Here is a 41,503-nt window from a genome sequence, read left to right on the forward strand (position 1 = left end):
CACGAGGATGTCCAGTTTTCCCTGAGTCTTCACGACCTCAGCTATCGCCTGGTCGATGCTCTCCTGCCGCGTGACGTCGAGGTGAACGGCGCTGGCGCCGTCCCCGATCTCATTCGCGGCTGCCCTGGCGGCGTCGAGGTTGATATCCCCGATCGCCGCCCTGGCGCCCTCGTTCACGTAGGCCTTGGCAAATTCCTTGCCGATGCCCCGTGCTGCACCTGTGATCAGCGCGGATTTGCCAGACAGTCGCATCAGTCCAGCCGAAGCCCGTCGGCGCCGAATTTGTGGATGTGCTGGGCCTGCGGCGTCAGATAGACGGTATCGCCGTGGCGCACGTCGACATCCCCCCCGGCCCGCACGGTCAGCGGATCGCAGCCCGGAATGCCGTGGATGTGGATGAAGGTGTCGGACCCCAGGTGCTCGGCCACGCCGACGGTACCCTGCCATGCGCCCTCGGTGGTCGAGACGTCGATATGCTCGGGGCGGATGCCGATGGTGTGGACGCTGTGTTCCGACGCCAGCTTGCCTTCGATCAGGTTCATCTTGGGCGAGCCGATGAAACCGGCGACGAACTTGTTGCGCGGGCGGCGGTAAAGCTCCAGCGGGCTGCCCACCTGTTCGATTACGCCGGCCTGAAGCACCACGATCTTGTCGGCCATGGTCATCGCTTCGACCTGATCGTGGGTAACATAGATCATCGTCGTGGCGAGGCGCTTGTGCATCTCGGAGATTTCCAGCCGCATCCCGACCCGCAGCGCCGCGTCGAGGTTCGACAGCGGTTCGTCGAACAGGAAGGCCGAAGGCTCGCGCACGATGGCCCGGCCGATGGCCACCCGCTGTCGCTGGCCACCCGAAAGCTGGCCGGGGCGCCGGTCGAGGTAGTCGGTCAGGTTCAGCGCCTTGGCCGCGGCCTCGATGCGCTTTTTCTGCTCGGCCTCGTCCATGCCCGCCATTTTCATCGGAAAGGCGATGTTCTTGCGCACCGACATGTGCGGATAGAGCGCATAGGATTGGAACACCATCGCCAGGCCGCGTTTGGCGGGCGGCAGTTCGGTGGCGTCCTGGCCGTCGATCTCGATTTTGCCCGAGGTGATGTCTTCGAGCCCGGCGATCAGCCGCAGCAGGGTGGATTTGCCGCAGCCCGAGGGGCCGACAAAGACCGTGAACTCGCCATCGTTGATGTTGAGGTCCAAGGGCGGGATGACATTGACGTCGCCGAAGCTCTTGGTCACTTGAGTAAGGTTGATTTGTCCCATGATCTCAGGTCCTTATTTCACTGCGCCGAAGGTCAGGCCGCTGACGAGTTGTTTCTGGCTGAACCAGCCGAGGATGAGGATCGGCGCGATGGCCATGGTCGATGCCGCGCTGAGCTTGGCGTAGAACAGTCCCTCGGGGCTGGAGTAGCTGGCGATGAACGCGGTCAGCGGGGCCGCCTTGGCCGCGGTCAGGTTGAGCGTCCAGAAGGCTTCGTTCCACGCGAGGATGAAGTTCAGGAGCAGGGTCGAGGCGATGCCGGGAACCGCCATCGGGGTGAGGATGTAGATGATCTCGTCCTTCAGGCTGGCGCCGTCCATGCGGCCTGCTTCGAGGATATCGACGGGGATTTCCTTGAAGTAGGTGTAGAGCATCCAGACGATGATCGGCAGGTTGATCAGCATGATGACGATGACCAGGCCAATGCGGCTGTCGAGGATCCCCAGCTTGATGAAGATCAGGTAGATCGGATAGAGCACGCCGACCGCCGGAAGCATCTTGGTCGAGAGCATCCAGAGCAGGATGTCCTTGGTCCGTTTCGAGGGCACGAAGGCCATCGACCAGGCTGCCGGCACCGCGACGATGATGCCGAGGATGGTCGAGCCGCCGGCGATGATGATCGAGTTCCACAGGAAGCGGGCGTAGTTCGAGCGCTCCATGACGGCGGAATAATTCTCCAGCGTCCAGTCGAAGGCGAGGAACACCGGCGGATCGGCGATTGCTGTGGCCTCGGTCTTGAAGCTGGTGAGGATGGTCCAGAGGATCGGGAAGAAGATCAGCAGACCCACTGCCCAGGCTGCGGCGGTGTTGATCGCCTTGCGTTGATTGGTAACGGCACGTGCCATGTGTCAGTCCTCCCGTCCCGGACCTGCTCCGGGACCTCTTGCGTGACGCCTGTCGGCGGGGGTGGGGGTGAGGTCCCGGGGCAGGCCCGGGACGCGGCGTTGCACTTGCTCAGGCATCGAGATTCTTCCCCACGATGCGCATCAGGAAGATGGCGACGATATTGGCGAGAATGATGGCATAGACACCGCCCGCGGACCCGAGGCCGACGTTCTGGCTTTCCAGCACCCGCTGGAAGATCAGGTAGGTCAGGGTGCGGGTGCCGAAGGCGCCGCCGGTGGTCACGAGGATTTCGGCGAAGATCGACAGCAGGAAGATGGTCTCGATCAGGATGACGATGGTGATCGCCCGGCTCAGGTGCGGCAGCACGATGTACCAGAAGCGTTTCAGCACCGGCGCGCCGTCCATTTCCGAGGCTTCCAGCTGCTCGCCGTCCAGCGACTGGATCGCGGTCAGCAGGATCAGCGTGGCGAAGGGCAGCCATTGCCAGGACACGATCAGGATGATCGAGAACAGTGAGGCGTCCGACAGCCAGACCACCGGATCGGCCCCGAAGAAGCGCCAGAGATGCGCCAGCAGGCCGTTGGTGGGGTCCATGAACATGTTCTTCCAGACCAGCGCCGAGACCGTGGGCATGACAAAGAACGGCGCGATCACGAGAATGCGGACGACGCCCTGGCCCCACATCGGCTGGTTCAGAAGGATGCCCAGCAGGACGCCGAAGCCGACCGTGATGATCAATGCACCGCCGACGATGATCAGCGTCGCCTGGATCGACGGCCAGAAGGCCGACGAGGACACGAACCTGACGTAGTTGTCAAAGCCGGTCCACCCAAGGTCGCCACCGCGCAACGGCAGGTAGGTCTTGAACGAAAAGTAGAGCGTCATGAGCAGCGGCACGAGCATCCAGCCAAGAAGCAGGACTACGGCGGGTGCCATCATGAAACGCGCTGCGGATCGGGAATGCTGGGTCGCCATGACACATATCCTCTCTGTTCACGCAAGTTGCATGTCAAACACGGTTAATACTGGGGAGGGTAACACGTATAACGAGAACCGGGGGGTGGATTGCCACCCCCCGACCCTTGGGAGGATGCCTCAGCGGTAGCCGGCGGCTTCCATTTCTTCTTCTGCGATCGCCTGCGCTTTCTCGAGCGCTTCGTCGACCGATTGCTGACCGGCGTAGACCGCCGAGAACTCCTGGCTCACCTGGCTTGCGAGGCCGGCAAACTCGGGGATGGCGACGAATTGGACGCCGACATAGGGAACCGGATCAACGGTCGGGTTCTTGGGGTCCGCCGCGTTGATCGAGTCCAGCGTCATTTTCGCGAAGGGCACTTCCTGGTACTCGGGCGTCTCGTAGAGCGAGGTCCGCGCACCCGGGGGAACGTTGGCCCAGCCTTCGTTTTCAGCCACCAGCTCGATGTATTCCTTCGAGGTTGCCCATTCGATGAATTGCTTCGCCGCGTCCTCGTTGTCGGTGCCGGCCGGGATCGCCAGCGCCCAGGCCCAGAGCCAGTTGGCGCGCTTTTCGACGCCGTCCTTGTTGGGGGCCAGTGCAAAGCCGACCTGATCGGCGACTTCCGAGTCCTCGGGGTTGGTCACGAAAGAGGCCGCCACGGTGGCGTCGATCCACATGCCGCATTTGCCCTGCTGGAACAGCGACAGGTTTTCGTTGAAACCGTTGGTGGCATAGCCGGCCGGGCCGTAGTCGTTCATCAGGTTGGTAAAGAAGGTCAGCGCTTCTTTCCATTCCGGCTGATCGAACTGCGGATCCCATTCTTCGTCGAACCAGCGGGCGCCGAAGGAGTTGCCGGTGACGGTGATAAAGGCACCGCCTTCACCCCAACCGGCCTTGCCGCGCAGGCAGATGCCGTTGACGTCGTTGGCGTCGTCGTCCATCGCCGCGGCGGCTTCGCGGATGAACTCCCAGGTGGGGGCCTCCGGCATTTCCAGCCCGGCCTTTTCCATCAGGTCCTTGCGGTACATGATCATCGAGCTTTCGCCATAGAACGGCGCCGCATAAAGCGTGCCGTCGTGGCTCAGGCCATCGCGCATCGCGGGAAGGATGTCGTTGACATCATATTCTTCCGAGAGGCCGTCCAGCGGCACCAGCCAGCCGTTCGCACCCCAGATCGGGGTTTCGTACATGCCGATGGTCATGATGTCGAACTGGCCGCCCTTGGCGGTGATGTCGGTGGTCACGCGCTGGCGAAGAACGTTCTCTTCCAGCGTCACCCACTCGACTTCGTGGCCGGTCTTTTCGGTAAAGTCGTCGGTGTAACCCTGCATGCGGATCATGTCACCGTTGTTCACTGTCGCGATTGTCAAGGTCGCGGCCGCGGCAGCCGTCGCCGTGACGGAGACCAGAGCAGACGCTGCAAAGAGTGCATTCGTCAGTTTCATCCAATGTTCCTCCCATGGTTTTTGGATGTCAGTGACGTCATCTAGCCAGATTCGCTCTCCCCGGTCAATAAAAACTTTACGCGCGTAACTTTTATAATTTCCGCACCGCGGCGCGAACTTTCTGCACTGCGGCAATCTCAGGCGGAGTCGCGCATCACCAGTCGGCCTTCAAAAAGTGTTTCGGCGCGGGGCTCGGTCAGCGCGCCGTTCTCGATCACGTTGAACAGGGTTTCGACGCTGCGGTCGGCGATGGCGGCATAATCCTGCGCGATGGTTGTCATCGGCGGGCAGGTGAACTGGGAGAAAGGATGGTCGTCCATGCCGGCGATGCGCAGGGTGCACTCGGGGCCGCGGCCGACCTTGACGCCTTTGGCATAGGCGGCCGCAATCAGGCCGATGGCCAGCCGGTCGTTGTTGCACAGCACGGTGTCGGTGGCAAAGCCGCCGCGTTCGATCAACGCGCCGCCGCCGTCGAAGCCGATCTGTTCGAAGTTCCAGCCCTGGCCGTCCACGCGCACGATCTCGGGCGTCTGGCCAAGCGATTCCATCGCCGCGACATAGCCGGCGCGGCGGCGGTTGGCGTTCGGGTTAACCGGGTTCCGCATCTCGAAATACACCGGCGGCTGGCCGCTACGGCACAGATAATCCACCATCAATCGCAGAACCTGGGCGTGGTCGGAGCCGACAAAGGCGGCGCCGGTGGCATCCAGATAGCTGTCGAAGAGGACCGTCGGGACATCGGCGCAGAAGCGTTTGATATGGTCGTGATCCGACGGCCGGCCCAGCGCCGCCAGCAGCACGCCGGCCGGTTTCAGAAGCCGCAGGGAATCGAGAATGGCATTTTCCTGCGCCTGTTCGCCGTGCGAGCTGAACAGCAGCGGAAAGAATCCGGCGTCGATGCAGCGCCGTTCGAGATTGCGGGCGATTTCGGCAAAGAACGGATCGGCCAGATAGGGCACGACGATGCCGATGTTCTTGGTCAGCCGCCGGTTCTGGTTCATTGCAAAGATGTTGGGGCGGTATTCGTAGCGTTCGAGCGCCTCTTCGATCCGCGCCCTTGTCGATTTGCGGACGCTGCCGGGATCGTGGAAATACTTTGAAACCGTCGGCCTTGAAATGCCGCTGACCTCGGCAAATTCCTCCATGTTCCTGATTTTGCGCCCCGCCATACGGTGTTCTTTCTTTTTGGGCGCGCGGTGCCGTGACCGGTGTCAAACGGCGAAATGGCCCGCTGTGGGCCATTTCTTTGCGCGCGATAGGATTTTTCTTACGGTAGGCCGGCGAAACCTCCCGGTCAAGAAGTTAGACTCATGCGCGCGTCAAGTGGGATCGGCCCGGTCAGGCCGCGTTCAGCCGTTCCGAGACCAGTTTGATCAGCTTCTTGTGGTCGACATCGAACTTGCGGATGCCTTCGGCAAGCTTTTCGGTTGCCATGGCATCGGCGTTAAGCTCCCAGCGGAAGATGGCCTCATCCATGGTCACCGTCGCCAGGCCGCTGGCATTGTCGGGCGACAGGATGCGCGGAAGTTCGGCCTCGTCACGGTCGAGCTCGTCGAGCAGCGCCGGAGCAATCGTCAGGTTATCGCAGCCCGCCAGCGCCTTGATCTGGCCGACATTGCGGAAAGACGCGCCCATGACCACCGTCTCGATGCCGTTCGACTTGTAGTAATCGTAGATGGCGCGGACCGATTTCACGCCTGGATCCTCTTCGGGCTTGTAGCTGTCGCGGCCCTCGGCCTTCTTGTACCAATCGGTGATCCGCCCGACGAAGGGTGAGATCAGAAAGGCGCCGGCATCGGCACAGGCCACCGCCTGCGCCATGCAGAAGAGCAGCGTCAGGTTGCAGTCGATACCTTCCTTTTGAAGTGTCTCGGCGGCGCGAATGCCCTCCCAGGTTGAGGCCAGCTTGATCAGGATGCGTTCCTTGCCAATGCCGCGCGCCTCGTAATCGGCGATAATCTCGTGGGCGCGCTTGACCGAGGCCTCGGTGTCGAACGACAGGCAGGCATCGACCTCGGTACTCACCCGGCCCGGCACCAGCTCGGTCAGTTGGGCGCCGATCGCGACGGTCAGCTTGTCGGCCACCGCTTCGGCCGAAAGACCGGCCTTGCGGCCCGCTTCGATTTCTTCGCGCACCAGCGCTTCGGAGCCGGGATCGCTCAGCGCGTTGAGCACGAGCGAGGGGTTGGTGGTGCAATCCACCGGCTCCCAGGTCTTTGCCGCCTCCACGTCGCCGGTGTCGGCGACCACGGTGGTCATCTTCCTGAGCTGGTCCAAAACGCTGGTCATTCTGTGTCTCCTGATGAACATTCTGCGCCGCGTGGCGCTGTCCCGCGTGACCTAGCGCATCTTGCAGCCTGGCGAAATGCAGATCTGCGGCTGCGGGGCAAGAACACCCGTCGCGAAAAAATGACGCGTGTCAAAAATAGAACGCACGCGACTAAAATTTGTGTGCCCTGTATCGCGATCGGTGATCGGCCCGGAGGCCGTGTTATAGCGCATGGCAGCGCTAACAATGGGATCGCCCTCGTGCCTGACCCTCATTTGATCTTCTTCGATCCGCCGCCCTGCGCGGACGCGGCGCGCGCGCCGGGGGGCCGCACATGCAGCTGAGTGAGAAGCGCGCCGCGGTCGCGATGCAGGACCGGCCCGGCATCCGCTCGTCGCTGCCCACCGGCACCACGCGCGAGATCGTCGAGACGCTTGGCCGGCGCATTGCCAATGGGTTTTATGCGGTGGGCGAGGTGATCCCCAAGGAGGATCAGCTTGCGGCCTCGCTCGGGGTGAGCCGTACCACGGTGCGCGACGCGATCAAGGTGCTGTCGGGCAAGAGCCTGGTGCGGACCGCGCGGCGCTATGGCACGCGGGTGCAGCCGGTGGATGACTGGAACCTGCTGGACCCGGATGTCCTGGCCTGGCACGAGCCGGCGCACCCGAGGTTTCAGGCGATCTTTGTCGAGGCGATGGAGCTGCGCCGGATGATCGAGCCCGAGGCGGCGGCGCTGGCGGCGGTCAGGGCCAGCCCGGCGCAGCGCCGCGCGATCCTCGAGGCGGCCGAGGCCTTTGCCCAGGCACGGGGCGAGGTTGCGCTGCTCTTTGCCGCCGATTGCCGGTTTCACACTGCGGTGATCGCGGCCACCGGCAACCTGATGATGCGCCAGTTGAGCCCGACAATCGTGGCGATGATCCAGGTTGCTTATGATCATGGCGAGACCCGGATCCGCTATGGCGCCAATCTTGGGGTGCCGCATGTGGCCGCCGCGCTGGCGATCCGCGATGGCGATGCCGATGTGGCCCGGCGGCGGATGTCGGCGATGCTCTATCCCGATTTCCTCGGCACCGGCTGAGCGGGTCTACCGACCCTGAATGGTGATCCTGAAGCTTCGCTGCGCCCCGGCGGGCGGTTTCGGAAACGGCACGGCGCGGCGGATCTGGCGCAGGGCGGCACGGTCGAGATCGGCGTTGCCGGAGCTCTTTGCCAGCGACAGCGCCGCCAGCCTGCCGCTGGAGGAAATGGTGAAGGCGACCACCGCCGCGCCGCTGGCGTTTGCCCTGACCCGACCGACCTGCGCCACGCGGCGCATCACTTGTCCGGGATAATTGCTGGCCGCCGCATTGCCCGCCGTGGGGCTTTTTTGGCCGCGGTCGCTGCTCTGTGCCTTGGCGCCCGCCGTGCCGGTGGCGGCGCCGGCGCGCTTTGGCGGGCCGCCGGCCTTGGGCGGCGCGGCCCGGGCCGGTTGCCGGACGTCGCGGTGCGGCTCGGCCCGGTGCTCGGCTTCGAAGGCGGCGCTGCGTTGCCGGGGCCGCAGGCTGCGGCGGGGCCGGGCGCTGTCGGGGTCGGTGGCCACCACGGTTTCCTGTGGCGGCGCATCCGGCACGATGGTGGGCCGTGGCGCTTCGGCCACCGGTGCGGCGGGGGGCGCCGCCATGCTTGGGGTGGCGGTCCGCAAGGGCACGGGGGCCGCGGAGGACGGCGCGGCGGGCAGAGCCCTTGCCGCCGGGGGTGTCGAGCTCGCGCGGGGCGGCGTCTTGGCCTTGGCGATCTCCGGCGGTGGAGCCAATTGCCGGGCCTTGGTGCGGGTGGCCGGGCGGGCGGCGGCGGTGGCGGGTCTGGCCTGTAAGGTGCCGGCGCTGACGTCGGCAAAGGCGGTGCCCAGCCGCACCTCGGCCACGCCGCCGGCGCCTTCGGTCGCGAGGGGGGGCTCTGGCAGCAACACGACCGCCAGCGCCGCATGCGCCGCCACCGCGCCGCAACAGGCCAGCGCCTTGATCAGCGGCGACGAGGCGATCATTCCAGCCCCCGTTCGGTGTCGATCACCACCCGGGCCGCGCCGGCCGCCTGCACGGCGCGGCCCAGTGCGACCAGATTTGCCGCCGGCAGGTCGCGGTCTGGCAGGAGACGGGCGACGGGCCGCATTTCCTGCGGCAGATCGGCAAGAAAGGCGGATGGGCTGGCGACGGGGATGCCCTGCCAGGACAGGCGCCCGTCGGCATGGATCACCAGCGCGTCGGCCGGGGCGCGGCCTTCGAGATCGGCGGTGCGCACCAAGGTCAGCCCGGGGTCGAGCGGACGGGCCAGGGTGCCGGCGACAAGGAAAAAGATCAGCATCAGAAAGACGATGTTGATCAGCGCGATGGTGGGTTCGCGGGGCCGACGGGGACGGGCGAGGCGGATCATGACGCCCCCAGCACGGTCACTCGGGCCCCGGGCACCCGCCGCAGCACAGCCAGAAGATCGGTCAGCCGCTGCGCCGTGACCGCGCCGTCGAGCGCGACCAGCACCGGCAGCTCTGCCGCCGCCTCCGGCTGATTGTCGCGCAGCAAGTCGGGCAGCGTGGAGAGGTCCTGCGGCCTGCCGTTGAGCGACAAAGCGACGGGCGACAGGCGCAGGAAAAGCGGGCGGGTGGCATCGGGGGTAGAGCCGGCGCCTCCGGTGGCAAGGTCGATCTCGGCGAACCGGGTGAAGGTCGAGCTCAGCATGAAGAACAGCAGCAACAGGAAAATCACATCGATGAGCGAAGTCATCGACAGCCTCCGCCGCCGCCGCGCCTGCCTAAGCATGGGTCGGCTGCGCCTCGGATTGCGACAGGGCGGAGCGATCAACGGCCGGCCCGGCGGGTGCGAGGATGGTGCGCAGGGCGCGCTGCGCAAAGACGCGCTCGCCATCCATCCGCGCCTCGAGCCAGCTCAGAACCAGCGCGGTCGGCATCGCCACCGCCAGCCCCACCGCTGTGGTCAGCAGCGCCACCCAGATGCCGCCGGCAAGGATCGACGGATCGACTTGGGCGCCGGCCTCTTGCAGCGCCTGAAAGGCCGAGATCATCCCCAGAACGGTGCCGAACAGCCCCAGAAGCGGCGCAAGCTGCGCCACGCTGTCGAGCAGGCGAAAGCCGCTTTCGAGCCGGGCGAAACGTGCCTCGGCCTCGGCCTCGAGCCGTGCCGGATCGGCCTGCCCGGACAAGGCCATTTCGATCACCGGCCTGAGATAGCTGCGCGAGCGTTGCAGGGCGGCGCCGGCCTTTGCGCCGTCGCCGGCATCCCAGGCGGTAACCGCCTCTTGCAAGGCGCGGTGACTGCCGACGCGGGCGGCGGCGAATTGCCAGAGCTTGTAGAGCACCACGGTCAGCACCAGCACCGAAAGCGCGCCGAGGATCAACACCACCGGCCCGCCCAGATCGGCGATCCGGGACAGCGCTTCGGCCAGGGTGGCGATCATCCCAGAAGCTCCACGGCGGTGCGGCTGCTGAGCAGCAGCCCGTCCTCGCAGGCCCCCTCGGCCAGACCGGCGCCGGTGCAGGTCTCGGCGCCGTTGAACAGCACCCGGCCCAGCGCCTCGCAGGCCAGGTCCGGCACCACGAACTGTCGTACCCGGGGCCGCGCGGCGGGCAAGGTGCCGAAATCGAACAGCGTCAGCCGTTCGACCCGCCCTTGGCTGTCGAACAGCACCGCCTCGAAGACCGCCTGGGTGATATCGGCGTCATGGCCGTTCTGGATCAGGAAGCTCATCTGGCAGGCGCCGTCGAGGCTGTCGAGCGCGTTCAACTCGACGGAAAGCGCGGCGCCCTGCTCCTCTTGCGCCAGCACCGGCGTGGCGGTCATCAGGGCGGCACTGAGCGCGAGGCCGCGCGGGGCAAGGTGTTTCAACGGCCAGAGTCCCATTGGCTACTCCCATTGGCGTGACGGTCCCGGCGGCAGAGTACCGCCTGCGCCGAGAATGACCAGTGCCGCCGTCCGCGCCGCCCGAAACGGGCCGGAACATGCGCAGCCTTGGCGCAACGTCGTGGCAGTCTGGCGTCAATCCGGCAACTCGGCCATTGGCTTTCGCGGCGGTTTGGTGTCAATCTCCGGCAAAATCAACAAGGATATCATTGATGAGGCCACATCTTTTCGCCCTGCCATCCGCGCTTTTCCTGCTTGCCGCCTGCGAGCCGACGGGCTCTACCGCGCGCCGGGTTGCCGTCATGCCGCTGCCGGAATCGGTGCGCGCCATCGCCGCGCCGGGCCAAGACCTTTCGACCGCCTATTTGCGGTCTTCCGACGGCTGTTACTGGTATCGCTACGACGGCCCGGTCGAGACCACCGACCTGCCGCTGCGCTCGACCGGCGGCGCGCTGATCTGCACGCGCCGCGAAAAGCCGGCGGATCCGGCCACCACGAGCTGAGGCCGGGGGCGGGGTCAGCTCGTGGCTGTGACCCCGTCTTCGGTGGCGTAGAGATAGGCGGTCACACCGGTTTCGACATTGGGGTAGAGGTCGATGATGTGCGCCATCACCATGCGCACGCAGCCCGAGCTTGCCCGGCCGCCGATCGATTGCGGCAGCGGCGTGCCGTGAATCCGCAGATAGGTGTCGCGATTGCCGACAAAGAGATAAAGCGCGCGCGCGCCCAGCGGGTTGCGCGGGCCCGGCGGCTGGCCGTCGGCCCATTTCAGATAGCGCTCCGGCTCGCGGGCGATCATCGCGTCGGTGGGCCGCCAGCCTGGCCATTTCGCCTTGCGGCGGATGGTGTAGGTGCCCGGCTCGTAAAGATCGCCCTTGGCGATTGCCACGCCATACCGCATCGCGGTGCCGTCGTCGCCGATGTGATAGAGATAGCGCGCCACCGCATCGACGTGGATGTCGCCCGGCGTCAGGCCTTCCTTGTGCGAGACCTGCGTCGGCAGAAGCCGGGGATGCAGCCCCCAGGGGTTTGTGGTTGCCGGATCATAATCGGCCGGCGTCACCTGTGCATCCCAAGTGGCCCATTTGGACGATTGCGCTTGGGCGGCCAGCGGCGCGGAAAAGAGCGCGGCGCTGCTGGTGGCAATGAAATGGCGTCTGGTCAGCATCGTCGGGTCACATCCTTTGATCGGTCACAGCCCTGCATGGCACGGGTGCAAGAGGGAATGAAGCCGCACAGAGTGTTTTTGCGGGCGGCGGAGCACTAGGGTAGCATCTAAGACGCGACAGCGCGAAGGCAAACTGCACGCGCACGGGGGTGAAAAGCCGTTTGCGCTTCCCCGGCTTCGGTGTAAAGCAATTGCAGATCAATTTGCCGCAGCCGGGGAGGGCGAGGCGTGACGACAGACCGGCCCACGACACAGGCCCTGCCGCTCTATCTTCAGATCAGCGAGGTGCTGCTGCGCGACATCGCCGCCGGGCGGCTTGTGGATGGCGAGCGTCTGCCGCCGGAACGCGATATGGCGCGCCAGCATGCCACCAGCGTTACCACCCTGCGCAAGGCGCTGGCCGAACTCGAATCCAAGGGGCTGCTGGAGCGGATCCAGGGCTCTGGCAACTACATCCGCGCCGGGCAGGGCAAGGCGATCCCCGGCGAATATTCAATGTTCCGGCTGGAGCTGCGCACCGGGGGCGGTTTGCCCACCACGCAGCTGATCGCGGTCGACGCGCTGCGCAAGGATCACGATTGGGGCACCGCGTCCGAGGCCAGCCGGGTCCGGCGGCTGCGCTTCATCGATGGCCGGCCTGTCGCTGTCGAGGAGATCTGGCTCGATGCCGATTCCGGCCGCGTCGAGGCGGCGCAGCTTTCCGATTCGCTGTACCGTTATTACCGGCTGCGGCTGGGACTCTGGATCACCCGCGCCGAAGACCGGGTCACGATTGATAGGGTGCCGGATTGGGCGCCGGCTGCCTTTGGCCCCGCGCCGGGCAGCGTCACCGGCTATATTGAACGCTACTCGTGGGGTCGCGGCTCCGAGCCGGTGGAATTTTCCCGCACCTGGTTCGACACCAGGGTGGCGCATTACGTGCAGCGCATGACATGAGGAGACTTACATGACGACGACCCGCTATGGTGTCATCGGATGTGGCATGATGGGCCAGGAACACCTGCGCAACATCGCGCTTTTGCCAGAGGCCGAGGTGGCCGCGATATTCGAGCCCGACCCCGCCATGGCCGCAGCGGCGCAGGCGCTGGCGCCGGGGGCGGTGATGGCCGAGAGCGTCGAGGCGCTGCTGGCCGAGCCGGAGCTCGACTGCCTGCTGATCGCCAGCCCGAATTTCCGCCATGTCGAGCAGATGGAGCGCATCGCTGCCACCAAGCCGCTGCCGCTGCTGGTGGAAAAGCCGCTGTTTACCGATCCCGCCCATCAGCCACGGATCGAGGCGCTGATGGCGCGCTATCCGGCGCCGGTCTGGGTGGCGATGGAATATCGTTACATGCCGCCGATCGCCGCACTGCTGGCCGAGGTCGAACAGGCCACCGGCGGAGTCAGGATGCTGACGATCCGCGAACATCGCTTTCCCTTCCTGCACAAGGTCGGCGCCTGGAACCGTTTCAACCGCTACACCGGCGGCACCTTCGTCGAGAAATGCTGCCATTTCTTCGACCTGATGCGGCATATCCTGAAATCCGAGCCGGTGCGCATCATGGCCTCGGGCGGGCAGGCGGTGAACCACATGGACGAAGACTATGAGGGCCAGCGCCCCGACATCGCCGACCATGGCTATGTCATCGTCGAGTTCGCCAGCGGCGTGCGGGCCATGCTCGAACTGTGCATGTTCGCCGAGGGTGCGCGCTATCAGGAGGAGGTGGTGGCCGTCGGCCCGATGGGCAAGATCGAGGCGCTGGTGCCCGGCCCAGGCCGGTTCTGGCCGGCCGATCTGGGGGCGCCGCCGGTGCCGCAGCTGATCGTCAGCCCGCGTCAGCCGAAAGGGCCGGAGACGCGCGAGATCCCCGTCGATCCGACGCTGCTCGAGGCGGGCGATCACAACGGCTCGACCTATTTTCAGCATCTGGAGTTCCTGCACCTGGTGCGCGGCACGCGGACCGCCCCGGATGTCAGCCTGCGGGACGGGCTGATCTCGGTGCTGATGGGGCAGGCGGCGCAGGAGTCGATGGCCACCGGAAAAGCCGTGGATCTGAGACTGTCGACGGAAAATTGATACACCATTGATGTATGTGCCGTGCTGCGCTAGATTCAGCGCAGCACATGCCATCGGAGTCCTGACCAAATGACCATCGTTCCGGTAACCTCGGCCGATCTCGACGCCGCAGAAGTTTCGTGGTTCGCCGCGCTCTGCGCCGACGATTACCGCTTTCTGGGCCAGCCCGACGGTGATCTGCGCTCGAGCTGGGAGCATTGCTCGAACATTCTCAGGACCGCCGAGGCCAATGGGTTTCGCAACATCCTCTGTCCCTCGTCCTATCAGGTGGGGCAGGACACGCTGAGCTTTGTCGCCGGCTGCGCCCCGATCACCGAACGGATCAACATGCTGGCCGCTGTGCGCTGTGGCGAGATGCAGCCGATCATGCTGGCGCGGACGCTGGCGACGCTGGATCACATGCTGAAGGGGCGGCTGACGGTCAATATCATCTCGTCCGACTTTCCCGGCCAGCGCGAGGACAGCAAGTACCGCTACAGGCGCAGCCATGAGGTCGTGGAGATCCTCAAGCAGGCCTGGACCCGGGACGAGATCAATTATGATGGCGAGATCTACAAGTTCGAGGGCCTCACCGCCGACCCGGCCAAACCCTATCAGACCGGCGGCCCGCTGCTCTATTTCGGCGGCTATTCCCCCGACGCGCTGGAGCTCTGCGGCAAGCATTGCGACGTCTATCTGATGTGGCCGGAAAAGCAGGAGGATCTGGCGGAGCGCATGAAAGCCGTGCATGCCGTCGCCGAACGCCATGGCCGCACGCTGGATTACGGGTTGCGGGTGCATATGATCGTGCGCGAGACCGAGGCCGAGGCCCGCGAGTATGCCGATCACCTGGTCAGCAAGCTGGACGACGAATACGGCCGGCTGATCCGCGAACGGGCGCATGACAGCATCTCGCTCGGCGTTTCGCATCAGGCGCGTGCCCGCGAGCTGGCCGACCAGTTCGGCTATGTCGAGCCCAACCTCTGGACCGGTATCGGCCGGGCGCGCTCGGGTTGCGGCGCGGCGCTGGTGGGTTCGGTCGATCAGGTGATGACCAAGATCGAGAGCTACAAGAAAATGGGCATGCGCAGCTTCATCTTTTCGGGCTACCCGCATCTCGACGAATGCAAATATTTTGGCGAGCTGGTGATGCCACATCTCAAGACCTGCTCGCTGCCGCATGAATATGGCCGCGTGCCAGAGACAACGCCGCCGACGCCGCTGGGCGCAGGAGAAAGAAAATAATGCAACGTGTGAGCCTGAGCGGCCAGATGGAAATGTCGCGCCTTGTCTATGGCATGTGGCGGGTGGCGGATGACGCCGATACCTCGCCGGGCCATGTACAGGCCAAGTTGGAGGCCTGTCTCGAACAGGGCATCACCACCGTCGACCAGGCCGATATCTATGGCGATTACGGCGCCGAGGAAGTGCTGGGCGCGGCGCTCAAGGCGGCGCCGGGGCTGCGCGACCGGATCGAGATCGTGACCAAATGCGACATCATCGCGCCGATCGGCAAGTACAGCGACCGGCGGGTGAAATACTATGACACCTCGGCGGCGCATATCACCGCCTCGGTCGAGGCCTCGCTGGCCAATATGGCCACCGATCACATCGACCTGCTGCTGATCCACCGGCCCGATCCCTTCATGGATCACCATGAGACCGGCGGCGCGCTCGACGGGCTCGTGGCCTCGGGCAAGGTGCGCCATGTGGGCGTATCGAACTTTCGCCTGAACGACTGGACGCTGCTGCAATCGGCGATGACCGTGCCGCTGGTGACCAACCAGATCGAGGCCAGCGTGCTCTGCCCCGCACCTTTCCTCGAGGGCGAGATCGCCTGGATGCAGGAGCGTGGCATTCATCCGATGGCCTGGTCGCCGCTGGCCGGCGGGCAATTGTTCTCCGACGCGGGCAAGACCATGCGCCGGCTGCTCGAGCGGATTGCCGGCGAGCAGGGCGCCGATGTCAGCGCGGTGGCGGTGGCCTGGCTCCTGGCGCATCCGGCGGGGCTCTTGCCGGTGCTGGGCACCAACAACCTCGACCGCATCCGCGCGCTGTCGCGGGCCACCGAGATCGAGATCGACCGCGAGACCTGGTTCGAGATCCTCACCGCCGCCATGGGAAAGGAAGTGCCATGAGCCTTCAGGAAAAGATGACCCATTTCGTGCCCGGCGCGCGATTGGGAGAAGCCGAGAGCCGCAGCCTGCGCGGCGCGCTGTCGCGCTTTGGCACCGGGGTGGCGATTGTCACCACGCAGGGCGCGGACGGCCCGGTGGGCATGACGGTCAACAGCTTCTCGTCGGTGTCGCTCGATCCGCCGCTGGTGCTCTGGTCGGCGGCGCGGGCCTCGCGGCGCTATCCGCATTTCGCCAAGGCCTCGCATATGGCGATCCATGTGCTCGGTGCGGATCAGCTCGAGCTTTGTCAGGCCTTTGCCGCCTCGGCGCATGCCTTTGACACCGCCGACTGGCACATGGGCGCGGATGATCTGCCGGTGCTCAAGGGCTGTCTGGCACGGTTCGATTGCGCGGCCTATGCCGAATATGACGGCGGCGATCACGGTATCCTTGTCGCCCGCGTGCTGCGCGCCACCATTGGGGAGGGCGCCCCGCTCCTCTGCTACCAGAGCCGCTTCGGCCGTTTCGATCCCGAGGGCAGATGACGGCCAGCGCGCTTTCCGACAGGCTTGCGACATTGCTCGGCCCGCGATTTTCGCAGGCCGGGCCGCCGCATGTCAGGGTCCTGGAAACGCGCGACCATCACGGCTGGTTGCTCGAAGATCTGAGCTTCGACTTTGCCGGCGAAACCGCACCGGCGTGGTTCCTGCGCCCGCCCTCGGGCCAGGTGCCGGCGGTGCTCTACGCCCATGCCCATGGCAACAATTACGCGCTCGGCCGGGATGAGCTGATCGCGGGACGCGGGTCGCTGCAAGGCGCCTTCGGGGCCGATCTGGTGGCGCAGGGCATTGCCGCGCTCTGCATCGAGATGCCGGGGTTCGCGGCGCGGCGGTCGCCGCCTGAATCGGCCCGTGCCAAGGCGGCGCTCTGGCGTGGCGAAACGCTCTGGGGGCAGATGTTGGCAGAGCAACGTGCCGGGGTGGATTTCCTCGCCGGGCATGCACAGGTGGAGGAGACCCGCATCGGCGCGATGGGGTTTTCCATGGGCTGCACGCTGGCCTGGTGGCTGGCGGCGCTCGATCCGCGGATTCGCGCCACCAGCGCGCTTTGCTGTTTTGCCGATATTGGCGAGCTGGTGCGGCTCGGAGCGCATGATCTGCACGGCGATTTCATGACCGTGCCGGGCCTGCTGGCCACGGCGCGCAGCGGCGAGATCGCCGGGCTGATCGCGCCGCGCGCCTTGCAGATCGCCATTGGCGCGCAGGATCCGCTGACCCCGCCCACGGCGTTCGACATCGCGCGGGCAGATCTGACCGCGGCTTTTGCCGGCACCGAGGCGGCGCTGCGCTTTCACATCGAGCCGGAGGACGGTCACCGCGAAACCCCGGCAATGCGTCTGGCTGTGCTCGATTTTCTGCGCCGCGAGCTGGCCGCGTGAGGGCGCGTTTGACAAAGCGCCCGGGGGTGTGTGTGACTGGCCTCGACCAGAAGAGGCGGCGGATGTCATGACCCAAGAAAAGACGTTCCAGGTGGCGCTGATCGGGGCCGGCATGGTGGCTCGAACCCATGTCGCGGCGCTGGCCGAGTCCAAGGCGGTCACCCTGCGCGGCATCGCCTCGCGCAGCGGCACAAGCGCCGCAAAACTGGCCGAAACCGCTGCCGAGCTGACCGGAGACGCGGTGCGGAGCTATGGCTCGGTGGCCGAGGTCGCCGCCGATCCTGCGGTGGATTTCGCGGTGATCGTCACCCCGCCGGATGCCCGCGCCACGCTGATCCGGCCGCTGGCCGCGGCGGGCAAACATATCCTGCTGGAAAAGCCGGTCGCCCGCACTGCCGCCGAGGCGCGCGAGGTGGTGGCTATCGCCCGCGCCGCCGGGGTGTGGCTGGGTCTGGTGTTCCAGCACCGGATGCGCGCGGCCTCGCGCAAGGCGGCGGAACTGGTCGCCTCGGGCGCGCTGGGTACGCTGGGGCTGGTCGAGATCGCGGTGCCCTGGTGGCGCGATCAGAGTTATTACGACGAGCCGGGGCGCGGCACCTATGCCCGCGATGGCGGCGGCGTTCTGATCAATCAGGCGATCCATAGCATCGACCTGGCGCTCAGCCTCACCGGACCGGTACGGAGGGTGCGGGCGATGGCACGGACCTCGCGGTTTCACGACATGGAGGCCGAAGATTTCGTTGTCGCCGGGCTCGAGTTCGACGGCGGCGCCTTTGGTTCCCTGACCGCCAGTACCGGCTGTTTCCCGGGCCGGGCCGAGAGCCTCGGCCTGCATTTCGACCGCGCCAGCCTGCATCTGCATTCCGGTGCACTTCGGGTCGATTGGCGTACCGGCCGGAGCGAGAGCTTTGGCGCGGCGGGCGGCACCGGTGGCCGGGGTGATCCGATGGCCTTTTCCCATGATCTGCATCAGGCGGTGATCGAGGATTTCGCCGCGGCGCTGAGCCAGGGCCGTGCGCCCGTGGCCCCGGGCGAGGCCGGGTTGGCCAGCCAGGATCTGATCGAGGCGATCACCCGGTCGGCGCAAAGCGGCGCGGCGGAGGATCTGGCCGCATGACCCAGCGTTGCATCACAGTGTTCTATGCCTCGGCCTGCAATGGTGGCAGTATCGATCTGCCGCTGAAAGGAACCGCAGAGTTCCATGGCAGCGCACCGCCGGAGACCGTGCAAAATTGACGACCCAACAGGACAATAGGGAGGATCCTGACCAATGAAAAAGACCATTCTGACATCCACCGCGCTGGCCGCCGGCCTTGCCGTCAGCGCAGGCGCCGCCTCGGCGCAGGAAATCCGGTTCATGTGTTATTCCGACGGCAATGAATGCGCCGTCTACGACGATCTTCTGACCCGTTTCGAGGAACAGAACGAAGGCGTCGACGTGGTGGTCGACGAGGTGCCCTATCAGGCCATCGTTGAGAACCTGCCGGTGCAGCTGGCCGCCGGCACCGGCCCGGATATCGCCAAGATCACCGACACCGGGGGCCTCAACGAATACTACCTCGATCTCGCGCCGCATGTGGACACCGGCTATTGGGACGAGGCTTTTGGCGAGACACTGAACTGGTATCGCGTCGGCGACCGGGACGGCTATTACGGCATGCACTCCCAGCTCACCATCACCGGGCCTTTCGTCAATGCCACGCTGTTTGAACAGGCCGGCGTCGAGATGCCGGGCGCGGGCGCGACCTGGGAAGACTGGGCCGCGGCGGCCACCAAGGTGGCCGAGGCGACCGACGCTGATTTCCCGATGGCGATCGACCGCTCGGGCCACCGCGTGGCCGGGCCGGCGGTGTCTTATGGCGCCAAGCTGGTCGAGGACGGCACCGGCACCTTCGAGGGCTTCGGCCCCTTCGCCGAGGCCTTTGTCGGCTGGAACGAGGACGGCACCATGGCACGCGATGTCTGGGCCAGCCAGGGCGGGGCGACCTATGCCGATGCGGCCCAGGAATTCATCAACGGCGAGGTGGTGTTCTACTACTCCGGCTCCTGGCAAGTCGGCCGGATGGATGAACAGGTGGGCGACTTCTTCGACTGGAAAGTCGTCGGCTCGCCCTGTGGTCCGGCCGGTCCCTGCTCGGGCATGCCCGGCGGCGCCGGCATCGTCGGCTTCGAGCAGACCGAGCATCCCGAGATCGTCGCCAAGGTGATCGATTTCCTCGCCCAGGAAGACATCTATGCCGAAGCCGCGGCCCGCACCCGCAACCTGCCGGCGCATCTCGGCGTCGCCCAGACCGGTGTCGAGTTCGAAGGCGCCACCCCGGCGGCGCAGGCGGCCCTGACCGCCTTTGCGGCCGATCTGCCCAACGTGGCGCCCGAGGCCTTTGCCTATCAGGGCTATTCCGGCAACCGCGCGATGTACGGCATCACCGTCGAGCGCCTGAGCCAGGCCATCGTCGGCGAGCTGAGCGTCGAAGAGGCGCTGGCGCGGATGAACGACGACCTCGAAGCCGCCATGAGCGAAGCGCAATAAGCGCATGGCCCCTCGCGCCGGGCGCGGGGGGCACCTATCGAGGGTCGGGGGGACATATGCTGCGGATCATCACGCCCGTCATGCGGGTCATCGAGATACCGATGCTGGCGCTTCAGCGCCTGCTGGGGATCAACCGGCTGGCTTGGGTCTTCCTGGCGCCGAACCTGATCCTGTTCGGGCTGTTTGCCTTTCTCCCGGTCATTCTCAACATCTTCTACGCCACCACGGGCAGCGACAATGTGCTGCTCTCGGACCGGCCCTATGTCGGGGCCCGCAACTTCGTCACGCTGACCGATTGCGGCAATTACCTCGACGCCAATTCCTGCCGCGAGGACAAGTTCTGGCGGGCGGTGTGGAACACGTTGTGGTTTGTCACGCTGCAAGTGGGGTTCATGGTGGGGTTTGCCCTGCTGACCGCGCTGATCCTCAATCGCGACATTCGCGCGCGCGGTTTCTTCCGGTCGGTGTTCTTCTTTCCGGTGCTGCTGTCGCCGGTGGTGGTGGCGCTGATCTGGAAGTGGATTCTGCAACGCGAGGGCGTGCTCAACGCCTTTCTCGACTGGACCGGCGTCGGCGGGGTCAACTGGCTGGTGCAGGCCGATTGGGCCTTCGGCTGGTCGGTCTTCATCTCGGTCTGGGCGCATATGGGCTTTTACACGCTGATCCTTCTGGCGGGCCTTCAGGCGATCCCGCGCGACGTCTACGAGGCGGCGATCATGGATCGCGCCTCGGCCTGGCGGACCTTTCGCCGGATCACCCTGCCTTTGCTGGCGCCGACCATGCTGGTGGTGCTGGTGCTGGCGCTGATCAAGGGGGTTCAGACCTTTGACGAGATCTACGCCTTTACCGGCGGCGGGCCGGGCACGGCGACCACCTTCATCATCCAGTACATTTACGAAGAGGGCTTTGCCGGCGCGCCGCGTCTGTTCGGCCTTGCCGCCGCCGCCTCGCTTCTGGTGGCCGGGGTGCTGGTGGTGCTGACGCTGATCCAGCTTTGGGTGAACCGGAGGAATGTAAATGGGTGAGCTGACATCAGCCAGGAAGGCGCGCCGGGCGCTCCGCCCGAAATCCAGCGGCCCCAATCAACAGAGGCAGCGCAATGTCTAGACTCTGGTCCTTTCTCACCGCAACGCGCGGCCGCGACCGGCTGCACTGGACCGATTGGGTGTCTTACGGCTACCTGATCTTCGGTGTGCTCCTGATGTTCGGCCCGGTGGTCTGGCTGGTGCTGTCGAGCTTCAAGTCACCCAACGAGCTTGACCGGTTTCCGCCGCGCTTCCTGCCATATGCGCAGGAAACCCTCGAAATCGAAGGCTTCGACTCGCCGCTTCTGGCCTTCATCGTCACCGAGGGCGAATTGACCGGCGAGGTCGTGGGCCAGACCCGCCGCGCCGCCGGCCGCGCCGAGGTGGTCCTGCCCGCCGATCCCGAGACCCGCATCCGCATTCCCGCCAACACGCTGGCACCGATCGAGGATGTGGCCTTTGCCACCGAGAACTACACCTCGCTGTTCGAACGGTTCAACTTCCTGCAATTCTTCTGGAATTCCACCTTCATCACGGTCATGGCCACGGCGCTGATGCTGCTGGTGAATTCCATGGCGGCCTTTGTCCTGTCGAAATACGAGTTTCGCGGGCGCACCGCCGTGCTGCTCCTTGTCATCGGCACGCTGATGATCCCTCAGACCGTGGTGCTGGTGCCGCTGTTCCTGATCGTCACGGAAATGGGCATGTTCAATTCGCTCTGGGGTGTCATCATCCCGGGCGCGGCGACACCGACCGGAGTGTTCCTGCTCAGGCAATACATGATCACCATCCCCGACGAGATCCTCGATGCCGCGCGCATGGACAAGGCCAGCGAATGGAAGATCTTCTGGCGGATCATCGTGCCGCTTTCGGCGCCCGCCATCGCGGTATTGGCGATCCTCGCGATCATGTGGCGCTGGAACGATTTCCTCTGGCCGCTGATCGTGCTGACACGGACCGAGAACTTCACCCTGCAACTGGCGCTCAATTCCTTTCAAGGCGAGTTGCAGACCGACTGGCCCAGCCTGCTGGCGATGACGGTGCTGACGCTTTTGCCAATCGCCTGCGTCTTCATGTTCCTACAGAAATACATCGCCACCGGTATCGCCTCGACAGGCGGCAAGTGACGGCTGGACAACAGAAAGGGCTCAGATGGCCAGGGTCGAACTGAAAAACGTCAAGAAATCCTACGGCGTGGCCGAGGTGATCAAGGGCATCGATCTCGATATTGCCCACGGCGAATTCTGCGTCTTTGTCGGGCCGTCGGGCTGCGGCAAGTCCACGCTCTTGCGGATGATTTCCGGGCTCGAGCCGATCACCGGCGGCGATATCCGCATCGGCGACGAGGTGGTCAACCGCGTGCCCGCCGCCGACCGGGGGCTGGCCATGGTGTTCCAGTCCTATGCGCTCTACCCACATATGTCGGTGCGCCAGAACCTGTCTTTCGGGCTTGAAAACATCAACACACCCCGCGCCGAGATCGAACGCAAGGTGGGCGAGGTGGCGAAGATGCTGCAAATCGACATGCTGCTCGACCGCCGCCCCAAGGACCTCTCGGGCGGCCAGCGCCAACGGGTGGCCATCGGCCGGGCGGTGGTGCGCGAGCCCAAGGTGTTCCTGTTCGATGAGCCGCTGTCGAACCTCGACGCGGAGCTGCGCGTCGAAATGCGCGGCGAGATCGTGGCTCTGCACCGGCGGCTTCAGAACTCGATGATCTATGTCACCCACGATCAGGTCGAAGCCATGACAATGGCCGACAAGATCGCGGTGCTGCGGCTTGGCCGGCTGGAACAATTCGGCCGCCCGCTCGATCTCTACAACCGGCCCGACAATCTCTTTGTCGCCGGGTTCATCGGCTCGCCCAAGATGAACTTCATCCGCGGTCGGGTGTCCGGGAGCGACCGCACCGTGATGGAGCTCGAGACCGGCGAACGCCTGACTCTGCCAGAGAACGGGTTTGCCCAGCAGCCGGGCGAGGCGGTGACGCTTGGCATCCGGCCCAACCAGCTGCGTGCCGGCGAGGACGGGCCGATCGCGCTCGAGGTGGCGACGATCGAGCAGCTGGGCGGCGATTCCTATCTGTATGGCAAGCTGCGCAACGGCACGGGGATCACCCTGCATCTGGCCGGCCAGACCTCGGTGCGGATCGGCGAGGTGATCGCGATCACGCCCGAGATCGAGGCCGTGCACCTCTTCGACAGCGAGACCGAGCGGAGCCTGCGCCTCGCGTGAGATGCGGCCGGGGCAGGTGGGCTGCCCCGGCCCCTGACATCAGACCGCGCCGGTATATTCGCCGCGCGCCGGGTAGTCCTTTTCGATGGCGAAGTCGACCGCCTTGACCAGCTCGGCGAAATGCGGCCGGACAAAGGGCATGGTCTGCACCGAGCCGTAATACAGCGTCTGGCCCGGCGAGACGAGGAACAGGCCGGGCTCCGAGAACAGCGGCGGCTCTTCGATGCCGATCGATGTCTTGCCCTTGGAGGTCGAGATATAGAGGCCCCAGTCCCGCGCCTTGGCGAGCGAAAGGTCATAGCCAAAGCGCAGGGTGTCGGCGCCGATCTTGTCTGCCATCAGACGCGCGCGATCCTCGCCGTCCGAGCTGATGGCGATGGTGTTGACGCCGCGCTCGGCGAAATCGGCAACGCGCTTTTGCAGCTCGGTCAGGTAATTGGCGCAGATCGGACAATGCAGCCCGCGGTAGAAACAGATCACCGTGCCACGTTCGGACACCTCGGTAGAGAGGTCGAAATTGCCGTGGTCGAGGGTGGGAACGGAAAGGTCGGGCGTTTTCTTGCGGGGGATGAGCATGGATTTTCTCTTGTTGATTTCGGTCTGCTGGGTGTATTTCAGAAGGTGTTGTCACAAGACTCCCAAAAAACCGACCGAAACGCCGAAATGTCCCGTCATGACCGTCTGACCACCTTGATCTCGCGCTTCACCCTGGAGGTGCATCCGGCGCCGCCGGAGGCGGCGACGCTGGTGGTTCTGGAGGATGCGCAGGGCCGCCCCTGCAAGGCGCTCTTTCAGCCGCGCGCTGCCGGGTTCGAACTGGGCGCGGCACGCGCGGTGGTGGCCGCGAGGGTCGATTGGGGCGGCATTTCCAACCCGCTGGTTTCGGCCCTGCCGGACCGTATCGAGGTGGATCTGACCTGCGACGAAGAGACCATGGCGCTGGCGATGCTGATGAAGGCCGAGATGGAGATGCAGCGTTGCGGCGCGGCCTCGGTGGTGAACCGGCTGGGCGAGGTTCTGGTGGTGCGCATCCTGCGCGGCCAGATCGAGGCCGGCTCGACCCGGCCGGGCGTGCTTGCCGGCCTGTCGGATCCGCGCCTGAGCCGCGCCATCGTTGCCATCCACGACACGCCGGGGCGCAACTGGCGCAACGAAGACCTAGCCGAGATCGCCGGGCTGTCGCGCAGTCGCTTTGCCGAGATGTTCCTGACCTCCGTGGGCGAACCGCCGGCCGCTTATCTGCGCCGCTGGCGGCTGACGTTGGCGCGGCAGGACGTTGACAAGGGGCACCGGGTCGATGCCATCGCGCGGCGCTACGGCTATGGCTCCGCCGAGGGCTTTACCCGCGCCTTCCGCAAGCAGTTCGGTGCGCTGCCGATCAAGCTTCGGCCCCGGCAGGCGGAGTGAGCGAGGGTCATCAGGAAACCCGATAGCAAACATCAGAAACTTTCAGTTTTTCCGCTGGCCTCCCTGCGCCAAAGTGTCGGGGAAGCCAAGGAGACACCTGATGAAACTGTCGTTCTTCACGATGCCGATTCACCCGCTGGGCAAGCCCTTTGCACAGAGCCTTGCCGAAGATCGCGAGGCGTTTCTTCTGGCCGATGAGTTGGGCTATGCCGAGGCCTATTGCGGCGAGCACACCACCGACCAGGCCGAGATCATCACCTCCTGCGTCGCCTTCCTTGCCAGCCTGGCCTATGAGACCAAGCAGATCCGTCTGGGCACCGGCACGGTGAACATGCCAAATTCGCATCCGGCGCGGATCGCCGCCGAGGTGGCGATGCTCGATCACATGCTCGAGGGCCGGCTCAACTTCGGCATTTCGCCCGGCGGGCTGATGTCGGATGCCGAGGCCTTCGGCTCGATCGACAAGGACCGCAACGCCATGTTCGTCGAATGCATCGACATGGTGCTCGACATCTGGAAAGGGCAGGCGCCCTACAACCTCAAGGGCGATTTCTGGGAGGTCTCGACCGAGCGCACCATGATGCCCGAAATTGGCCAGGGCGACATCATGAAGCCCTATCAGGATCCGCATCCGCCCATCGTCGGCACCGCCGTCGCGCCGTTTTCCAAGGGTGTCAGCGCCATGGCCGAACGCGGCTGGCAGCCGATTTCGGGCAATTTCCTGTTGCCGAAATGGGCCGCCACCCATTGGCCGAAATACGTCGAGGGCTGCGAAAAGGCCGGGATCGTGCCGGATTATGCCGACTGGCGCGTCGCCAAGAACATCTGCGTCGCCGATGACAGGGAGACCGCGCGGGCCTATGCGCGCGATCCGGGAAGCCCCTATGTCTATTACTATTCGCAACTGCTGACCAAGATGCGCAAGGGCGGGCGGCTCAACCTCTTCAAGGAAGACCAGAACATGCCCGACGAGGCGGTGACGCTCGATTACGTGCTCGACCGGCTGGTGATCCATGGCGACCCGGAGTCCGTGGCCGACCAGATCCTCGCCCTGCGGGAAGAGACCGGGCCGTTCAAGCACCTGGTCTATGCTGGCCACGACTGGACCGATTACGAGCTTGGCCGCAAGGGCATGATCCTGATGGCGGACAAGGTGCTGCCGATCCTGACCGAAGCCACCAAGGCCGAACCGATCAACGCCGCCGCGTGACGGCCGCGCCCAAACGGGAGAGACGAGATGACCCTGATGATGAAAGAGGCCGCCGCGCCCGCAATCGATCCCAAGGCCTTTCGCCGCGCGCTTGGCAATTTCGCCACGGGGGTCACGATCATCACCGCCCGCGCGCCCGACGGCACCCGGGTCGGGGTCACCGCCTCGAGCTTCAATTCGCTCAGCATGGATCCGCCGCTGATCCTCTGGAGCAGCATGAAGGACGCGAAAAGCTGTGCGATCTTCGAAAGCGCCAGCCATTTCGCCGTGAATATCCTCGCCTCGGATCAGATGGAGATGTCGAACCATTTTGCCCGACGGCAGGAGGACAAATTCGCCGGCGTCGATTTTTCCGACGGGCTTGGCGGCGCGCCGATCTTCGACGGTTGCGCCGGACGGTTCCAATGCGAGACCTATGACAGGCTCGACGGGGGCGATCACTGGATCTTCGTCGGCCGGGTGGTGAAATTCGATGATTTCGGCCGCGCGCCGCTGTGTTTTCACCAAGGCTCTTATGCCATGGTCTTCAATCATCCCGACGCCTTTCCCAAGACCGACACCAGCCCGCAGCCCGACCCGGATCGTGGCCGGATGGGCAAACACGCCTTTTTTCTGATGTTGCGCGCGGTGCGGGCCTATCAGGATCGCTACCGGCCCAAGCTCGAGACCCTGGGGCTCAGCGTGATCGAGGCACGGGTGCTGCTGGTGCTCAAGGATCTTGCCGGGCTGACCGCCGACGAACTGGTGGTGCATCTGCACGCGCCGGTGACCGAGGCGCATGCGGCGCTGGTCAACCTCGAGGATCGCGGCCATGTGACGATGGCGGGCGACAGCTATGAGCTGACCGAAAAGGGCCATGCCAAGGCCGATCAATGCTGGAACGTGGCCGAGGCTCATGCCGAAGAGGCCTTTGCCACCTTCAGCGATGCCGAGCTCGACACGTTCGACACGGTGCTGCGCCGTCTCATCGCGCAATAGCTTTCCGGCTCCCCGTCGCGGGAGCGCACCTCCCGTGGCCGGAAAGTCACCCGGTCCGAGCCTGCTCGGGCCGGGTTGATCTGTTGCGGCTTTCGCGAACCGCGATAAGATGGGTCGCCCGACATCAGAAAACCGGATAGGCACATATGAAGCTGCAACAACTGCGCTACTTCGCGGCGGTCTACGAGCAGGGCTCGTTCTCGGCCGCCGCCGAGAAGGTGAACGCCACGCAGTCGGGCCTTTCGATGCATGTCAGCCAGATCGAAAAGCGCTATGACGTCAAGCTCTTCGAACGCTCGTCCTCGGGGGTCACCCCGACCGAGCTGGGCCGTGCGTTCTATCTTGAGGCGGTCAAGGTGCTGGCCTCGGCGCAGCATGCCGAAGACCGCCTGCACAGCCTGTCGAAATCGGTGGTCGGTCATATTCACGTCGGGTTGATGCCCACCTTTACCCGGGCCGTGCTGACCGCGGTGCTGCTGCGCATGGGGCGGGAATTTCCCGAGGTGCGGGTCTCGATCTCGGAGGCCTATTCCGGCGCGCTGGCTGACGAGGTTGCCGAAGGCCGGCTTGATTTCGCCGTGGTGCCCGCCTCGTTCGAGCTGAACGACGCGCTGTTCGCCAGGCCGATGGGGGATGACCGCGAATGTCTTGTCTATGCGCGCGACCGAGCCTTGCCGGCGCGGGCCGATGGCATCCGCCTGCGCGAGGTGGCGCCGCTCAAGCTGGTGCTGCCGGGGCCGAGCAACGCCCGGCGGCACCGGATCGAGACCTATCTGGCGGTCAACTCCATCGCGATTTCCGACCAGCTCGAGCTTGATACCATGCATGGCACGCTCGATCTGGTGGCCAATTCCGATTGGGTGTCGGTCCTGCCGGGCATTCTCTGCCTGCCGGATCTGGACGGGAAGCGGCGCAAGGTCGTGCCGCTGGCCGATCCGCCTCTGTCGGTGACCTACATGATGATCCGCACCAGGAAACGGCCGCTGTCGCTGGCGGCCGAGAGCTTTTTCAATGTCCTTCAGGAAGAGCTGAACTCCGCCCTGGAGATCCCGCCGATCAGCCGCGGCTGAGACCGGCCGCACCCGCGACAAAGCAGGGACCGGCGTCCCTGCTTCATCTTGTCGGGCAAATGCCGCGGGCCGGGGCAGGGCCCCAGCCCGCCAGTCACATGAAGGTATAGGGCAGCCAGGTGCTAAGCTCGGGCCAGACCAGCACCATGATCGCCACGCCGAGGATCAGGATCCAGAAGGGGATGGCGCCGCGGAAGATGTCGCCCAGCGTGACCCCGGCATCGGGCACCGCCGCCTTGACGGTAAAGACGAGTATGCCGAACGGCGGCGTCAGCAGCCCGGCCTCGATCACCAGGATGCCAAAGATCGCGAAGGCCAGCGGATCGACTCCCAGGGTGGTGGCGACCGGAGCAAAGATCGGCACGGTCAGCAGGATGATCGAGGTCGAATCGATGAACATGCCGAGCAGCACCCAGACGGTGAAGATGATCGCTAGCACCACTGCCGGGTTCTCGCTGACCGAAAACAGCAGGTCGGTGATCACCTGTGTCGCGCCGCCCATGGCGAGGAAACGGGAATACATCGACGCCGCGATCAGCAGGATCATGATCGGCGCGGTGGTCCGCCCGGCGCTATAGATCGCCTCGAGCACGTCGTGACGGGTCATCCCCTTGGCCAGCCCCAACAGGAAGGCGCCCATGGTACCGAAGCCGGCGGCCTCGGTCGGGGTCAGGAAACCGCCCCAGATGCCCCCGATCACCACGCCGATCAGACCGAGGATCGCCAACCCGCCCATCGATTGCCGGCGCAGCTCGGCCGGGTCGGCCTCGGTAACGCTGGGGGCGGGCATCATCGGCGCGCAGCCGGGGTTGCGGATGGCGTAGATCACGCAATAGCCGCAAAAGGCCACGGCGAGGATCAGCCCGGGGATCAGCCCGGCGATGAACAGCGCGCCGATCGATTGCTCGGTCAGAACCGCCCAGACGATCATCAGGATCGACGGCGGGATCAGCATGCCGAGACAGGCGCTGCCCGCCACCGTGCCGAGCGAGAACCGCTTGTCATAGCCCAGCGCCACCATCTCGGGATAGGCGATGCGCGAGAAGGTGGCGGCGGCGGCGATCGAGACGCCGGTGATCGCCGCAAAGACCGCGTTGCCGGCCACGGTGGCGACGCCAAGACAGCCCGGCAACCGGCGAAAGGCCCGGTTGCAGAGCGCATAAAGATCGTTGGCCGAGCCGGATCGGCTGACGAAATCGCCCATCAGCACGAACAGGGGAATGATGATGAACACATCCTTGCGCAGCGCCTCGTAGGCGGTGGTGCTGAGGATCGACAGCCCGATGTCGAGGCTGCCCATCATCCAGTAGACGCCGACAAAGCTGACCGTGCCGAGCGCCACCGCGAGGTGCACGCCGAGCAGGATGAAAAGCATGAGCAGGCCGAGTACGCCGAAGATGGTGAGGGTCATGTCAGGTCTGCTCCGGTCAGGGGTTTGGCGGTGGGGGCGGGCACCGGTTGCGCTGCGGGCAGATCGCTGTCGCCGTTCCGGCCGCGCAGATCCGCGATCAGCACCGAAACATAGGCCAGCGCCGCAAAGGCGCAGGTGCCCACCAGCAGGAAGCGCACCGGCCAGGTATAGATGCGCATGGCGCCCTCGCCTTCGTATTCACCGAGGCGCACGGCGGTCAGGGCCAAGGGCAGCGAGGCATAGGCAATCGCCGCAAAGAGCGCCGCACCCAGAAGCCAAGCGATGATTCGCAACGCCTGGGCGCCGCGCGGACCGAGGTGATCGAGCACCAGCGTGGTGCGCAGCATCGAGCCGGAATAGACCGCCAGCGGAAGCTGGAGAAAGGTCACCGCGATGACCGAATTTTGCAGGATTTCCTTGGTGCCCGCGATCGGATGCAGGAACAGCGTGCGCCCCAGAACATCGGCGATAATCAGCAAGGCCAGCAAGAAGACCCACCCAGCCGAGAGCACGTGCGCCCATCGCGCAATTGCCAGTTGTTGTCTCATCACTCCTCCTCAGTGCTGATCTGCCGGTCAGCGTAGGGGCTGCGTTATCGTTCCGCAACATTTTTGTTTATCGATTGATAATTTAATGTATCAAGGAGACATCGCCGTGATTCAGACGGGCGCAAATCCGCGTGACCCGGCTGCAAGGACACGGCACAATCTCTCAAGGGAGGAGACCCATCATGAGATCAGCAACAAAGACCTTCGGGCGAATCGTCGGCGCGGCACTGGGCCTGACGCTTCTGGCCACCACGGCCCAGGCCGACCGCTTCACCTTTCGCATCGGCTCGGGCCATCCCAAGGGCCCGGCGCCCTATGTCACCACAATGTCGGATTTCTTTGTTTCCGAGGTCAAACGCCGGGCGGCCGAGGAAACCGATCACTCCGTCAACTTCATCGAATCCTATGGCGGCGGCATTGCTGGGGTGTCGGAAACGCTCGAGGCGGTGCAGCAGGGGCTGCTCGACTTCGGCGGTTACTGCGTCTGCTTCGAGCCGTCGAACCTCTATCTGCACAACTTCCCCTATTTCGAGCCGTTCGGCCCGCAGGCCTCGTCCGATGCCATCGCCGCGGTGCGCGTGGTCTATGACAAGAACCCCTGGCTGAGCGAGGTCTTCGAGGCGGAGTTCGGCCAGCAGTTGCTGGGCCTCGGCGCCTGGGACAACTACCACCTCGGCACCAAGGAGGAATGGTCGCAGGTTTCCGATCTCAAGGGGGTCAAGATCGGTGGCGCGGGACCGAACCTGCCGTGGCTGGAATATGCCGGCGCGGTGCCGGTGCAATCGAGCCTGCCAGAAGGCTACATGGCGCTGAAGACCGGCGTTTATGACGGCTGGCTGATGACGCCGGCGGGTTACAACGGCTTCAAGTACTATGAGCCGGCGCCCTATTATACGCTGATCGGCTATGGCGCGATGCCGGTGGTCGTGCTCACGATGAATGCCAGGAAGATGGCCAGCCTGCCCGACGACCTGCGCCAGATCATCGAAGAGGTCGGTATGGAATGGGAGACCCGCAACGGCAAGGCGATGGACGACAGCCAGGCCGCCGGCCTGGCGGCGCTGCGCGAAAACGGTGCGGTGATCACCGAATTGCCCGAAGAGGTGCGCACCGAATGGGCGCAGAGCCTGGCCGAATTCCCGCGCAAGAGCGCCAAGGAAGCCGACAGCCGCGGCATGCCCGGCACCAAGGTGATGCAGGACTTCATCGACGCCTCCAAGGCGGCAGGCCACGTCTGGCCGGTGGAATACGACCTGCACTGAATCCCACCTCGGCGCCTATCAGGTTTTCTGATGGGCGCCGCGCATTTATATAATTTCATATGTTTGGCCCTCTGCCTTTAGCCTCGGTGCCAGGAGGTCGCAGCAGCCTCCGCCTTGTGGAGGAGGCCGCCATGAAACTCGGATATCTTTTCATCCCGCCCGCTGGTGGGCAGAGCCGCCGCCCGGGCCACGCCGCCGCCATGCGCGCGCCTCTCGCCAAGGCTCTGGGGTTCTCGGAATTCTATGCGCCGCTCACCCCGTCGGAAGACACCCCGGGGCCGCATGCCACCGAGCGGCAGAGCCTGCTGCACATCCTGCCCAATCCACCGGAGCAACTGCGCCCGCAGCTGGTGCTGGTCGATGGCCAGAGCCGCGACCGGGGCCGCCCGGCCCCCGGCCCGGTGGCGGCACCGGTGAGCCATGCGGCGCAAGCTCGGATGCACTCGGCGCGCGGCCGAGCGCCTCTTTCGGTGAGCTGGAGTGATACTGACATGCTGGCGCGGCACTGGGCCGCGCATGTCACCGGCTGCACCCATGCCGGCCGCTGCGCCCGGCCGCAGGATTGGCGCGTCGCCCGCACCGTCATCGTCGATCCCGATGCGGCCCGGGCCGAAGCCACCGCCAAGCACCCCGACAGCCCCTGCCGGGCCTACTACCGTGCCTCGCTGGGCGAGAATGCCAGCGACACCGAGGTCGATGCGCGGATCGATGCCTGCGTGCTCTATGGCACGCCGGCCACGGTGTTGGCTCGCCTGCACGAGATGACGCAGGTCTCGGCGTCTTTCGGCACGCTCACCTTTGTCGATCATGACTGGCCCGACGTCGCCCGCGCGCGGCAATCGATGCGGCTTTTTGCCGAAACACTGCTCACGACCCACCACTCACAGACCCAACGCAACATCAGAAAGCTCGAATTCGCATGACCCATCAGACGCTATTTTCCACCGTGTCCGGCCCGGAAGACGCTCCGGCGCTTCTGCTGCTCAACAGCCTGGGCGCCACCCATGCCATGTGGGACGCGCAGCTGCCGCTGCTCGAGAGCTTCTACCGGGTGATCCGCTGCGACACTCGTGGCCACGGGCAAAGCCCGACGCCGCCCTCGCCCTACAGCTTTGACGAGATCGTCGATGACGCGCTGGCGGTGCTCGACACGCATGGGATCGAGACGGCCAGCGTCATGGGGCTGTCGCTGGGCGGCATGACCGCGCTTGGCATGGGGCTCAAGGCGCCCGAGCGGATCGACCGTCTGGTCTGCTGCGCCGCCCGCTCTGACGCGCCGCAGCCATTCGTGCAGAGCTGGCACGACCGGCTGGCCAAAATGGAGGCGGGCGGCATCGAGGCAGTCTGGTCCGGCACCGTCGGTTTCTGGCTCTCGGAAGACAGCCGCCGCGATTTCCCCGACCGCGAGGCGGCGCTGCGCGACGGCTTCCTGAAGACCACCGAAGAGGGCTATCGCGGCTGCGCCCATGCGCTGATGCGGCTCGACTACCTGCGCCACATGGGCGAGATGCAGGTGCCCGTGCTGTTTGTCGCGGGCGAGAATGACGGCGGCGCCACGCCCGACACCATGCGCGCCATGGCCGAGGCCTGCCCGGGATCGGACTTCACCGTCGTGCCCGGCGCGAAACACGTGATCAACGTCGACCGCCCCGACGATTTCGCCGTGGCAGTGGCCGATTTCCTCGATCTCGACGACGATCAGTCGGTGGCGGGCCGCAAGCTGGCATAGGAGGCCATGACGGTGGTGCGATAGGCCTCGCGCTGCCCCAGCCGGTCGTAATATTCGGCCAGCGCGGGCAGGGCGGGGCGATCGAACTCCATAGTATAGTAACGATAGAGCGCCGAGCCCACCGGAATATCACCCATGCTCAGACGGTCGCCGGCCACGTAAGGCTGATCCGAGAGCCGCTTTTCCAGCACCTCGAACTGCCTGGTCAGCGCCGCGATGGCCGCGTCGCGCCTGGCCGGATCGCGTTGCGACCGGGGCAGGCGGACAAGCTGATAGAAGAGCGCGATGAAATCGGCGTAGGCGTTGTTCTGAAACCATTCCATCCACATGTCGGCGCGGCCGATGTCGGCCGGGTGATTGCCCGCCAGGGCGCCATCGCCATAGGCCTGCGCCAGATATCGCACCACGGCATTGGATTCCCAGATCACCAGATCGCCATCCTGCAAGGTCGGAACCTTGCGCATCGGGTTCATCGCCACGTAGTCGCTGGTGTCGAGCCCGCCAAAGGCACCGCCGGCGTCAAGCCGCTCATAGTCAAGCCCGAGCTCTTCGAGCGCCCAAAGAACCTTTTGCACGTTGACCGATGTTTTCCGTCCCCAAAGCCGCATGTCGGGTGCCTCCTGTGTGCCTTTCTTATTTATCGCACGATAAATGTCTGGACTGCAAGCGCGGAATGCTTTCTGTTAGGGCGTGACACATTCGAATCCGGCGGAGCCAAGGTGCCCACACACAAGCGAACCCAATCGTCCGATGCCCCCGCGCCGCCCCGGCGGCGCATGTCCCCGGAGGACCGCAAGGAGGCGATCGTCTCGGCGGCGGTCGAGCTGTTTGCCGAGAACGGTTTCGACGGCAGCACCCGCGATCTGGCGCGCGGTGCCGGGATCACCCAACCGCTGCTCTATCGCTACTTTCCGAGCAAGGAGAGCCTGATCGAGGCGGTCTACGCCAGCGTCTTTCTGAAGAGCTGGGACCCGGCCTGGGACGACATCCTGAAGGACCGCGACCTTTCGGTGCGCGACCGGTTCCAGCGGTTCTACTCGGCCTATACCGAAACCATCTTTCAGCCGGTCTGGATGCGGCTCTGGCATTTCGCCTCGCTGCGTGACGCTGAGGTTTATGGCTGGTACCGCGAGGTCGTGCAGGAACAGATCCTCAAGCCGCTGGTGCGCGAACGCCGGATCGAGCTGGGCCACAATCCGGGGTTTGCGGTGTCGCCGGCCGAGCTCGAGGCGCCCTGGCTGCTGCACGGCGGCCTGCTGAACTACGGTCTGCGCCAGCAGGTGACGGGGCAGGCCGACCGCGATGCACGCGACTCCATGATCCGGCAGGCGCTCGAGATGTACATGCTTTTCACCGCCGCGCAGACCCCCGAGACTGGCCCAACAAAGGACCCCCGATGATCGATCTTTATACCTGGACCACGCCCAACGGCCGCAAGGTCTCCATCCTGCTCGAAGAGCTGGGGGTGCCCTATACCGTCAAGCCGATCAACATTTCCAAGGACGAGCAATTCGCCCCGGATTTCCTCAAGATCTCCCCCAACAACCGTATCCCGGCCATGGTCGATCACGAGACCGGCGTCGCGCTGATGGAAAGCGGCGCGATCATGCTTTACCTCGCGGCCAAATACGACCGTTTCCAGGTCGCGGGGGACGAGTATTGGCACATGATGGAATGGCTGATGTGGCAGATGGGCGGCCTCGGCCCGATGCTGGGCCAGGCGCATCACTTCCTGAAATACAACCCCGGCAAGGCGCTTTATGCCGAAGACCGCTATGCCACCGAGGCGCGGCGTCTCTACAAGGTGCTGAACACCCGGCTCGCGGGGCGCGATTATGTGGTGGGCACGGGCACCGGCAGCTATACGATCGCGGACATGGCGATGTGGCCCTGGGTCTCGCGGCACGATTTCCACCAGGTCGAGCTGTCGGACTATCCCGATGTGCAGCGATGGTATCGCCACATCCGTGACCGCCCGGCGGTCCAGCGCGGCTATCATATCCCGAAGTTCGTGCAGGATATTCCCGAAGGCTGACCCTCGCGGTTCCGTGAGGGTCTCGGCGGGCAGGTGACGGCGCGGCCCCATTTGGCGATGCCGCGAAATGCGCCGGTATCCGCGATGGCCCGCGTTCACGGGTCGAAGGCGCCGAATCCAGCTTATGTTAAATCCCGGCCCGCCAGCCGAGTGCACCGGTCGAGGATGTCGACGCCCTGGGATTTCCAGAAATGTAGCAGATCGATGAACACCCAATTCTCGGCGAGCTTATCGCCGGCGCGGCGGTAGATATCGATCACGCGGAACGGCCCCGGTTTGCCGGTGGCCGGCATGCCCATGAAGCCGCCCGTAGGTTCGGCGGTAAAGTTCGGCCAGCCGAAAAAGCCACCGTAATGGCCCTCGGACACCCGGGCGACATGGCGGGTCTTGGAGCGATTGGTAAACCCGGCGCGAAAGGGGCCGGAATGCTGGCGGGCATACCGCGCGATGGTATAGGTCGCGCCTATACCTGCCGGGCCCCACCAGATCATGTCGTCGGCCCAGGTGCGGGCCAGTTCCTCTTCCAGCGGCATCCCGCCCTGCCATTGACCGAGATCGCCGATCATGGCGTCGATCAACGCCTGCGTGCGATCACCCCGCGCCGCCGGCTGCGGATCAAAGAGCAGCCCGTCATGGGTCTGCGGCCCGGGCTGCACCAGATGCGCCCCGGTTTGCGGCGGAAAGGGCTGAAGCCCCGCCTGAAGCATCAGATGCGGAATGTCGAAATACATCGCGGTCTCGACGATCCGGCCCGTCTCGACGCGATGAAAGGCGGCGTATCGCAGAAAGGCCATGCGGCCGGTGGGCGGAATGCCAAGCCACGGCTGGTCGAACAACCCCATCAGATGGCCCATCGAGACAACCCAGCGTCCGCTGCCGTCGGGCAGGCGGTTTTCGCCGGCAAAGAAAATGTCGACGCGGTTCTGCATTCGGCTCAGGGCCTGGCGCAGCGGCAACCAGAAGCGACGGGCCACCGCCTCGGGCCCGGTGATTTCGTCAAACGGGTGATATCCCCGCCAGCTCAGCTCAGCGGCGCAGTACTGCGATTCGATCTCGGCCAGCGCCGCCGCAGGGGCGTTTTCCTGTGCCGCGTAATAGTCTCGAACCAAGTCCTTCTCGGCTTGAAAACTCATCTTTCCTCCTTTGCCTCAATGGCTTGATCCGCAGCTTGCAGGGTTTTCGCATACGTTTGCAAAAAGATCTTGCCAGATGTGGGGCGCTGCGTCTATCGTTTTTGCAAACGTATGCAAAACTCACTCAGGGAGCCCAGGATGGCCGAGATACAGCTTCGCAACGTCGGCAAGCGCTGGGGCAGTTTTGTTGGGGTGCAAAACTTCGACCTGACCATCGCCGACCGCGAGTTTCTGGTTCTGCTCGGTCCTTCGGGCTGCGGCAAGACCACGACGATGCGGATGATTGCGGGGCTTGAGGACGTCACCGACGGCGACATCCTGATCGATGGCCAGGTGGTCAACGATCTCGAACCGAAAGACCGCGACGTGGCCATGGTTTTCCAGAGCTATGCGCTTTATCCCAACATGAACGTCTATGAAAACATCCGCTTCCCGCTCAAGGTGCGCAAGGTGCCCGAGGGCGAGCATGACGACCGGGTGCGCCGTGCCTCGGCGATGGTCGAACTGGACGACTTCCTGCATCGCAAACCTTCCGAGCTCTCCGGCGGTCAGCGCCAGCGGGTGGCGCTGGCGCGCGCCATCGTGCGCGAGCCCAATGTCTTTCTGATGGACGAACCACTTTCCAACCTCGATGCCAAGCTCCGGGTCTCGACCCGGGCGCAGATCAAGAACCTCAGTCACGAGCTGGCGGTGACCACGATCTATGTCACCCATGACCAGATCGAGGCGATGACCCTGGCCGACCGGGTGGTGGTGATGAAACATGGCGTGGTGCAGCAGGTCGGAAGCCCGACCGAGATCTACGATGCGCCGGCCAATACCTTTGTCGCCAGCTTCATCGGAAGCCCGGCGATGAACCTGATCGACGGCAAGATCGAGAACGGCACCTTTGCCGCGCAGCACACCCGCATCGAGGGCCTGGCCCTGCCCGATGGCCCTGTGACCCTGGGCTTTCGCGCCGAAGATGCCTCCCTTTCCGACAGCGGCCAGATCACCGCGCCGATCTACACGCTCGAACTGCTGGGCGATGCAACGATGATTTCGGTGCGGATCGGCGGCGCGCTGGTCAGCGTCAAGGCCGACAAGAGCTTTCGCGCCGAGATCGACGATATGGTCACGATCTCGGTGCCGCCCGAGATTTGCCACCTCTTCGAAGCTGGAAGCGGTGAGCGCATCGGGGCCTGAGCCCCGCCAACGCCTCGGAACAGGGGCAAAGACCGGTCCGGACGTCGACGGCGGACCGCATATAACAGGGAGACCACGATGAACCTCAAACCCCTCATGCTCGCCGGCGCGATCGGGCTTGCCGCCACGGCGGCCAGCGCCGAATGCGCCTTTGAAAACGACGTGCCGCTGAAATCGCTTTCGGCCGGTTTCGAAGCCTGGAAGGCCGTGACCGACGCGATGGCCGAATGCGGCAATTTCTCGGCCTCGCTCGATCAGGAGTTTCGCGAGAAACAGCCCGAGGCCTTTGCCGCAGACCCGTCGCTCTATCACATCGGCGGGGTCGCCAATGCGACGCTGATCCCGCTGCTCAACGCCGGATCGGTTCGCCCGCTCGATGATCTGGTGGCAGACTACGGCAGCCAACTGACGCCGAACCAGCTGATCAAGATCGACGGTCAGACCATGGCCGTGGCGATGATGGTCAACGCCCAGCACCTCATGTACCGCGAGGACATCCTGAACGACCTCGGTATCGCGGTGCCGACCACTTATGACGAGGTGCTGGCCGCCGCAGAAGAGATCCGCGCGGCCGGGGTAGTGGACTACCCGCTCGGCGGCACCTTCAAGACCGGCTGGAACCTCGGCGAAGAGTTCATCAACATGTACCTCGGCGAAGGTGGCCAGTTCACCGGCGACGGCAACATGCCGACGATCAACAATGAAAAGGGCGTGCGTGCGCTCGAGGTCATGAAAGCGATGACCGAGTATATGGACCCGGAATACCTGGTGTCGGATTCCACCTATGTCCAGCAGCAGTTCCAGCAGGGCAAGATCGCCATAGCCAACCTCTGGGCCAGCCGCGCCGGCGCGATGGATGACGAAGCCGAGAGCCAGGTGGTGGGCAAGGTCAAGATGGCCGCCGCCCCGATGGGCTCGGAACGCCCGGCCTCGTCGCTGTGGTGGGATGGCATCGTGATCGCCACCAACATCAGCGACGAAGAGGCCGAGGCCGCCTTTCGTGTGGCGATGGAGGGCATGGACGCAGAGACCGTCCAGGCCAACAATGACGCCGCCGTCTGGCTTGTGTCCGGCTACACCCCCGGCCCGCTCGCCATGGGCGCGGCCGCCACCGCAGAAGCCGGCGCCGCACCCTACCCGGCCTCGGGGCCGATGGGCATCATGCACACCGTCCTGGGCAATGGCATCGCCGATTATCTGACCGGTGCCAAGGATGCGGAGACCACGCTGGCCGATATCGAAACGGCCTATGTCACCGCCGCCAAGGAATCCGGGCTGATCGAATAACCACCGCCTGCGGGAGGGCTGCCTGCCCTCCCGCCCCCGCCTCCCCCTCGCTCTCAGGATCATGAGGAAGACCGAGACATGCCTTTCCGGACCTTCGCCATCTTTGTCGGCCCCTCGGTCTTCATGATGCTCCTGTTCATCGCCTTTCCGCTGGTGAGCGTCTTCAGCCAGAGTTTCTATGTCACCCAGCCGATCTACGAGGTGGTGACCTCGGAAACCTGCACCCCCGGCTTCATCGCCCAGACCTGCGTCACCGAAGAGAAATCGGTGCCGGTGCTGGACGAGGACGGCGAGATCGTGACCCGCACCCGTTTTGTCGGGCTCGAGAGCTACCGCAACGTTCTCGAACTCGGCCGCGCCTGGGACGCGCTCAGCCAGGGCAGCTGGCGCGCCTTTCAGGCGATCGATTTCTGGAAGGCCCTTCGCTTTACCCTCAGCTTCACCTTGATCACCCTGCCGCTGGTGATCGGCCTCGGGCTGGCGATCGCGGTGGTCATCAACAATGCCGCACGGGCGATCCGCGGACCGGTGATCTTTGTTTCGCTGCTGCCGTTCATCATCACGCCGGTGATCGGCGCGCTTTCGATCAACTGGCTGTTCCGCGGTGACGGCATCCTGACGGCGGCGCTGGAACATTACACCGGCCGCGACATCGCGATGTTCGCCCAGGCGTGGACCATCGAGATCCTGATGATGTTCTACCGCGTCTGGCACGTGGCGCCCTTTGCTGCCATCGTGCTCTATGCTGGGCTTCAGACGGTCAACCAGGATGCGCTGGAAAGCGCGCTGATCGATGGCGCCACCCGCTGGCAACGGCTGCGCTATGTGGTGATCCCGCATCTGATGCCGCTGATCGTCTTTATCGCCATGATCCACCTGATGGACAGCTACCGGGTGTTCGAAGAGGTGGTGGGCTTTTCCTCCCAGGGCCATGTGATCTCGCTGCAATGGCTTACCTACGATTTCCTGGTGCCCGACCAGGCCGGCAACCGCTCGATCAGCCGCGCCTCGGCCTCGGCCATGCTGACCATGATCGGCATCGTGATCCTGCTGATTGCCCCGCTGCGCCGCACCTGGCGCGACCACAGAGGAGGCCGCTGACATGTCGACCCCACGCGCCCTGCGCCAACCGCTGAGCCTGCGCATCACCTCGGGCGCCTTCCTTGCCCTCTGGTGCCTGATTGCCGCCTTCCCGATCTTCTGGATCACGGTGATGAGCTTCAAAACCCCGGTCGATGCCTTCGACGCCAACCCGCTGAACGTGATCTTCGGCCCCGCGACCCGGGCCCGCGGCCACGGGCTGTCGCTCTTTGACATCGTCATGGGCGGGGCTGTGCTCTGGGTTACCGTCCAGCTTGCCGCCAAGGCGCTGCCCGGCATGGTGCGCAGCTACAGCCCGCAAGGGCGGCAATGGATGGGCTGGGGGATCGGCATGCTGGCGCTGGCGCTGGGCTTTCTCACCGTCTTCTTCGGCCTGCTGCCGCTGCTCTCGGATCTGTTGAACCCGGTGCTTGGTCCGCTGGGCCGCGACGTGCTCGGCCTGACAACCGAGCATTACGAGACCGTCTGGATCGACCGCGGCTTTTCCAACAACTTCAAGAATTCGCTGGTGGTGACGGCGGGTGTGGTCACGGTCTCGCTCACCGTGGGCACACTGGCAGGCTACGGGCTGGCGCGCTCGGGCTCGGTGCTGGCCTTCTGGATCCTGATCATCGCGCTGGTGTTCCGCGCCCTGCCGCATTCGGTGCTGGTGGCGGGTTATCTGCCGGTGTTCATCTCCTCGGCCGAATGGCTCTCGCCGATCCTCGGCGACAACGCCCCGACCCTCTATGGCAAGCCCTGGGCGGTGATCGCGGTGCTGGTGGCGATCAACCAGCCCTTCACCATCTGGATGCTGCGCAGCTTCTTTCAGAACATTCCGGCTGAGCTTGACGAGGCCGCCCGCGTCGACGGTTGCAATCACTTCCAAGCCTTCCGCCGGGTGATCATGCCGGTGATGTGGCCGGGGGTCATCACTACCGGGCTGTTCTCCTTCCTGCTGGCCTACAATGACTTTCTGGTGACCTCGCTGCTGCTCGATGCGCAGAACCAGACCATGGTTCCCGCCATCGCCGGCATGTTCAACCGCGAGACCACCACCACCGACCAGGTTGTCGCCGTCGCCGCCGCGGTCTCGATCACCGCACCGTTGTTCTTCCTTGTCATGGTGTTCCAGCGCCAGATCGTCAGCGGGCTCACCGCCGGGGCGGTGAAAGGATGAGCGCGCAATCCCGTCACGGTGCCCTGGCCCGCCATCCGGCGCTCAACCGGATGCCCCGTGATTTCCTGGAGTCCCTGTCGTTTCGCACCAAAGGCAACGACACATGGACATTTTGAAAGGAGACAGTCGATGAAAGGCACACGACCCGAACAGGCGATCCTGACCCGCGACACCGACATGAGCAAGACCGACGAGACCCGCCGGGTGATCGAAAGCATGGTTGACGGGCTCAATGACCACCGCATCGACGACATTGGCGCATTTTTCGCCGAGGGCTTTCGTTGGATGGGCAATCAGGGCTGCGGCACCAAGCAGGGGCTCAAGGCGTTTCAGGACAATTGGCAGCGGCCGTTTCAGGCGGCGTTTTCCGACAAGGTCTGCATCGACGAGGCGCGGCTTTACATGGGGGAATGGGCGGCCGCCTTCGGCCGTCAGGAGGCGACGCATACGGGTACCTTCCTCGGCATCGCCCCCACCGGCAAGCGGGTGGAGATCCGCTACATGGATTTCTGGAAGGTCGAGGACGGCAAGATCACCGACAATTGGGTGAACGTGGATTTCGCCCATGTCGCCGCGCAGCTCGGTGTCGACCTGTTCAATGGTCAGGGCTGGGAGGCCTATGACCGCGGCGAGCGTGAAGCGCCCCGGCCAGAGACAGAGACAACCGCGTCCCGGGCCTGACCCGGGACCTCACAGACAGCAGGGCCCCGGATCAGCTCCGGGGCGGGAGAGTGACAGATGACCATCGAATATCTCAAACGCGGCAAGCCGGAGGCCGACC

Annotated in this window: 46 protein-coding genes (1 of these 46 cut by a window edge); 28 read left to right on the forward strand and 18 right to left on the reverse strand. The window is 64.9% G+C overall.

Annotation, left to right across the window (positions count from 1 at the left end; genetic code table 11):
• The 7 genes from PVW49_RS15735 to tal all read right to left on the reverse strand — a co-directional run.
• Positions 1-252 carry the 5' end (the start) of an L-iditol 2-dehydrogenase gene (locus PVW49_RS15735; RefSeq protein WP_170850588.1) on the reverse strand. 519 nt of this gene lie to the left of the window's left edge, so 252 of the gene's 771 nt are visible here — the first part of the coding sequence; it begins with the start codon at positions 250-252; its stop codon lies off the left edge, out of view.
• Positions 252-1,256: an ABC transporter ATP-binding protein gene (locus PVW49_RS15740; RefSeq protein ID WP_048535928.1), complete on the reverse strand. Its 1,005-nt coding sequence runs from the start codon at positions 1,254-1,256 to the stop codon at positions 252-254. The genes PVW49_RS15735 and PVW49_RS15740 overlap by 1 nt, the downstream gene beginning before the upstream one ends.
• A gap of 12 nt (positions 1,257-1,268) precedes the next feature.
• Positions 1,269-2,099, reverse strand: coding sequence for a carbohydrate ABC transporter permease (locus PVW49_RS15745; protein ID WP_048535929.1), 831 nt, complete (start codon positions 2,097-2,099; stop codon positions 1,269-1,271).
• A gap of 109 nt (positions 2,100-2,208) precedes the next feature.
• A complete protein-coding gene (locus PVW49_RS15750; RefSeq protein WP_074838361.1) occupies positions 2,209-3,075 on the reverse strand; it encodes a carbohydrate ABC transporter permease in 867 nt (288 codons plus the stop codon).
• A gap of 120 nt (positions 3,076-3,195) precedes the next feature.
• On the reverse strand, positions 3,196-4,503 hold the full coding sequence (locus PVW49_RS15755; RefSeq protein WP_048535933.1) for an ABC transporter substrate-binding protein: 1,308 nt from the start codon (positions 4,501-4,503) through the stop codon (positions 3,196-3,198).
• A 137-nt stretch (positions 4,504-4,640) separates the two neighbouring features.
• Positions 4,641-5,672: a LacI family DNA-binding transcriptional regulator gene (locus tag PVW49_RS15760; protein ID WP_074838358.1), complete on the reverse strand. Its 1,032-nt coding sequence runs from the start codon at positions 5,670-5,672 to the stop codon at positions 4,641-4,643.
• A 169-nt stretch (positions 5,673-5,841) separates the two neighbouring features.
• Positions 5,842-6,792 (reverse strand): transaldolase, encoded by a 951-nt coding sequence (gene tal / locus PVW49_RS15765; protein ID WP_274591007.1) that lies wholly within the window; start codon positions 6,790-6,792, stop codon positions 5,842-5,844.
• A 314-nt stretch (positions 6,793-7,106) separates the two neighbouring features.
• Here tal and PVW49_RS15770 point away from each other — a divergent pair, with 314 nt between their 5' ends.
• A complete protein-coding gene (locus tag PVW49_RS15770; RefSeq protein ID WP_048535938.1) occupies positions 7,107-7,850 on the forward strand; it encodes a FadR/GntR family transcriptional regulator in 744 nt (247 codons plus the stop codon).
• Between the two features lie 6 nt (positions 7,851-7,856).
• On the opposite strand, the gene PVW49_RS15775 is transcribed toward PVW49_RS15770, so the two are convergent.
• From PVW49_RS15775 to PVW49_RS15795, 5 genes are read right to left on the reverse strand one after another with little or no spacing between them, the layout of a single operon-like run.
• Positions 7,857-8,795, reverse strand: a complete 939-nt coding sequence (locus tag PVW49_RS15775) for a cell envelope integrity protein TolA (RefSeq protein ID WP_274591008.1) — start codon at positions 8,793-8,795, stop codon at positions 7,857-7,859.
• On the reverse strand, positions 8,792-9,181 hold the full coding sequence (locus tag PVW49_RS15780; protein WP_274563928.1) for an ExbD/TolR family protein: 390 nt from the start codon (positions 9,179-9,181) through the stop codon (positions 8,792-8,794). The genes PVW49_RS15775 and PVW49_RS15780 overlap by 4 nt, the downstream gene beginning before the upstream one ends.
• Complete coding sequence (locus tag PVW49_RS15785) at positions 9,178-9,564, reverse strand: ExbD/TolR family protein (protein ID WP_274591009.1); 387 nt, start codon at positions 9,562-9,564, stop codon at positions 9,178-9,180. Before PVW49_RS15785 ends, PVW49_RS15780 begins: the two co-directional genes overlap by 4 nt.
• A complete protein-coding gene (locus PVW49_RS15790; protein WP_274591010.1) occupies positions 9,557-10,219 on the reverse strand; it encodes a MotA/TolQ/ExbB proton channel family protein in 663 nt (220 codons plus the stop codon). Before PVW49_RS15790 ends, PVW49_RS15785 begins: the two co-directional genes overlap by 8 nt.
• Positions 10,216-10,662 (reverse strand): hypothetical protein, encoded by a 447-nt coding sequence (locus tag PVW49_RS15795; RefSeq protein WP_274591011.1) that lies wholly within the window; start codon positions 10,660-10,662, stop codon positions 10,216-10,218. Before PVW49_RS15795 ends, PVW49_RS15790 begins: the two co-directional genes overlap by 4 nt.
• A 212-nt stretch (positions 10,663-10,874) precedes the next feature.
• Here PVW49_RS15795 and PVW49_RS15800 point away from each other — a divergent pair, with 212 nt between their 5' ends.
• Positions 10,875-11,165 (forward strand): hypothetical protein, encoded by a 291-nt coding sequence (locus tag PVW49_RS15800; RefSeq protein WP_074838339.1) that lies wholly within the window; start codon positions 10,875-10,877, stop codon positions 11,163-11,165.
• 14 nt (positions 11,166-11,179) lie between these two features.
• On the opposite strand, the gene PVW49_RS15805 is transcribed toward PVW49_RS15800, so the two are convergent.
• Positions 11,180-11,830: a L,D-transpeptidase gene (locus PVW49_RS15805; protein WP_074838336.1), complete on the reverse strand. Its 651-nt coding sequence runs from the start codon at positions 11,828-11,830 to the stop codon at positions 11,180-11,182.
• A gap of 228 nt (positions 11,831-12,058) precedes the next feature.
• Between PVW49_RS15805 and PVW49_RS15810 the strand changes: the two genes are divergently transcribed.
• The 12 genes from PVW49_RS15810 to PVW49_RS15865 all read left to right on the forward strand — a co-directional run bounded on the left by PVW49_RS15810 (position 12,059) and on the right by PVW49_RS15865 (position 23,207).
• Positions 12,059-12,766, forward strand: coding sequence for a GntR family transcriptional regulator (locus PVW49_RS15810; protein ID WP_074838335.1), 708 nt, complete (start codon positions 12,059-12,061; stop codon positions 12,764-12,766).
• A gap of 10 nt (positions 12,767-12,776) precedes the next feature.
• Entirely contained in the window at positions 12,777-13,886 is a 1,110-nt protein-coding gene (locus PVW49_RS15815) for a Gfo/Idh/MocA family protein (protein ID WP_274591012.1), read from the forward strand.
• Between the two features lie 69 nt (positions 13,887-13,955).
• On the forward strand, positions 13,956-15,110 hold the full coding sequence (locus tag PVW49_RS15820) for an LLM class flavin-dependent oxidoreductase (protein WP_074838329.1): 1,155 nt from the start codon (positions 13,956-13,958) through the stop codon (positions 15,108-15,110).
• A complete protein-coding gene (locus PVW49_RS15825; protein WP_274563941.1) occupies positions 15,110-16,003 on the forward strand; it encodes an aldo/keto reductase in 894 nt (297 codons plus the stop codon). Before PVW49_RS15820 ends, PVW49_RS15825 begins: the two co-directional genes overlap by 1 nt.
• Complete coding sequence (locus tag PVW49_RS15830; RefSeq protein WP_274591013.1) at positions 16,000-16,527, forward strand: flavin reductase family protein; 528 nt, start codon at positions 16,000-16,002, stop codon at positions 16,525-16,527. The genes PVW49_RS15825 and PVW49_RS15830 overlap by 4 nt, the downstream gene beginning before the upstream one ends.
• Entirely contained in the window at positions 16,524-17,420 is an 897-nt protein-coding gene (locus tag PVW49_RS15835; RefSeq protein ID WP_274591014.1) for an alpha/beta hydrolase family protein, read from the forward strand. Before PVW49_RS15830 ends, PVW49_RS15835 begins: the two co-directional genes overlap by 4 nt.
• 67 nt (positions 17,421-17,487) lie before the next feature.
• Positions 17,488-18,537, forward strand: coding sequence for a Gfo/Idh/MocA family protein (locus PVW49_RS15840; RefSeq protein WP_274563946.1), 1,050 nt, complete (start codon positions 17,488-17,490; stop codon positions 18,535-18,537).
• Complete coding sequence (locus tag PVW49_RS15845) at positions 18,534-18,656, forward strand: hypothetical protein (RefSeq protein WP_274563950.1); 123 nt, start codon at positions 18,534-18,536, stop codon at positions 18,654-18,656. Before PVW49_RS15840 ends, PVW49_RS15845 begins: the two co-directional genes overlap by 4 nt.
• A gap of 34 nt (positions 18,657-18,690) precedes the next feature.
• Complete coding sequence (locus PVW49_RS15850) at positions 18,691-19,950, forward strand: ABC transporter substrate-binding protein (protein ID WP_074838313.1); 1,260 nt, start codon at positions 18,691-18,693, stop codon at positions 19,948-19,950.
• Positions 19,951-20,006: 56 nt separating this feature from the next.
• Positions 20,007-20,975: a carbohydrate ABC transporter permease gene (locus PVW49_RS15855; protein WP_048535958.1), complete on the forward strand. Its 969-nt coding sequence runs from the start codon at positions 20,007-20,009 to the stop codon at positions 20,973-20,975.
• Positions 20,976-21,049: 74 nt separating this feature from the next.
• Positions 21,050-22,102 carry a carbohydrate ABC transporter permease gene (locus PVW49_RS15860; RefSeq protein WP_274591015.1) on the forward strand — a complete coding sequence of 351 codons (1,053 nt, stop codon included), beginning with the start codon at positions 21,050-21,052 and terminating at the stop codon, positions 22,100-22,102.
• Positions 22,103-22,127: 25 nt separating this feature from the next.
• Entirely contained in the window at positions 22,128-23,207 is a 1,080-nt protein-coding gene (locus PVW49_RS15865; protein ID WP_274591016.1) for an ABC transporter ATP-binding protein, read from the forward strand.
• A 39-nt stretch (positions 23,208-23,246) separates the two neighbouring features.
• On the opposite strand, the gene PVW49_RS15870 is transcribed toward PVW49_RS15865, so the two are convergent.
• Positions 23,247-23,783, reverse strand: a complete 537-nt coding sequence (locus PVW49_RS15870) for a peroxiredoxin-like family protein (protein WP_048535962.1) — start codon at positions 23,781-23,783, stop codon at positions 23,247-23,249.
• A gap of 87 nt (positions 23,784-23,870) precedes the next feature.
• Between PVW49_RS15870 and PVW49_RS15875 the strand changes: the two genes are divergently transcribed.
• The 4 genes from PVW49_RS15875 (at position 23,871) to PVW49_RS15890 (ending at position 27,872) form a co-directional block, all read left to right on the forward strand.
• Complete coding sequence (locus PVW49_RS15875; protein ID WP_274591017.1) at positions 23,871-24,614, forward strand: AraC family transcriptional regulator; 744 nt, start codon at positions 23,871-23,873, stop codon at positions 24,612-24,614.
• Positions 24,615-24,714: 100 nt separating this feature from the next.
• The gene (locus PVW49_RS15880) at positions 24,715-25,824 is read left to right on the forward strand and encodes an LLM class flavin-dependent oxidoreductase (protein ID WP_274563961.1); all 1,110 of its coding nucleotides are present in this window, start codon (positions 24,715-24,717) and stop codon (positions 25,822-25,824) included.
• A 27-nt stretch (positions 25,825-25,851) separates the two neighbouring features.
• Entirely contained in the window at positions 25,852-26,802 is a 951-nt protein-coding gene (locus PVW49_RS15885) for a p-hydroxyphenylacetate 3-hydroxylase reductase component (RefSeq protein ID WP_274591018.1), read from the forward strand.
• A gap of 146 nt (positions 26,803-26,948) precedes the next feature.
• Complete coding sequence (locus PVW49_RS15890; protein WP_274563965.1) at positions 26,949-27,872, forward strand: LysR family transcriptional regulator; 924 nt, start codon at positions 26,949-26,951, stop codon at positions 27,870-27,872.
• Between the two features lie 94 nt (positions 27,873-27,966).
• On the opposite strand, the gene PVW49_RS15895 is transcribed toward PVW49_RS15890, so the two are convergent.
• Positions 27,967-29,283, reverse strand: a complete 1,317-nt coding sequence (locus tag PVW49_RS15895) for a TRAP transporter large permease (protein WP_048535969.1) — start codon at positions 29,281-29,283, stop codon at positions 27,967-27,969.
• Entirely contained in the window at positions 29,280-29,831 is a 552-nt protein-coding gene (locus PVW49_RS15900) for a TRAP transporter small permease (protein WP_274591019.1), read from the reverse strand. Before PVW49_RS15900 ends, PVW49_RS15895 begins: the two co-directional genes overlap by 4 nt.
• 182 nt (positions 29,832-30,013) lie before the next feature.
• On the opposite strand from PVW49_RS15900, the gene PVW49_RS15905 reads away from it, so the two are divergent.
• The 3 genes from PVW49_RS15905 to PVW49_RS15915 all read left to right on the forward strand — a co-directional run bounded on the left by PVW49_RS15905 (position 30,014) and on the right by PVW49_RS15915 (position 32,822).
• Entirely contained in the window at positions 30,014-31,093 is a 1,080-nt protein-coding gene (locus PVW49_RS15905; protein WP_274591020.1) for a C4-dicarboxylate TRAP transporter substrate-binding protein, read from the forward strand.
• Positions 31,094-31,224: 131 nt separating this feature from the next.
• Positions 31,225-32,016 carry a hypothetical protein gene (locus PVW49_RS15910; RefSeq protein ID WP_274591021.1) on the forward strand — a complete coding sequence of 264 codons (792 nt, stop codon included), beginning with the start codon at positions 31,225-31,227 and terminating at the stop codon, positions 32,014-32,016.
• Positions 32,013-32,822 carry an alpha/beta fold hydrolase gene (locus tag PVW49_RS15915; protein WP_274591022.1) on the forward strand — a complete coding sequence of 270 codons (810 nt, stop codon included), beginning with the start codon at positions 32,013-32,015 and terminating at the stop codon, positions 32,820-32,822. Before PVW49_RS15910 ends, PVW49_RS15915 begins: the two co-directional genes overlap by 4 nt.
• Here the strand turns inward: PVW49_RS15915 and PVW49_RS15920 are convergent.
• Positions 32,792-33,430, reverse strand: a complete 639-nt coding sequence (locus tag PVW49_RS15920) for a glutathione S-transferase family protein (RefSeq protein WP_074838279.1) — start codon at positions 33,428-33,430, stop codon at positions 32,792-32,794. The two genes, PVW49_RS15915 and PVW49_RS15920, sit on opposite strands and share 31 nt — an antisense overlap.
• A 168-nt stretch (positions 33,431-33,598) precedes the next feature.
• Here PVW49_RS15920 and PVW49_RS15925 point away from each other — a divergent pair, with 168 nt between their 5' ends.
• Together PVW49_RS15925 and PVW49_RS15930 are read left to right on the forward strand one after the other, a co-directional pair.
• A complete protein-coding gene (locus PVW49_RS15925) occupies positions 33,599-34,222 on the forward strand; it encodes a TetR/AcrR family transcriptional regulator (protein WP_048535979.1) in 624 nt (207 codons plus the stop codon).
• On the forward strand, positions 34,219-34,857 hold the full coding sequence (locus tag PVW49_RS15930) for a glutathione S-transferase family protein (RefSeq protein ID WP_074838277.1): 639 nt from the start codon (positions 34,219-34,221) through the stop codon (positions 34,855-34,857). Before PVW49_RS15925 ends, PVW49_RS15930 begins: the two co-directional genes overlap by 4 nt.
• A 122-nt stretch (positions 34,858-34,979) precedes the next feature.
• Here the strand turns inward: PVW49_RS15930 and PVW49_RS15935 are convergent, their stop codons facing one another.
• A complete protein-coding gene (locus tag PVW49_RS15935; RefSeq protein ID WP_274591023.1) occupies positions 34,980-35,990 on the reverse strand; it encodes a nuclear transport factor 2 family protein in 1,011 nt (336 codons plus the stop codon).
• A 138-nt stretch (positions 35,991-36,128) separates the two neighbouring features.
• Here PVW49_RS15935 and PVW49_RS15940 point away from each other — a divergent pair, with 138 nt between their 5' ends.
• The 5 genes from PVW49_RS15940 (at position 36,129) to PVW49_RS15960 (ending at position 41,403) form a co-directional block, all read left to right on the forward strand.
• Entirely contained in the window at positions 36,129-37,175 is a 1,047-nt protein-coding gene (locus PVW49_RS15940; RefSeq protein WP_074838271.1) for an ABC transporter ATP-binding protein, read from the forward strand.
• Between the two features lie 78 nt (positions 37,176-37,253).
• The gene (locus PVW49_RS15945; RefSeq protein WP_274591024.1) at positions 37,254-38,462 is read left to right on the forward strand and encodes an ABC transporter substrate-binding protein; all 1,209 of its coding nucleotides are present in this window, start codon (positions 37,254-37,256) and stop codon (positions 38,460-38,462) included.
• Positions 38,463-38,540: 78 nt separating this feature from the next.
• Positions 38,541-39,563 (forward strand): carbohydrate ABC transporter permease, encoded by a 1,023-nt coding sequence (locus tag PVW49_RS15950; RefSeq protein ID WP_048535986.1) that lies wholly within the window; start codon positions 38,541-38,543, stop codon positions 39,561-39,563.
• Between the two features lies 1 nt (position 39,564).
• The gene (locus tag PVW49_RS15955; protein WP_274563983.1) at positions 39,565-40,722 is read left to right on the forward strand and encodes a carbohydrate ABC transporter permease; all 1,158 of its coding nucleotides are present in this window, start codon (positions 39,565-39,567) and stop codon (positions 40,720-40,722) included.
• Positions 40,723-40,851: 129 nt separating this feature from the next.
• Positions 40,852-41,403 (forward strand): ester cyclase, encoded by a 552-nt coding sequence (locus PVW49_RS15960; RefSeq protein ID WP_074838262.1) that lies wholly within the window; start codon positions 40,852-40,854, stop codon positions 41,401-41,403.
• Positions 41,404-41,503 lie beyond the last annotated feature (100 nt).

Source organism: Marinovum sp. PR37 (assembly GCF_028807375.1).
Lineage (GTDB): Bacteria > Pseudomonadota > Alphaproteobacteria > Rhodobacterales > Rhodobacteraceae > Marinovum > Marinovum algicola.

Bases quoted from the DNA above. Each gene is read 5' to 3' on its own strand.
- PVW49_RS15740 (WP_048535928.1), bottom strand. From the start codon at position 1,256: ATGGGACAAATCAACCTTACTCAAGTGACCAAGAGCTTCGGCGACGTC.
- PVW49_RS15745 (WP_048535929.1), bottom strand. From the start codon at position 2,099: ATGGCACGTGCCGTTACCAATCAACGCAAGGCGATCAACACCGCCGCA.
- PVW49_RS15750 (WP_074838361.1), bottom strand. From the start codon at position 3,075: ATGGCGACCCAGCATTCCCGATCCGCAGCGCGTTTCATGATGGCACCC.
- PVW49_RS15755 (WP_048535933.1), bottom strand. From the start codon at position 4,503: ATGAAACTGACGAATGCACTCTTTGCAGCGTCTGCTCTGGTCTCCGTC.
- PVW49_RS15760 (WP_074838358.1), bottom strand. From the start codon at position 5,672: ATGGCGGGGCGCAAAATCAGGAACATGGAGGAATTTGCCGAGGTCAGC.
- tal (WP_274591007.1), bottom strand. From the start codon at position 6,792: ATGACCAGCGTTTTGGACCAGCTCAGGAAGATGACCACCGTGGTCGCC.
- PVW49_RS15770 (WP_048535938.1), top strand. From the start codon at position 7,107: ATGCAGCTGAGTGAGAAGCGCGCCGCGGTCGCGATGCAGGACCGGCCC.
- PVW49_RS15775 (WP_274591008.1), bottom strand. From the start codon at position 8,795: ATGATCGCCTCGTCGCCGCTGATCAAGGCGCTGGCCTGTTGCGGCGCG.
- PVW49_RS15780 (WP_274563928.1), bottom strand. From the start codon at position 9,181: ATGATCCGCCTCGCCCGTCCCCGTCGGCCCCGCGAACCCACCATCGCG.
- PVW49_RS15785 (WP_274591009.1), bottom strand. From the start codon at position 9,564: ATGCTTAGGCAGGCGCGGCGGCGGCGGAGGCTGTCGATGACTTCGCTC.
- PVW49_RS15790 (WP_274591010.1), bottom strand. From the start codon at position 10,219: ATGATCGCCACCCTGGCCGAAGCGCTGTCCCGGATCGCCGATCTGGGC.
- PVW49_RS15795 (WP_274591011.1), bottom strand. From the start codon at position 10,662: ATGGGACTCTGGCCGTTGAAACACCTTGCCCCGCGCGGCCTCGCGCTC.
- PVW49_RS15800 (WP_074838339.1), top strand. From the start codon at position 10,875: ATGAGGCCACATCTTTTCGCCCTGCCATCCGCGCTTTTCCTGCTTGCC.
- PVW49_RS15805 (WP_074838336.1), bottom strand. From the start codon at position 11,830: ATGCTGACCAGACGCCATTTCATTGCCACCAGCAGCGCCGCGCTCTTT.
- PVW49_RS15815 (WP_274591012.1), top strand. From the start codon at position 12,777: ATGACGACGACCCGCTATGGTGTCATCGGATGTGGCATGATGGGCCAG.
- PVW49_RS15820 (WP_074838329.1), top strand. From the start codon at position 13,956: ATGACCATCGTTCCGGTAACCTCGGCCGATCTCGACGCCGCAGAAGTT.
- PVW49_RS15825 (WP_274563941.1), top strand. From the start codon at position 15,110: ATGCAACGTGTGAGCCTGAGCGGCCAGATGGAAATGTCGCGCCTTGTC.
- PVW49_RS15830 (WP_274591013.1), top strand. From the start codon at position 16,000: ATGAGCCTTCAGGAAAAGATGACCCATTTCGTGCCCGGCGCGCGATTG.
- PVW49_RS15835 (WP_274591014.1), top strand. From the start codon at position 16,524: ATGACGGCCAGCGCGCTTTCCGACAGGCTTGCGACATTGCTCGGCCCG.
- PVW49_RS15840 (WP_274563946.1), top strand. From the start codon at position 17,488: ATGACCCAAGAAAAGACGTTCCAGGTGGCGCTGATCGGGGCCGGCATG.
- PVW49_RS15845 (WP_274563950.1), top strand. From the start codon at position 18,534: ATGACCCAGCGTTGCATCACAGTGTTCTATGCCTCGGCCTGCAATGGT.
- PVW49_RS15850 (WP_074838313.1), top strand. From the start codon at position 18,691: ATGAAAAAGACCATTCTGACATCCACCGCGCTGGCCGCCGGCCTTGCC.
- PVW49_RS15855 (WP_048535958.1), top strand. From the start codon at position 20,007: ATGCTGCGGATCATCACGCCCGTCATGCGGGTCATCGAGATACCGATG.
- PVW49_RS15860 (WP_274591015.1), top strand. From the start codon at position 21,050: ATGTCTAGACTCTGGTCCTTTCTCACCGCAACGCGCGGCCGCGACCGG.
- PVW49_RS15865 (WP_274591016.1), top strand. From the start codon at position 22,128: ATGGCCAGGGTCGAACTGAAAAACGTCAAGAAATCCTACGGCGTGGCC.
- PVW49_RS15870 (WP_048535962.1), bottom strand. From the start codon at position 23,783: ATGCTCATCCCCCGCAAGAAAACGCCCGACCTTTCCGTTCCCACCCTC.
- PVW49_RS15875 (WP_274591017.1), top strand. From the start codon at position 23,871: ATGTCCCGTCATGACCGTCTGACCACCTTGATCTCGCGCTTCACCCTG.
- PVW49_RS15880 (WP_274563961.1), top strand. From the start codon at position 24,715: ATGAAACTGTCGTTCTTCACGATGCCGATTCACCCGCTGGGCAAGCCC.
- PVW49_RS15885 (WP_274591018.1), top strand. From the start codon at position 25,852: ATGACCCTGATGATGAAAGAGGCCGCCGCGCCCGCAATCGATCCCAAG.
- PVW49_RS15890 (WP_274563965.1), top strand. From the start codon at position 26,949: ATGAAGCTGCAACAACTGCGCTACTTCGCGGCGGTCTACGAGCAGGGC.
- PVW49_RS15895 (WP_048535969.1), bottom strand. From the start codon at position 29,283: ATGACCCTCACCATCTTCGGCGTACTCGGCCTGCTCATGCTTTTCATC.
- PVW49_RS15900 (WP_274591019.1), bottom strand. From the start codon at position 29,831: ATGAGACAACAACTGGCAATTGCGCGATGGGCGCACGTGCTCTCGGCT.
- PVW49_RS15905 (WP_274591020.1), top strand. From the start codon at position 30,014: ATGAGATCAGCAACAAAGACCTTCGGGCGAATCGTCGGCGCGGCACTG.
- PVW49_RS15910 (WP_274591021.1), top strand. From the start codon at position 31,225: ATGAAACTCGGATATCTTTTCATCCCGCCCGCTGGTGGGCAGAGCCGC.
- PVW49_RS15915 (WP_274591022.1), top strand. From the start codon at position 32,013: ATGACCCATCAGACGCTATTTTCCACCGTGTCCGGCCCGGAAGACGCT.
- PVW49_RS15920 (WP_074838279.1), bottom strand. From the start codon at position 33,430: ATGCGGCTTTGGGGACGGAAAACATCGGTCAACGTGCAAAAGGTTCTT.
- PVW49_RS15925 (WP_048535979.1), top strand. From the start codon at position 33,599: ATGTCCCCGGAGGACCGCAAGGAGGCGATCGTCTCGGCGGCGGTCGAG.
- PVW49_RS15930 (WP_074838277.1), top strand. From the start codon at position 34,219: ATGATCGATCTTTATACCTGGACCACGCCCAACGGCCGCAAGGTCTCC.
- PVW49_RS15935 (WP_274591023.1), bottom strand. From the start codon at position 35,990: ATGAGTTTTCAAGCCGAGAAGGACTTGGTTCGAGACTATTACGCGGCA.
- PVW49_RS15940 (WP_074838271.1), top strand. From the start codon at position 36,129: ATGGCCGAGATACAGCTTCGCAACGTCGGCAAGCGCTGGGGCAGTTTT.
- PVW49_RS15945 (WP_274591024.1), top strand. From the start codon at position 37,254: ATGAACCTCAAACCCCTCATGCTCGCCGGCGCGATCGGGCTTGCCGCC.
- PVW49_RS15950 (WP_048535986.1), top strand. From the start codon at position 38,541: ATGCCTTTCCGGACCTTCGCCATCTTTGTCGGCCCCTCGGTCTTCATG.
- PVW49_RS15955 (WP_274563983.1), top strand. From the start codon at position 39,565: ATGTCGACCCCACGCGCCCTGCGCCAACCGCTGAGCCTGCGCATCACC.
- PVW49_RS15960 (WP_074838262.1), top strand. From the start codon at position 40,852: ATGAAAGGCACACGACCCGAACAGGCGATCCTGACCCGCGACACCGAC.